This is a genomic window from Ruegeria sp. N8 (assembly GCF_056531325.1).
The window spans coordinates 111324-165989 of the sequence record NZ_JBQFLQ010000003.1 but is presented as its reverse complement, the minus strand read 5'-3'; the positions used below and the strand labels follow the sequence as shown (position 1 = coordinate 165989).

At 58.6% G+C, this 54666-nt stretch carries 61 protein-coding genes (2 of these 61 running past the window's edge); 32 read left to right on the top strand and 29 right to left on the bottom strand.

The window, feature by feature from the left end:
- Window positions 1-680 carry the 3' portion of a 4-(cytidine 5'-diphospho)-2-C-methyl-D-erythritol kinase gene (locus ACR0C5_RS08475; protein WP_480875938.1) on the top strand. Its footprint begins 142 nt before the window's first position, so only the last 680 of its 822 coding nucleotides appear in the window; its start codon lies beyond the left edge, outside the window; its stop codon occupies window positions 678-680.
- On the opposite strand, the gene ACR0C5_RS08470 is transcribed toward ACR0C5_RS08475, so the two are convergent.
- A complete protein-coding gene (locus tag ACR0C5_RS08470) occupies window positions 673-1671 on the bottom strand; it encodes a polyprenyl synthetase family protein (RefSeq protein WP_480875936.1) in 999 nt (332 codons plus the stop codon). The two genes, ACR0C5_RS08475 and ACR0C5_RS08470, sit on opposite strands and share 8 nt — an antisense overlap.
- A 56-nt stretch (window positions 1672-1727) precedes the next feature.
- On the opposite strand from ACR0C5_RS08470, the gene ACR0C5_RS08465 reads away from it, so the two are divergent.
- The 3 genes from ACR0C5_RS08465 to ACR0C5_RS08455 all read left to right on the top strand — a co-directional run bounded on the left by ACR0C5_RS08465 (window position 1728) and on the right by ACR0C5_RS08455 (window position 2999).
- Window positions 1728-1943 carry a putative signal transducing protein gene (locus ACR0C5_RS08465; protein WP_170353555.1) on the top strand — a complete coding sequence of 72 codons (216 nt, stop codon included), beginning with the start codon at window positions 1728-1730 and terminating at the stop codon, window positions 1941-1943.
- Window positions 1940-2710 (top strand): tRNA1(Val) (adenine(37)-N6)-methyltransferase, encoded by a 771-nt coding sequence (locus ACR0C5_RS08460; protein ID WP_480875933.1) that lies wholly within the window; start codon window positions 1940-1942, stop codon window positions 2708-2710. The genes ACR0C5_RS08465 and ACR0C5_RS08460 overlap by 4 nt, the downstream gene beginning before the upstream one ends.
- Before the next feature lie 124 nt (window positions 2711-2834).
- The gene (locus ACR0C5_RS08455; RefSeq protein WP_170353553.1) at window positions 2835-2999 is read left to right on the top strand and encodes a YdcH family protein; all 165 of its coding nucleotides are present in this window, start codon (window positions 2835-2837) and stop codon (window positions 2997-2999) included.
- Here ACR0C5_RS08455 and yddG read toward each other — a convergent pair.
- The 9 genes from yddG to ACR0C5_RS08410 all read right to left on the bottom strand — a co-directional run bounded on the left by yddG (window position 2996) and on the right by ACR0C5_RS08410 (window position 10626).
- The gene (gene yddG / locus ACR0C5_RS08450; protein WP_480875929.1) at window positions 2996-3862 is read right to left on the bottom strand and encodes an aromatic amino acid exporter YddG; all 867 of its coding nucleotides are present in this window, start codon (window positions 3860-3862) and stop codon (window positions 2996-2998) included. The two genes, ACR0C5_RS08455 and yddG, sit on opposite strands and share 4 nt — an antisense overlap.
- On the bottom strand, window positions 3859-4806 hold the full coding sequence (locus ACR0C5_RS08445; RefSeq protein ID WP_480875928.1) for a transcriptional regulator GcvA: 948 nt from the start codon (window positions 4804-4806) through the stop codon (window positions 3859-3861). Before ACR0C5_RS08445 ends, yddG begins: the two co-directional genes overlap by 4 nt.
- A gap of 298 nt (window positions 4807-5104) precedes the next feature.
- Complete coding sequence (phbB, locus tag ACR0C5_RS08440; RefSeq protein ID WP_480875925.1) at window positions 5105-5827, bottom strand: acetoacetyl-CoA reductase; 723 nt, start codon at window positions 5825-5827, stop codon at window positions 5105-5107.
- Window positions 5828-6012: 185 nt separating this feature from the next.
- Window positions 6013-7188: an acetyl-CoA C-acetyltransferase gene (locus ACR0C5_RS08435; RefSeq protein ID WP_170772589.1), complete on the bottom strand. Its 1176-nt coding sequence runs from the start codon at window positions 7186-7188 to the stop codon at window positions 6013-6015.
- Between the two features lie 183 nt (window positions 7189-7371).
- Window positions 7372-8205, bottom strand: a complete 834-nt coding sequence (locus ACR0C5_RS08430; RefSeq protein ID WP_170772587.1) for an EAL domain-containing protein — start codon at window positions 8203-8205, stop codon at window positions 7372-7374.
- Between the two features lie 87 nt (window positions 8206-8292).
- Window positions 8293-8481, bottom strand: a complete 189-nt coding sequence (locus ACR0C5_RS08425; RefSeq protein ID WP_170784944.1) for a hypothetical protein — start codon at window positions 8479-8481, stop codon at window positions 8293-8295.
- Window positions 8482-8572: 91 nt separating this feature from the next.
- Complete coding sequence (locus tag ACR0C5_RS08420) at window positions 8573-9544, bottom strand: sterol desaturase family protein (protein ID WP_170773059.1); 972 nt, start codon at window positions 9542-9544, stop codon at window positions 8573-8575.
- Complete coding sequence (locus ACR0C5_RS08415; RefSeq protein ID WP_480550412.1) at window positions 9541-9927, bottom strand: hypothetical protein; 387 nt, start codon at window positions 9925-9927, stop codon at window positions 9541-9543. The genes ACR0C5_RS08420 and ACR0C5_RS08415 overlap by 4 nt, the downstream gene beginning before the upstream one ends.
- Window positions 9928-10059: 132 nt before the next feature.
- Complete coding sequence (locus ACR0C5_RS08410; protein WP_170772583.1) at window positions 10060-10626, bottom strand: TlpA disulfide reductase family protein; 567 nt, start codon at window positions 10624-10626, stop codon at window positions 10060-10062.
- 21 nt (window positions 10627-10647) lie between these two features.
- On the opposite strand from ACR0C5_RS08410, the gene argH reads away from it, so the two are divergent.
- The 5 genes from argH (at window position 10648) to ACR0C5_RS08385 (ending at window position 16353) form a co-directional block, all read left to right on the top strand.
- A complete protein-coding gene (gene argH, locus ACR0C5_RS08405) occupies window positions 10648-12036 on the top strand; it encodes an argininosuccinate lyase (protein ID WP_480875920.1) in 1389 nt (462 codons plus the stop codon).
- Window positions 12036-12218 carry an argininosuccinate lyase gene (locus ACR0C5_RS08400; protein ID WP_170772579.1) on the top strand — a complete coding sequence of 61 codons (183 nt, stop codon included), beginning with the start codon at window positions 12036-12038 and terminating at the stop codon, window positions 12216-12218. Before argH ends, ACR0C5_RS08400 begins: the two co-directional genes overlap by 1 nt.
- A gap of 76 nt (window positions 12219-12294) precedes the next feature.
- Window positions 12295-12444, top strand: a complete 150-nt coding sequence (locus tag ACR0C5_RS08395; protein WP_480504480.1) for a hypothetical protein — start codon at window positions 12295-12297, stop codon at window positions 12442-12444.
- 65 nt (window positions 12445-12509) lie between these two features.
- A complete protein-coding gene (lysA, locus tag ACR0C5_RS08390; protein ID WP_480875917.1) occupies window positions 12510-13775 on the top strand; it encodes a diaminopimelate decarboxylase in 1266 nt (421 codons plus the stop codon).
- A 40-nt stretch (window positions 13776-13815) separates the two neighbouring features.
- Window positions 13816-16353 carry a TIGR02302 family protein gene (locus ACR0C5_RS08385; protein ID WP_480875915.1) on the top strand — a complete coding sequence of 846 codons (2538 nt, stop codon included), beginning with the start codon at window positions 13816-13818 and terminating at the stop codon, window positions 16351-16353.
- Window positions 16354-16369: 16 nt separating this feature from the next.
- On the opposite strand, the gene ACR0C5_RS08380 is transcribed toward ACR0C5_RS08385, so the two are convergent.
- A complete protein-coding gene (locus tag ACR0C5_RS08380; protein WP_480875913.1) occupies window positions 16370-17311 on the bottom strand; it encodes a zinc-ribbon domain-containing protein in 942 nt (313 codons plus the stop codon).
- A 183-nt stretch (window positions 17312-17494) separates the two neighbouring features.
- Between ACR0C5_RS08380 and ACR0C5_RS08375 the strand changes: the two genes are divergently transcribed.
- The 5 genes from ACR0C5_RS08375 to ACR0C5_RS08355 all read left to right on the top strand — a co-directional run bounded on the left by ACR0C5_RS08375 (window position 17495) and on the right by ACR0C5_RS08355 (window position 21524).
- Window positions 17495-18172 carry a cell division ATP-binding protein FtsE gene (locus ACR0C5_RS08375; protein ID WP_170773058.1) on the top strand — a complete coding sequence of 226 codons (678 nt, stop codon included), beginning with the start codon at window positions 17495-17497 and terminating at the stop codon, window positions 18170-18172.
- 20 nt (window positions 18173-18192) lie between these two features.
- A complete protein-coding gene (locus ACR0C5_RS08370) occupies window positions 18193-19068 on the top strand; it encodes a cell division protein FtsX (RefSeq protein WP_174819436.1) in 876 nt (291 codons plus the stop codon).
- A complete protein-coding gene (locus ACR0C5_RS08365; protein ID WP_170772567.1) occupies window positions 19065-19805 on the top strand; it encodes a lysophospholipid acyltransferase family protein in 741 nt (246 codons plus the stop codon). Before ACR0C5_RS08370 ends, ACR0C5_RS08365 begins: the two co-directional genes overlap by 4 nt.
- On the top strand, window positions 19792-20397 hold the full coding sequence (locus ACR0C5_RS08360; RefSeq protein WP_170785476.1) for a pyridoxamine 5'-phosphate oxidase family protein: 606 nt from the start codon (window positions 19792-19794) through the stop codon (window positions 20395-20397). The genes ACR0C5_RS08365 and ACR0C5_RS08360 overlap by 14 nt, the downstream gene beginning before the upstream one ends.
- A gap of 83 nt (window positions 20398-20480) precedes the next feature.
- Window positions 20481-21524: a sterol desaturase family protein gene (locus tag ACR0C5_RS08355; RefSeq protein ID WP_480875909.1), complete on the top strand. Its 1044-nt coding sequence runs from the start codon at window positions 20481-20483 to the stop codon at window positions 21522-21524.
- Window positions 21525-21580: 56 nt separating this feature from the next.
- Here ACR0C5_RS08355 and lpdA read toward each other — a convergent pair whose 3' ends face one another.
- From lpdA to mdh, 12 genes are all read right to left on the bottom strand, one after another.
- Window positions 21581-22969, bottom strand: coding sequence for a dihydrolipoyl dehydrogenase (lpdA, locus tag ACR0C5_RS08350; protein ID WP_480875906.1), 1389 nt, complete (start codon window positions 22967-22969; stop codon window positions 21581-21583).
- Window positions 22970-23048: 79 nt separating this feature from the next.
- On the bottom strand, window positions 23049-23438 hold the full coding sequence (locus ACR0C5_RS08345; protein WP_480875903.1) for an MAPEG family protein: 390 nt from the start codon (window positions 23436-23438) through the stop codon (window positions 23049-23051).
- A gap of 65 nt (window positions 23439-23503) precedes the next feature.
- Window positions 23504-23896 (bottom strand): MAPEG family protein, encoded by a 393-nt coding sequence (locus ACR0C5_RS08340; RefSeq protein ID WP_170772559.1) that lies wholly within the window; start codon window positions 23894-23896, stop codon window positions 23504-23506.
- A 128-nt stretch (window positions 23897-24024) separates the two neighbouring features.
- The gene (locus ACR0C5_RS08335) at window positions 24025-24294 is read right to left on the bottom strand and encodes a hypothetical protein (RefSeq protein WP_170784916.1); all 270 of its coding nucleotides are present in this window, start codon (window positions 24292-24294) and stop codon (window positions 24025-24027) included.
- A gap of 2 nt (window positions 24295-24296) precedes the next feature.
- Window positions 24297-25805 carry a 2-oxoglutarate dehydrogenase complex dihydrolipoyllysine-residue succinyltransferase gene (odhB, locus tag ACR0C5_RS08330; RefSeq protein WP_480875900.1) on the bottom strand — a complete coding sequence of 503 codons (1509 nt, stop codon included), beginning with the start codon at window positions 25803-25805 and terminating at the stop codon, window positions 24297-24299.
- Between the two features lie 2 nt (window positions 25806-25807).
- Window positions 25808-28765 carry a 2-oxoglutarate dehydrogenase E1 component gene (locus ACR0C5_RS08325; protein WP_480504488.1) on the bottom strand — a complete coding sequence of 986 codons (2958 nt, stop codon included), beginning with the start codon at window positions 28763-28765 and terminating at the stop codon, window positions 25808-25810.
- Window positions 28762-29304, bottom strand: a complete 543-nt coding sequence (locus ACR0C5_RS08320) for a DUF805 domain-containing protein (protein ID WP_170789724.1) — start codon at window positions 29302-29304, stop codon at window positions 28762-28764. The genes ACR0C5_RS08325 and ACR0C5_RS08320 overlap by 4 nt, the downstream gene beginning before the upstream one ends.
- Window positions 29301-29831, bottom strand: a complete 531-nt coding sequence (locus tag ACR0C5_RS08315; RefSeq protein WP_480875896.1) for a DUF805 domain-containing protein — start codon at window positions 29829-29831, stop codon at window positions 29301-29303. Before ACR0C5_RS08315 ends, ACR0C5_RS08320 begins: the two co-directional genes overlap by 4 nt.
- 121 nt (window positions 29832-29952) lie before the next feature.
- On the bottom strand, window positions 29953-30834 hold the full coding sequence (sucD, locus tag ACR0C5_RS08310) for a succinate--CoA ligase subunit alpha (protein ID WP_170353524.1): 882 nt from the start codon (window positions 30832-30834) through the stop codon (window positions 29953-29955).
- Between the two features lie 71 nt (window positions 30835-30905).
- The gene (locus tag ACR0C5_RS08305; protein WP_480875893.1) at window positions 30906-31265 is read right to left on the bottom strand and encodes a hypothetical protein; all 360 of its coding nucleotides are present in this window, start codon (window positions 31263-31265) and stop codon (window positions 30906-30908) included.
- Between the two features lie 6 nt (window positions 31266-31271).
- The gene (gene sucC / locus ACR0C5_RS08300) at window positions 31272-32465 is read right to left on the bottom strand and encodes an ADP-forming succinate--CoA ligase subunit beta (RefSeq protein ID WP_170789726.1); all 1194 of its coding nucleotides are present in this window, start codon (window positions 32463-32465) and stop codon (window positions 31272-31274) included.
- Window positions 32466-32780: 315 nt separating this feature from the next.
- Window positions 32781-33743 carry a malate dehydrogenase gene (gene mdh, locus ACR0C5_RS08295; protein WP_170772546.1) on the bottom strand — a complete coding sequence of 321 codons (963 nt, stop codon included), beginning with the start codon at window positions 33741-33743 and terminating at the stop codon, window positions 32781-32783.
- Window positions 33744-33901: 158 nt separating this feature from the next.
- Between mdh and ACR0C5_RS08290 the strand changes: the two genes are divergently transcribed.
- Entirely contained in the window at window positions 33902-34657 is a 756-nt protein-coding gene (locus ACR0C5_RS08290; protein ID WP_170772545.1) for a sulfite exporter TauE/SafE family protein, read from the top strand.
- Here the strand turns inward: ACR0C5_RS08290 and ACR0C5_RS08285 are convergent.
- The gene (locus ACR0C5_RS08285) at window positions 34654-34953 is read right to left on the bottom strand and encodes a hypothetical protein (protein WP_480875891.1); all 300 of its coding nucleotides are present in this window, start codon (window positions 34951-34953) and stop codon (window positions 34654-34656) included. The genes ACR0C5_RS08290 and ACR0C5_RS08285 overlap by 4 nt on opposite strands.
- 171 nt (window positions 34954-35124) lie before the next feature.
- On the opposite strand from ACR0C5_RS08285, the gene ACR0C5_RS08280 reads away from it, so the two are divergent.
- The 8 genes from ACR0C5_RS08280 (at window position 35125) to sdhA (ending at window position 41285) form a co-directional block, all read left to right on the top strand.
- Window positions 35125-35982, top strand: coding sequence for an HpcH/HpaI aldolase/citrate lyase family protein (locus tag ACR0C5_RS08280; RefSeq protein WP_480875889.1), 858 nt, complete (start codon window positions 35125-35127; stop codon window positions 35980-35982).
- A 6-nt stretch (window positions 35983-35988) separates the two neighbouring features.
- Window positions 35989-36543 carry an NnrU family protein gene (locus ACR0C5_RS08275; protein WP_480875886.1) on the top strand — a complete coding sequence of 185 codons (555 nt, stop codon included), beginning with the start codon at window positions 35989-35991 and terminating at the stop codon, window positions 36541-36543.
- 10 nt (window positions 36544-36553) lie between these two features.
- A complete protein-coding gene (locus ACR0C5_RS08270; protein WP_170751789.1) occupies window positions 36554-36760 on the top strand; it encodes a DUF1737 domain-containing protein in 207 nt (68 codons plus the stop codon).
- Window positions 36760-37788, top strand: a complete 1029-nt coding sequence (locus ACR0C5_RS08265; RefSeq protein ID WP_170772539.1) for a MaoC family dehydratase — start codon at window positions 36760-36762, stop codon at window positions 37786-37788. The genes ACR0C5_RS08270 and ACR0C5_RS08265 overlap by 1 nt, the downstream gene beginning before the upstream one ends.
- 55 nt (window positions 37789-37843) lie before the next feature.
- On the top strand, window positions 37844-38503 hold the full coding sequence (locus tag ACR0C5_RS08260) for a DUF1194 domain-containing protein (RefSeq protein WP_170789731.1): 660 nt from the start codon (window positions 37844-37846) through the stop codon (window positions 38501-38503).
- 187 nt (window positions 38504-38690) lie between these two features.
- Window positions 38691-39077, top strand: a complete 387-nt coding sequence (gene sdhC, locus ACR0C5_RS08255) for a succinate dehydrogenase, cytochrome b556 subunit (RefSeq protein ID WP_170772535.1) — start codon at window positions 38691-38693, stop codon at window positions 39075-39077.
- Between the two features lie 12 nt (window positions 39078-39089).
- Complete coding sequence (sdhD, locus tag ACR0C5_RS08250; RefSeq protein WP_170772533.1) at window positions 39090-39461, top strand: succinate dehydrogenase, hydrophobic membrane anchor protein; 372 nt, start codon at window positions 39090-39092, stop codon at window positions 39459-39461.
- Between the two features lie 18 nt (window positions 39462-39479).
- Window positions 39480-41285, top strand: coding sequence for a succinate dehydrogenase flavoprotein subunit (gene sdhA, locus ACR0C5_RS08245; protein ID WP_170772531.1), 1806 nt, complete (start codon window positions 39480-39482; stop codon window positions 41283-41285).
- Between the two features lie 62 nt (window positions 41286-41347).
- Here sdhA and ACR0C5_RS08240 read toward each other — a convergent pair whose 3' ends face one another.
- The gene (locus ACR0C5_RS08240) at window positions 41348-42163 is read right to left on the bottom strand and encodes a glycosyltransferase (RefSeq protein WP_170772529.1); all 816 of its coding nucleotides are present in this window, start codon (window positions 42161-42163) and stop codon (window positions 41348-41350) included.
- Window positions 42164-42575: 412 nt separating this feature from the next.
- On the opposite strand from ACR0C5_RS08240, the gene ACR0C5_RS08235 reads away from it, so the two are divergent.
- On the top strand, window positions 42576-43355 hold the full coding sequence (locus ACR0C5_RS08235) for a succinate dehydrogenase iron-sulfur subunit (protein ID WP_170772528.1): 780 nt from the start codon (window positions 42576-42578) through the stop codon (window positions 43353-43355).
- A gap of 132 nt (window positions 43356-43487) precedes the next feature.
- On the top strand, window positions 43488-43634 hold the full coding sequence (locus ACR0C5_RS08230; protein WP_170784887.1) for a hypothetical protein: 147 nt from the start codon (window positions 43488-43490) through the stop codon (window positions 43632-43634).
- A gap of 240 nt (window positions 43635-43874) precedes the next feature.
- On the opposite strand, the gene deoD is transcribed toward ACR0C5_RS08230, so the two are convergent.
- The 3 genes from deoD to ACR0C5_RS08215 all read right to left on the bottom strand — a co-directional run bounded on the left by deoD (window position 43875) and on the right by ACR0C5_RS08215 (window position 47032).
- Window positions 43875-44585: a purine-nucleoside phosphorylase gene (gene deoD, locus ACR0C5_RS08225; RefSeq protein ID WP_480875880.1), complete on the bottom strand. Its 711-nt coding sequence runs from the start codon at window positions 44583-44585 to the stop codon at window positions 43875-43877.
- A 16-nt stretch (window positions 44586-44601) separates the two neighbouring features.
- On the bottom strand, window positions 44602-44919 hold the full coding sequence (locus ACR0C5_RS08220; protein WP_480550464.1) for an H-NS histone family protein: 318 nt from the start codon (window positions 44917-44919) through the stop codon (window positions 44602-44604).
- A gap of 127 nt (window positions 44920-45046) precedes the next feature.
- Window positions 45047-47032, bottom strand: coding sequence for a methylmalonyl-CoA mutase family protein (locus ACR0C5_RS08215; RefSeq protein ID WP_480876220.1), 1986 nt, complete (start codon window positions 47030-47032; stop codon window positions 45047-45049).
- Window positions 47033-47155: 123 nt separating this feature from the next.
- Here ACR0C5_RS08215 and ACR0C5_RS08210 point away from each other — a divergent pair, with 123 nt between their 5' ends.
- From ACR0C5_RS08210 to ACR0C5_RS08180, 7 genes are all read left to right on the top strand, one after another.
- Window positions 47156-48544, top strand: a complete 1389-nt coding sequence (locus ACR0C5_RS08210; RefSeq protein WP_170772518.1) for a 1-acyl-sn-glycerol-3-phosphate acyltransferase — start codon at window positions 47156-47158, stop codon at window positions 48542-48544.
- A gap of 112 nt (window positions 48545-48656) precedes the next feature.
- Window positions 48657-49943, top strand: coding sequence for a crotonyl-CoA carboxylase/reductase (gene ccrA / locus ACR0C5_RS08205; RefSeq protein WP_170772516.1), 1287 nt, complete (start codon window positions 48657-48659; stop codon window positions 49941-49943).
- Window positions 49944-50150: 207 nt separating this feature from the next.
- A complete protein-coding gene (locus ACR0C5_RS08200; RefSeq protein ID WP_170784701.1) occupies window positions 50151-50369 on the top strand; it encodes a hypothetical protein in 219 nt (72 codons plus the stop codon).
- Window positions 50308-51027, top strand: coding sequence for a helix-turn-helix transcriptional regulator (locus tag ACR0C5_RS08195; RefSeq protein WP_170789737.1), 720 nt, complete (start codon window positions 50308-50310; stop codon window positions 51025-51027). Before ACR0C5_RS08200 ends, ACR0C5_RS08195 begins: the two co-directional genes overlap by 62 nt.
- Window positions 51028-51110: 83 nt before the next feature.
- Window positions 51111-51749, top strand: a complete 639-nt coding sequence (locus tag ACR0C5_RS08190) for an acyl-homoserine-lactone synthase (protein ID WP_480875874.1) — start codon at window positions 51111-51113, stop codon at window positions 51747-51749.
- Window positions 51750-51809: 60 nt separating this feature from the next.
- Window positions 51810-53342 (top strand): ATP-dependent DNA helicase, encoded by a 1533-nt coding sequence (locus ACR0C5_RS08185; protein ID WP_480875872.1) that lies wholly within the window; start codon window positions 51810-51812, stop codon window positions 53340-53342.
- A complete protein-coding gene (locus tag ACR0C5_RS08180) occupies window positions 53339-54067 on the top strand; it encodes an SDR family oxidoreductase (protein ID WP_170772510.1) in 729 nt (242 codons plus the stop codon). The genes ACR0C5_RS08185 and ACR0C5_RS08180 overlap by 4 nt, the downstream gene beginning before the upstream one ends.
- Window position 54068: 1 nt before the next feature.
- Here ACR0C5_RS08180 and ACR0C5_RS08175 read toward each other — a convergent pair whose 3' ends face one another.
- Window positions 54069-54666, bottom strand: partial view of a TIGR02186 family protein gene (locus tag ACR0C5_RS08175; RefSeq protein ID WP_170772508.1) — the 3' portion only. Its footprint extends 170 nt past the window's final position; 598 of the gene's 768 nt are visible here — the last part of the coding sequence; its start codon lies beyond the right edge, outside the window; it ends in the stop codon at window positions 54069-54071.

The following is a 54666-nucleotide window of genomic DNA, read 5'->3' as shown; positions in this document are numbered from 1 at the left end:
ATTTGTCGATTGCTGTGACGGGTGAACACGCCGATGGCGTTCCCCCGGACAACCGCAATCTGGTCTGGAAGGCCGCACAGGCAGCGGGCTGGACCGGGCATATCGACCTGAACAAGGTGCTGCCGCATGGAGGCGGCATTGGGGGCGGGTCCTCGGACGCGGCGGCGACGCTTCGGATGGCGGCAAAGCAGGGCAGGACAGTCTCGCCCGACGTGGCCTTGTCGCTGGGGGCCGATATCCCGGTCTGCGTCGCGGCTCAGGCCATGCGGATGCGGGGCATTGGGGACGATCTGACACCCGCTTCGATGCCTTCTCTGCCAGCCCTGTTGGTTAACCCTTGCGTCGAAGTCCCCACCGGGCGCGTGTTCGCGGCATTGGAAAGCCGCGACAACCTGCCAATGCCCGCAGAGATCCCTGAATTTGAGACTGTCGAGCCCTGCGCCGATTGGTTACGAGATCAACGCAACGACCTTGAACCGCCAACAACGGGCTTGGCTCCCGAAGTCGCCCGCGTTTTGGATGAACTTGATGGCACCAAAGCGGCCCTTATGGCCCGCATGTCAGGGTCGGGTTCGACCTGTTTTGCGCTTTATCCCACGATGAAAGACGCGCATTTCGCCGCTTATGAGATTGGCGCAGCCCATCCCAATTGGTGGTGCCGCGCGACTCAGCTTAATTGAGGCGCGAAACCACGTAGTCGGCCAAATCACGCAACAGCGTGCGGATCTCGTGGTTGGGCAGGGCGTCCAGCGATTCTTTGGCCTTGTTCGCCCAGCCAAAGGCATCCGCTCGCGTCGCTTCAAGCGTACTGTACTTGGCCATTAGGCCAAGGGCATGGTCCAGATCGCCCTCTTCCTGACGACCGCGCCCAATGGTGCGCTCCCAGAAGGCGTGTTCGTCGGGCGTGGCCTGTGCCACAGCTTTGATCACTGGCAGGGTCAGCTTACGCTCGCGGAAATCATCGCCCACATTCTTACCTGTGGCTGCGCTATCGCCTTGGTAATCCAGCAGATCATCCGCAATCTGGAACGCAATCCCCAGCGCGTCGCCATAGTCATAAAGCGCCTTGACCTGTTCCTCGGTTGCGCCGGAAATTACGCCACCCACCTCGGTCGCGGCCGAGAACAGCGCCGCCGTCTTACCACGCACAACTTGCAGGTAAATCGCCTCGGTCGTGCCCAGATCGGTCGCGGCGGTCATTTGCAGCACTTCGCCTTCGGCAATCGTGGCCGAGGCATTGGCCAGGATATCCAGGACCCGCAGCGATCCTGTCTCAACCATCAACTGAAAGCTGCGGGAGAACAGGTAATCACCGACCAGAACGCTGGATTTGTTGTCCCACAGAAGGTTCGCAGTAGGCCGCCCGCGCCGCTGGGCACTTTCGTCGACCACATCATCATGCAGCAGGGTTGCGGTGTGAATAAACTCGACCGTCGCGGCCAGACGCACGTGGTGATCTCCGGCATAACCAAACAGCCGCGCCGCCGCCAAGGTCAGCATCGGGCGCAGGCGTTTGCCGCCTGCCTCGACCAGATGCGCGGTGACTTCGGGAATGCGCGGCGCGTGTTCTGACGCCATGCGCGTGCGGATCAACTCGTTGACCGCGCCCATCTCGCCCGTCAGGATTTCCGCCAAACGCTCATGCGGTTTTGTGACCGTGTCGATATTCATCACACCCTTGATACAAGGCTCGACATCGCGGCCGCCTTGCCCTTACATCCATCCCCATGAAAGAACTTTTGCGCAGCACTGATCCGACGATTCTGGCCTTTGCATCCGCTCTTCTTGAGGGCGAGGATATAGACTGCTTTCAGATGGACGTAAATATGAGCATCCTCGAAGGTGGTATCGGAATCTTCCCTCGCCGCTTGATGGTGCGCGCGGATGACCTGACCCGCGCTGAACGTGTCATGCACGACAATGATATCCCTTTGGGTCGATGACACTGTTTGCTGACGCCGACCTGACCCGAAATGACTTTTTGGGAGGACGTGTGCGCCTGCGGCAACCCCGTAAGGGGTATCGCGCAGGCGTGGACCCTGTTTTATTGGCCGCATCTGTACCCTCAATGCCCGGCCAGACGGTTCTGGAATTGGGGTGTGGTGCTGGGGCCGCCGTTTTATGCCTGCTGGCGCGGGTGCCAGACCTGCAGGCTGTGGGGGTCGAATTGCAGCCTGCTTATGCTGATCTGGCGCGTCGGAATGCCGCTGAGAACGGCACCACGCTTGAGGTTTTTGAGGCTGATCTGACCGCTTTGCCGTCCGATCTCAAACAGCGCCAGTTCGATCACGTTATTGCGAACCCGCCCTATTATCGGGCCGGAGCGCACAGCCCTGCGGCGGATGAAGGCCGTAGCGCCGCATTGGGTGAAAACACGCCGTTGAACCTTTGGATCGAGACTGCGGCCAAACGCCTTGCCCCCCGGGGTTATCTGCACATGATTCAGAAAGCGGACCGGTTACCAGATATGCTGGCCGCCTGCGAGGGGTGCTTGGGGTCTGTCGAAGTATTGCCATTATCCCCCCGTGTTGGTCGACGTGCTGAACTGGTTATTCTGAGGGCTAGAAAGGGCGGAAAAGCCGCGTTTCAACTGCATGCCCCGCTGGTTCTCCATTCAGGTGAGCGCCATGAGGTAGACGGTGACAGTTACACTCCGCCAGTTTCGGCCGTATTGCGCCAAGGGGCTGGCTTGCCCGGATTTTCCAGCTGACAGGCATTAACCAGCCGATTTTGTCGGATTTGTTATATTTTCTATGCACCCGCAGCGTGACAGGGTGGAAACGATGTGCTCAACTTCTTACGTGAAACTCAGACATCAACAGAGGAGTACCGCCATGAGCGTGAGCGCACACCTGACCGAACTTAAGAAAAAGCACGAAAACCTCGGTCTTGAAGTTGAACAAGCACAACGCTCGCCTGGTATCGACGACCTTCACATTGCTCAGCTCAAAAAACAGAAACTAAGGCTCAAGGAAGAGATTGAGCGATTGTCGAGTTAATGGCGCATACTGGCCCGGGCGGCGATTGTAGCGCCGCCAGTGATTAAAACGGCCGCGATCGCCAGACCCCAGCTTGGGGCGGCGATCCCGGCGACCACCAGAACAAGCGTAGACAGAAGCGGGGCCGCGTAAGATGACGTGCCCAGAATTTGAATGTCTCCCTGCTTGACCCCGATATCCCAGACATAAAACGCCAAGCCAACGGGCCCCAGCCCAAGAGCTATGACCGATCCCCAGCTCAGAATGGTTTCTGGCCAGACTGTCTCTTCAATGGCGATGTGCAAAAGGCCCGAGGCAACGGCCGTGGCCACACAGAACACAGCGACCGAACTGGTTGGCGTGTCGCCCAGACGACGCGACAGCACGGAATAGCCCGACCATGTCAGCGCGCACAGCAGTGCCAGTGCATAGCCAGGCAAATGTTCGGCCTGGAAACCGCTGCTACCCCCACCCGCGATGATCACGGCGGCCCCGGCGAAACCCAGACAGGCTCCGATCAAATGGCCGATCCGCAGATGTTCTCCGGGCAAGAGCCCCGAGAGCAGAACAATCAGCAGAGGCCACAGATAGGCGATCAGCCCGGCCTCTGCAGCGGGGGCCATTCGCAAGGCCGAGAAATACAGCGCATGATAGCCAAAAAGACCGATTGTCCCGAACAGATAGGTGGTCCAGGGGATTTCTCGAAGCTGACTCAACCCGCCTGTGGCCCATGTCCAAACCAATCCCAGCGTCCCCCCGATGGAAAAGCATAGGGCGTTCAGCAGCAAAGGCGGCGTGGGCGCGGACCCAACCGTAAAGAGGGCCAGCAGGGCCCAAAGCAGGACGGCAACAAAACCGATTCCTGTTGCGTGCGTTCTTGTCACGGTGCGGGTACCTCTTCCACAGGAATGATTTCGAACTCATCCGATAAGTGCGCAGTCTTTTCAATCTCGGACATGAACCAATCGCGGAATGCCGCAATCTGAGGTCTGCTTTCGGCCCCTTTCAGACACAGGAACCGGAATCGTCCCATAGTCTCGATTGCGACCTTGAAGGGGGCGACCAACCGGCCGTCTGCCAGATCCTTGATAATCATAGCCCTTCGACCGAGCACGACGCCCACTCCGGCAACTGCCGCGTCAATCGCATGATCCGCGTTGGAAAAATGCGCGCCGTGCTGTGGGTTGAAGTCTACCCCGACGGCCCGAAACCAGGTGGGCCAGTCAGACGGGGGCCGCAGAAACGCAATCGAGTCGTCAAAGATCAATGGCGCCTCCCGCAGACTTTCAGGCGTTGGGAATTGTTCGGCCAAATCCGGGGTCATCACCGGGGTCAGCCATTCCTTGCGGACGGGCACGGAATACAGGCCCTCATCCCCGCCATAGCCAAAGCGGATCGCCACATCCACATCGTCCCGTTCGAGGTCCATGTTACGTAATGTGGCCGAGAACTTTAGGTCGATCTCAGGATGCGCCCGGGCAAAGTCATATAGTCGGGGAGCTAGCCATTTGGCCGTCAACGCCGGGCCCGCCGTAACGGTCAGACTGGTATCATTCCCTTGCCGCCGGGCGGCCTGCCACGCGGCTTGCAATGTGGCGAACCCGTCTGCCGCGCCAGGGGCTAAGGCGCGCCCAGCCTCTGTCAATTCCACCGCCCGATTGAGGCGACGAAACAGGGGGCGTCCCAGATGTTCCTCCAACGACTTAATCTGAAAGGAAAGGGCTGCGGGCGTGACATGCAGTTCCTCAGCAGCCTTGGCAAAGGACATGTGACGGGCGGCGGCATCAAAGGCGCGCAAGGCGGTCAGCGGCGGAAGGTAGTCGCTCATAGGGCAAGAAATTCTTAATTGAGATCAGAAAAAAGCTCGTTTGTCGCTCTAGAAAATAAGCCTCATATTGATCTCAAGTCAAACAAAGCTGAACTGAAAGGATACTTGTCATGATCGAGGCTACCTCCAGCCCCTCTGTCGCCCGCGCCTTTCGGCGTGCCCATTCCGAACGGTCCCGCGCGATCGGTGACTTGGTGAAGTGGCTATTTGGTTCCCGCTGAGCGCAGCGCGCGCGTTCTTACGGGATAAAAAAGGGCCGGTCACAGTGACCAGCCCTTTTTTGATTGTGAATTTGGGATCAGACGAAGAACTGCGCACCGTTGGCCGAAATGGTCGAGCCATTGATGAATTGCGAATCGTCCGATGCCAGGAAGGCCACGCAGCGTGCGATTTCTTCGGGCTCACCCAGACGTCCCGCCGGGATTTGGCCGATGATCGACTCGCGTACCTTTTCAGGCACAGCCATGACCATCTCGGTTGCGATGTAGCCGGGGCAGATGGCGTTTGCGGTGATACCAGCCCGCGCGCCTTCCTGTGCCAGCGACTTCACGATGCCCAGATCACCGGCCTTGGTCGCGGCATAGTTCACCTGTGCGAACTGACCTTTCTGACCATTGATCGAGCTGATGACGATGATGCGGCCGAACTTGCGCTCGCGCATGCCGGGCCAGACGGGGTGGACGGTGTTGAACACGCCGGTCAGGTTGGTGTCGATCACCTGATGCCACTGTTCCGGGGTCATCTTGTGGAACGGAGCGTCGCGGGTGATGCCCGCGTTGGCGACCACGATGTCGATGGGGCCAACCTCGGCCTCAACCTTTTCGATACCCGCTTTGGATTCGTCATAATCAGCCACGTTCCACTTGTATGTGGCGATGCCGGTTTCCTCGGTGAATTTTGCGGCCGCTTTGTCGTTTCCGGCATAGGTGGCTGCAACATTGTACCCTTCGGCTTTCAGCGCCTTGGAAATTGCTGCGCCGATGCCGCGGGAACCGCCGGTGACGAGTGCTGTACGTGCCATTTAGGCTTCCTCCAATTTAAGTCGTCTTGGTAATGCTGTTACTTTGATAGGTGATCTTGCGCAATATTGTTTCGTCGAGAATCATCGAAACCCATAGGGCAATATCGTCGCATCTTTGGGTCAGCCCCAATGTAACAAAAAAGGGCGCCTGCGGGGCGCCCTTTCTATGTTCAGTGCTTAATAGCTTAGTCGCGCTCCACGCAGAGGGCGACGCCCATGCCGCCACCGATGCAAAGGGTCGCCAGACCCTTCTTCGCGTCGCGGCGTTTCATTTCGAACAGAAGCGTGTTCAGAACGCGGCAGCCCGAGGCGCCGATCGGGTGGCCGATGGCAATTGCGCCTCCGTTTACGTTTACGATCGACGGGTCCCAACCCATGTCCTTGTTCACGGCGCAAGCTTGCGCAGCGAAGGCTTCGTTGGCCTCAATCAAATCCAGGTCGTCGACTGACCAGCCCGCTTTTTCCAGCGCTTTGCGCGAGGCGTAGATCGGGCCAACGCCCATGATCGACGGGTCCAGGCCCGCCGTCGCATAGGAGGCGATCCGGGCCAGAGGTTCAATCCCACGCTTCTCGGCGTTTTCTGCCGACATCAAAAGGGTCGCCGCTGCGCCATCATTCAGGCCGGATGCGTTGGCCGCCGTGACCGAGCCATCCTTGGTGAAAGCGGGGCGCAGCTTGGCCATCGCCTCCATCGTTGCGCCGTGCCGGATATATTCGTCGCTGTCCATCACGATGTCGCCCTTGCGGGTTTTGATGGTGAAGGGCGTGATCTCATCTGCGAACTTACCAGCTTTTTGTGCGGCTTCGGCCTTGTTTTGGCTGGCGACGGCAAATTCATCCTGCATATCGCGGCTGATCTGCCATTTCTCGGCTACGTTCTCGGCTGTCTGACCCATGTGGTAGCCGTTGAACGCATCCCACAAACCATCGCGGATCATGGTGTCGATATATTTCATGTCACCCATCTTGTGACCGGCGCGCAGCGCGGCAGCGTGAGGAGACATGGTCATGTTTTCCTGACCACCAGCAGCGACGATTTCCGCATCGCCCAGTTGGATATGCTGCGCACCCAGTGCAACCGCGCGCAGGCCCGAACCGCAGACTTGGTTGATCCCCCAGGCCGCGCTTTCCTGTGGAAGACCCGCATTGATATGCGCCTGACGCGCTGGGTTCTGACCCTGTGCCGCAGTCAGAACCTGGCCCATGATGGTCTCGCTGACCTCACCCTTTTCGATCCCAGCGCGTTCGACGACGGCTTCGAGAACGGCGGTACCCAAATCATGCGCGGGTGTGTTTGCGAACGAGCCACCAAAACTGCCGACGCCTGTGCGTGCTGCGGATGCGATTACTACGTTGGTCATTAAGACAATCCTTTACCGTCAAGGTTCTGTGGGAAACGTGACGGCGCAGGCGATAGGGAAAGGCCCTTATCGGTTCAGAGCGCCTCATGATCCCCCGCTCCAACTGTCCATGGAATAGCGCAATGCTGCACATGCAGCAACGGTCAGCTTGTCTCAGGCCGAAGTTGGGTAATGCCGCGCGGGTCAACCCGCTGATTGTTCAATGTTCTTTGCTGTCCATGGCGCCGATACGCTGGGTGCGCCGAACAAGAAACCCTGAAGGCAATCGACGCCATTTGCGACAAGAAACTCTGCGTCTTCTTTCCTTTCGACCGATTCGGCAGTGACAAGAATCTCAAACTCGCGGGCGACGGCGATCAGGGCGCGGACCAGGGCCTGATTGTCCCGGTTGGCGGCAATGCCGCGTACGAACTGGCCGTCGATCTTGGCGGCATCGAACAGAAACTCTCGGAAATGGCGGAAACTGAAATTGCTGGCGCCGAAGTCGTCCAGCGCAAAGGCAATACCGCGCGGTTGCATCCGATCCATGAAATCCATCACCAGATCGGGCAGGGTCATCGCCGAGCTTTCCGAAATCTCAAGGATCAGGCGGTCGCCGATGCTGGTGTCTTTCTTCAAGAACCGCTCCAGCACGCGGGACCATCGCGCGAAGCCGATCGAGCGCGCGGACATGTTGATGGACAGGCGGATATCGGGGTGTCGGGCCAGTGTGCGCAACCCCATCTCTAAGGCAATACAGTCCAGTTCCCGACCGATAGGCGTGTTTTCCAACTGTGGCATGAAATCTCGCGCGGGAATTACCCGGCCGGTTTCGTCCAGTACCCGGATGAACCCTTCGTAGAAGGCGACGCCGTGCGGCGCGTTGGCCTGCATCACCGGCTGAAAGGCCAGCTTGCATTGTCTGTGCTTCACGGCGTCCGAGGCCATTTGAACCGTTGAGGCATCGCGCGATGTCACAGCCGCGTCCAAAGGGCTGTCCGACCCTTCGGGCAAATCTGCCAGGTGTTTGTCCGCCATGATTGCCTTGCCTTTTGTCGCTTTAGGTCAAGGTTGGATTTCAGACGAAACTTGTGAATTTGAGGTTAATGAGGGTGCGATTGCCGACTAACGGGCAACCTCCCAGGCACGACCGACCGTAATCGCCGCCCCGATGACTGCGCCTGCAAATCCCAGAGCCATCATAATGAAACCAAACGCGATAAGAGGCGCTGCACCGCCGCTGAGCGCGGACAACATGGCCACGACCAGACCCGCCAATCCCAGAAAGGTCGAAAGGGTCGTGATGCGGGTCATATCAGATCTCCGGGTTAAGCGGCTGCGTATCAATGTGATATGGACCGCTCGGATCGGTATTCAAGAAACGAAACCGTGTGGATCGGCGAATTTAAGCCTGTTCTGCCTGCGATTTGGGCAGGTCGGCCCGGAAATGCTCGAATCCGGGCGTTCCGCGATCTTCGGGGTGCAGGGCGATGTGCTTGGCTTTGATCTGTTGGGAATTGTCCCGGCTTCCATCGTGGCTATACCCCGGTGGGGCAAAGCAATAGGCCAGACGCTGGCGTAGGGTCAGGCCCGGTTGCGAGGCATCGCGCCAGATCCCGACCCATTCGTGAAACGCCACGCGCAACGGATTGAATGTGCCGATATTGTGGACCAGTCCGAAATCAACGCGGTCATCCTCCTGCTCGGGGACGAAGGTTCCGAACATCTTGTCCCAGATGATGAAGACACCGGCATAGTTGCTGTCCAAGTAGCGCGCATTGCGGCCATGATGGGCGCGGTGGTGGCTGGGGGTGTTCATCACCGCCTCGAACCAGCGGGGCATCTTGCCGATGGCTTCGGTGTGGATCCAGAACTGATAGATCAGGTTCAGACCGCCCACGAACAGAACCATGGCCGGGTGGAACCCCAACAATATCAGGGGTGCGCGCACGACCATCATGAAAGTGAAGGTATAGGTCCAGGTCTGTCGCAGCGCGGTCGTCAGGTTGTAATGCTGCGAGCTGTGGTGGTTCACATGGCTGGCCCAGACCCAGCGGATGCGATGGCCGAACCGATGCACCCAGTAATACCGCAGGTCATCCAACACAAAACAAAGGACGATGACGGGGATCGAGGTGCCCAGATCCAACGGAGTGATCTGCCACAGCCACATGAAGAACGCATAGGCGATGAACCCCAGCAGCAGGCCCGAAGCGATATTCCCCGCGCCCATGATCAACGAGGTTATAGCATCGCGTGTCTCGTACCGGCCACCTTTGCCTTTGACGGCTATCCAAAGAAACTCGGCCAGAATCGCAGCGATGAAAAAGGGGACGGCCCACTGAACGGCATCCGGAAAGGTGACTTGGTCGGTCATGCGGGCTCCATCAGGTTGTGCCAGTGCTGGCGCTCGGTGTCATCGAGGTGGATCAGGACGCGGGGCGTGCCGAAGTCGTGAAAGCGGACCTCGAACCCTTTGGGGTGGTCCAGCCAATCGAAATCCTGAAGGTGTCGCGCGACCGTGTCGGCGCCGAAAGACCAAACAAGACCGTTGCCCGCAGGTGTGCGGATCAAAGCCGTATGGCCGTCATTGGTGATTGTTACATCAACAACCTCGTCGCCGGGTACATGTCGCAACCAAGCGGCTTTTGCGACGTCCGGGGTTAGCTGCGTGACACGAGACTTGCCCGCAAGATGCATCATCAAGGTGATCCCCGCGATCCCCCCGATCACCAGAACCAGCAATATTCCAAGCGGCATGACCATCCTCCCGCAGGACAGAGTGCAAGTCGGCTGCGGCAGTGTCAAAGGTGGCGTTGCGTAAGCCTTTCGCAGAAAACGACCGGCCCGCGAGGCACGGACCGGTTACTGCATTTATAAAGTCGACTGCGATCAGCTTTCGCCGCCCACCAATGCGCCGACAATCGCCTTGGCACTGTCCGAGTTCCATTCGGCATCGCCGATCAGACGGGCAATCTCGTCTCCGTTGGGATCAAGGATCACAGTAATCGGCAGGGCAATCACGCCGAATTCCCGCGCCACAGCCGAACCGGGATCCTGATGGCGGGGCAAGTTGTCGATACCGGTTTCGTCGAAGAACTTCTTGATACCGGCAGGTGAGTTACGGCCAGTGGCAAGTGTCACAACCTCGAACTTGTCGCCGCCGAACTCTTCCTGAAGCTCAGCGATCTGGGGCATTTCCTTTCGGCAAGGCGCACACCACGTGGCCCAGAAGTTCACCAGAACATATTTGCCTTTGTAATCGGCCAGTGTCGCTGTACCGCCGTCATCTTCCAACTGAAACTCAACAGCGGCCTTGGGCTTGGGCTCTTTGTGCAGGATCAGCCGTTTCAACGTGCCTTCGCGCAATAGCTTAAGAGTTTCTATATCTGCGGCCAAAGCCGCATTTGCACCCAGCGCAAGGGCCATATAAAGGGGGATCAGACGAAATAGGCGCATATCAACTCCGGGTTTTCTTACATGACCGATCAATCCTCGAACCAGATGTGGGGCGGCCGCTTTGCCGCCGGTCCAGACGCGATCATGGAGGCAATCAATGCCTCGATCGGGTTCGATCAGCGGATGGCAGCCCAGGACATCGCAGGCTCGCGCGCCCATGCCGCCATGTTAGCGGCCACAGGCGTCATAAGTGATAGTGATGCGCAGGCTATTCGGGAAGGGCTGCTCACAGTCTTGTCAGAAATCCAGTCCGGTTCGTTTCAGTTTTCGACGGCGCTGGAAGACATCCATATGAATGTCGAGGCGCGCCTGAAAGCGGTGATCGGAGAGCCCGCGGGTCGTTTGCACACAGGGCGTTCGCGAAACGATCAGGTCGCGACTGATTTTAAACTGTGGGTGCGTGATCAGTTCGATGCGGCCGAAACCGGCCTGCTGGCGCTGATCCGGGCGTTGTTGACACAGGCCGAGGCTGGGGCCGATTGGGTCATGCCCGGATTTACCCACTTGCAAACGGCGCAGCCCGTCACATGGGGTCATCACATGATGGCTTATGTCGAGATGTTTGGCCGCGACCTTTCCCGTGTCCGTGACGCCCGCGCGCGGATGAACGAATCTCCCTTGGGCGCTGCTGCGCTTGCGGGCACGTCTTTCCCTATCGATCGGGACATGACCGCCCAGGCGCTGGGCTTTGACCGCCCAGCCGCGAACTCTCTTGATGCGGTCAGCGACCGAGATTTTGCTTTGGAATTCCTGTCCACCGCCTCGATCTGCGCAGTTCACCTGTCGCGTTTTGCCGAGGAACTGGTGATCTGGTCCTCGGCCCAGTTCCGGTTTGTGACGCTGTCGGATCGCTTCTCGACCGGTTCGTCGATCATGCCGCAAAAGAAAAACCCCGATGCGGCCGAGCTGATCCGCGCCAAGGTCGGCCGGATCTACGGGGCGAACACCGCGCTGATGATGGTGATGAAGGGCTTGCCGCTGGCCTATTCCAAGGACATGCAGGAAGACAAGGAACAAGTCTTTGACGCCGCCGACAACTGGATGCTGGCGCTGGCCGCGATGGAGGGCATGGTCAAGGACATGACCGCCAACCGCGACAGTTTGGCGGCTGCGGCAGGGTCAGGTTTCTCGACGGCGACCGATCTGGCTGACTGGCTGGTAAGGGTGCTGGGCCTGCCGTTCCGCGATGCGCATCACGTCACCGGATCGCTTGTTGCCATGGCCGAAGCCCAGGGCTGCGACCTGCCTGATCTGACCCTTGAGGACATGCAATCGGTTCACGCTGATATCACCGACGATGTCTATTCTGTCCTTACGGTCGAAAATTCGGTAAACTCGCGTCAATCCTTTGGCGGCACGGCACCCGATCAGGTGCGGGCCCAGATCAAGCGGTGGAAGGCGCTGGTGTGATGCGGATTTTACGTGTGGTGCTTTTGGTCTCGGCTGGTGCGGTGCTGGCCGGGTGCGGTGCGGATGGCGAGCCGATCCAACCCACCATGAGCGCCAATATCGGCGTCGGCAGCAGCGGCACCTATGGCGGCGTTGGTGTCGGGTTGCGTAAAGGCGGTCTGGGCGTGTTCCTGGGGCTGTAATTAATCGTCAATCTCTATTCGGCACTTTCAAACCTGACCCGATCAGCAGGATCGGATCGAGATACATGAGACAAATATGAAATTTATCGCACTGTTACTGCCCGTTCTTTTCCTGGCCGCCTGTGATCCGTCCTACACACCGCGCCCCGAGCCTGAAGCGCAATCCAGCGGGTCCGGTATCTCGCTTTCGGGCTATGGTCGGGTCGGCGTCGGCGTTCGCAAGTAACGGCCCGCGCAGCCGTGTACGGAATCCATTGATCCGCAGACCTCTTTTGGTCTAAGCGCGCTTGTATGGATCACTTTCTCTACCGCGACGGCGCGCTTTTCGCCGAGGATGTCCCAATCTCCGAAATCGCAGCCGCGGTCGGAACCCCGTTCTATGTCTATTCGACGGCGACCTTGCTGCGGCATTTCAAGCTGTTCGATGACGCGCTGAACGGGATGGATCACCTTGTCTGCTACGCGATGAAGGCGGCCAGCAATCAGGCGATTCTGAAGACGTTGGCGCAGGCGGGCGCGGGGATGGATGTGGTGTCGGGGGGGGAATATCTGCGGGCCAAGGCCGCAGGCGTGCCTGGCGACAAGATCGTATTCTCGGGCGTTGGCAAGACAGCGGATGAGATTCGCACCGCGCTGACCGGTGGCATCCGCCAGTTCAACGTGGAATCCGAGCCTGAGATGGAAGTGATCAACACGGTCGCACTGGACTTGGGCGTGATTGCGCCGATCACCGTGCGGGTGAACCCGGATGTAGACGCGAAAACCCACGCCAAGATCGCTACCGGCAAGTCGGAAAACAAATTCGGCATCCCAATCGCGCGCGCGTCCGAGGTGTATGCCCATGCCGCCACCCTGCCGGGATTGGATGTGATTGGCATCGACGTCCATATCGGCTCACAATTGACCGAGTTGGCACCGTTCGAGCTGGCCTATGCCAAGGTTGCCGAGCTGACCGAGCAGCTTCGCAGCGAAGGCCACAATATCCGCCGTCTTGATCTGGGAGGCGGCCTGGGCATCCCCTACACCCGCGCCAATGACGCGCCACCGCTGCCGGTGGAATATGGAGCTTTGATCCAGAAAACGCTGGGCCATCTGGGCTGCGAGATTGAAATCGAACCGGGCCGTCTGATCGCGGGCAATGCGGGTTTGATGGTCAGTAAGGTGATCTATGTGAAATCGGGCGAGGGACGCGATTTCCTGATCCTGGATGGGGCCATGAACGACCTGATCCGGCCTGCGATGTACGAGGCGCATCATGATATCGTCGCCGTGACCGAGCCCGCGCCGGGTGTGGAACAGCAGCCCTATGACATTGTAGGCCCCGTGTGCGAAACCGGCGACACCTTTGCCAAACAGCGCAACATGCCGCCGCTTGCGGCCGGTGATCTGGTCGCTTTCCGCAGCGCCGGGGCCTATGGTGCGGTGATGGCCAGTGAGTACAACACGCGCCCATTGATCCCCGAGGTTCTGGTGCACGAAGATCAATTCGCCGTAATTCGTGAACGCCCGAGCTTTGACGAAATCATAAACCGCGATACCATACCCGAATGGCTCTGACGCGATAGGCGCGCGGGCCTGCTGACGGAGGCCCGCCTTAATGGCTAAACAGACCCTGCCGATCCCTAGACTGTCCCTGTGGCTGACCCACGCAGGGATGTTGGCTGAGCAGGTCTGGCGGGCTTTCTGGCCGTTTTTCTCGATCCTGATGGCGGTTCTGGCGGCTTTGATGCTGGGATTGCAGGATTTCGTACGGGTTGAAACCGTCTGGGTCGTCGGCGCACTGGCTTTACTGAGTCTGTTGGGCGCGCTGGTCATTGGCGCAAGGCGATTCCATATCCCCAGCCGGGCCGAGGCGCTGATGCGGTTGGATGAGACCCTGCCAGGGCGACCGATTCAGGCTCTGATGGACGATCAGGCCATTGGTGCGATGGATGCCGATTCTGTGGCGTTGTGGCAGGCGCACCAATCCCGCATGGCCGCACGTGCCGCGCAGGCTGAGCCGGTGAAGCCCAACCTGCGGCTTGCGGATCGTGATCCCTATGCCCTGCGCTATTCGGCCCTGTTGGCGCTGGTGATCGCAACGCTCTTCGGGTCGTTTTGGCGTATTGGTACGGTGGCCGAGATGACCCCCGGCGCCGCTGTCGCAGGACAGGGGCCGAGTTGGGAAGGCTGGGTCGAGCCTCCGCGTTATACCGGTCTGCCGACATTGTATCTGGCCGATCAGTCCTACCCGACCTTGTCGATTCCTCAGGGAAGCCGAATTACTTTGCGGTTTTACGGAGAAGTCGGCGCGCATAGCCTGACTGAAACCACCACGCCTCTGGGCACCGAAGGCGCGACCGATCCGGAACAAGAAATCGTTGTCGATAAATCGGGTGTTCTGAAAATCGACGGACCCTCGGGCCGGGATTGGGCGCTGGATATCATCGCAGACGCACCGCCCCATATCGCGGTGGCAGATATCGCCGAGTCCGAGGCGGGTGGGCGGATGAAGCTGCCTTTCGCAGCGGGGGATGATTATGGGGTCGAATCCGGCTCGGCCCTGATTGAACTTGACCTGGCCTCGGTCGATCGCCGCTATGGCCTGACGCTTGAACCCGAACCGCGCGAGGCGATTGCGGTGGAGCTACCGATGCCGATCACCGGCGACCGGTCTGATTTCATCGAAGACCTGATCGAGGACTTCTCGGAGCACCCTTGGGCGCATCTGCCGGTCAAGATTACCCTGACCGCGCGCGATGCGGCTGATCAGGAAACGCAGTCTGAGCCCTATATGACCGCTTTGCCGGCGCGCAGGTTCTTTGACCCGCTGGCGGCGGCAATCATCGAACAACGTCGCGACCTGCTTTGGACACGGGACAACGCAACGCGAGTCTCCCAACTGTTGCGCGCGGTGTCGCACCTTCCCGAAGGCTTCTTCCGCTCGGATACCGCATACTTGCGGCTGCGCGTGACATTGCGGCGGCTTGAGACTTTCAATGAATACGGTCTGAAACCTCAGCAGCAGGCCGAGATTGCGCAGGCCCTGTGGGATCTGGCGGTGCAGATCGAAGATGGAACGCTGGCCGATGCGCTGGAACGGATGCGGCGCGCGCAAGAACGCCTGACCGAAGCGATGCAGAATGGTGCGACAGATGAGGAAATCGCGGAGTTGATGCAAGAGCTGCGCGAGGCCACGGACGAGTACATGCGTCAGCTTCAGCGCCTAGCGCAGGAAGGGGATAGCGAAGAGCGTCAGTCCGGCCAGAATGGCGAAAGCATGCAAATGACGCAGGACGACCTGCAACGCATGATGGACCGTATTCAGGAGCTGATGGAACAGGGCCGGATGGCCGAAGCCCAACAGGCGCTGGAGGAATTCCAGCAGATGATGGAGAATATGCGTGTCACCCAAGGACAGGGTCAGGGCCAACAATCCGAAGGCCAACAGGCCATGGAAGGACTGGCCGAGACGCTGCGCGAACAGCAGGGACTAAGCGATCAGGCGTTCCGGGATTTGCAGGAACAGTTCAATCCGGGCGCGCAGGCTGGTGAAAACCAAGGCAATGAAGGCCGCAACGGTGGTCAGGGGCGCGGCGAAAGCCATGAAGGGCAAGGCGGCCAGGGTCAGGGCTCGGATCAGGCGGGCGAGGGCCAGCAGGGTCAGGGATCGCTGGCGGACCGACAACAGGCCCTGCGCGATGAATTGAGCCGCCAGCAGCAGAACCTGCCGGGTGGCGGAACGCCCGAAGGGGATGCCGCACGTGACGCATTGGACCGCGCGGGTCGTGCCATGGATGATGCAGAACAGGCCCTGCGCGGCGATGATCTGGCCGAGGCGATTGACCGTCAATCCGAGGCGATGGAGGCGCTGCGCGAAGGGATGCGCTCATTGGGCGAGGCATTGGCGCAAAACCAGCAGAACCAACCGGGTCAAGGCACGCAGGACGGTGATATGCAGGCCAATAACCGCGATCCGCTGGGGCGCAGTCCGGGGTCGTCTGGGTCAATCTCGACCGATGAAGGCATGCTTCAAGGCGAGGACGTCTATCGCCGCGCGCGCGAGCTTCTGGATGAAATCCGCCGCCGGACCGGTGAATCAGACCGCCCGCAGCTTGAGCTTGAATACCTCAAACGTCTGCTCGAACGGTTCTGATTTCTCAAGGTCTGATTTACTGCGCGCCTGAACTGGTCTGCGCTTGTAGCCACAGCCGCGCCTGATCAACTAACGAGACATAGCTGTCCAGCACCGGATCGGCTTGAGGGACAGCTTCGGAAATCTGTTGCGCGTTGCCGTAGATCAGAAACAGGATCACGCCAATGACGACCATCAGCAGGAATCCGCGGCGGAACCCGCCGCTGGGGGCCTTGCGGGGCAAAGGCTGAACCTGTTCTTTCTTCTTTTTCTTGGGCTTCTTTTTCGCAACAGGTTCGTCGCTGCGCAGACTTGAATTTATGGCCTCCACGTCCGGCAAATCTTCTTTTTTCGCAGAGTCTTTGGCGGCCTCGGTGGCGGTCAGTTCGCGGATCGCCTGCTCCGGATCGGGTTCAGGTTCAGGCTCCGGCGTAGGTTTGGGTTCTGGCGGGGTCAGGGCCAAATCGGTCTGCGTTTCAAGGCTTTCTGCCTCTTGCGCCCGCAGATCGGCCTCGCGCGCGGCCTCTTCCTTGAGGATGCTGGAGACCGATGGGTCGACATGGCTGCCTGTGGGGGTATCCGCAGGTTTGGGCGCCGCCTGAGGTGTGGGTTGGGGTTCCGGTTCCGGCTGAGGCGGCGGCGCGGGCTTTGGTTCTGGCTGTGGTGGCGCTGCCTCGGGCTCCGGCTGCGGCGCAGGTTGTTGTGCAGGCTGCGGCTCGGGTTCTGGTTGCGGCGCAGGTTGTTGTGCAGACTGCGGCTCGGGTTCTGGCTGCGGCGCGGGTCGCGAAGCCGGTTGAGGCTCGGGCGCTTGTTCGCTTGCCTCTACCTCGGGTACAATCGGGTCAGGTTGGGGTACGGTGGTCTTGGCCTGAAACCAGGTCTTTTCGCAGTTCGAACATTGCACATCGCGGCCTTCTGCCGGGATCACCTCGTCCGGAACCTCATACTGGGCACTGCAATTCGGACATGTAAGACGCATACTGCCTCCTGGCCACAATATTGGCCCGATAATAGTTTTTTCAGGAATGATATTCCGTTAAGACCTGACCGCAAAGGGTGTTTTCGGTTTCACACGACAAGTGTCGCCAATTCGACCCGGTGCAGAGATTGAAACATAAACCGCGCTCGGGCAAGAAGGGCGGTGAACAACCTGGGGGCCCCTGTGATCGAGCTGGAAAATGTCAGCTATACCTATGGTGGTGACGCATTGCTGAGCGATGTGTCCCTGCATCTGCAACCGGGGTCCTTCCACTTTCTGACCGGCCCGTCTGGCGCGGGCAAAACCACGTTACTGAAGCTCTGCTATGGCGCATTGTTGCCAACTTCGGGACGGTTGACTGCCTGCGATCAGAATGTTGCGGAATTGGATCGGGATCAGATGGCTCTGTTACGGAGGCGGATTGGGGTCGTCCACCAAGATTGCCGGTTTCTGGATCACCTGACATTGGCGGAAAACATTGCTCTGCCACTGATGGTGTCCGGCAAAGGTGAAAACGCGCAGAAAGAGGATATGGACGAGTTGCTGAACTGGGTCGGGCTGGGCGCACGGCAGGATGCTTTGCCCCCCGAGCTGTCCGGCGGCGAACGGCAACGCGCCGCCCTGGCACGGGCGGTTATCCTGTCGCCAGATGTGGTTCTGGCCGACGAACCCACCGGAAATGTCGATTGGGACATGTCGCAGCGCCTGTTGCGGCTGCTGGTCGAGTTGAACAAGATGGGTAAAACTGTGCTGATCGCGACCCATGATCTTAGCCTGATCCGGGCGGCCAAAAGCCAGGTGCAGGCACGGGTTCTGCGGATTTCGCAACGCAACGTGCAACTGGCGGGGGCTGATCTGTGACGCAAGACAGTCTTCGCAACATGCTGTTGCCCGATAGCAGGGCCGACCGGGTGGTGCCCCCGACCGGGTATACGGCGCATCTGACCCTGTTCGTGTCCGGCGCGATGGCCTTTCTGGCGGTGTTTGCACTGGCACTGTCGCTTGCATCTGACCGATTGGCCGAACGATGGGCCACGGAACTGGCTGGTGCGGCCACCCTGCGTATCAATGCCCCGGCAGATCAGATGGCGGCCCAGACTAAGGCCGCGTTGGATGTGTTGTCACAAACACCGGGTGTGGCTTCGGCGCGCGCGTTGACTGCCGAGGAACAGATCGCGTTGTTGTCCCCCTGGTTCGGGTCCGACCTGCCACTGGACACGCTGCCCGTACCGCAATTGATCGAGATTATCGAGGGCGAGCCCGGCATGGATGTGGCCGGTCTGCGCCTGCGTCTGGGGGCCGAGGCACCGGGCGCCGTTCTGGACGACCACACCCGCTGGCGCGCACCGTTGGTCGATGCGGCCATGTCACTGCGGCGTTTGGGTTGGATCTCGATCCTGCTGATCGGAGGGGCAACGGCGGCAATGATTACTCTGGCGGCTAATGCGTCGCTTGCGGCCAATGCCCAGATTATCGAGGTTCTGCGGCTTGTCGGTGCCCGCGACCGGTTCATCGCCCATGCTTTTGTGCGCCGTTTCACCTATCGCGCTTTCTTTGGGGCTGTGGTCGGTGTTCTGTTCGGTATGATTGGGGTGTTGCTATTGCCCGAAGCCTCGGATGAGGGAGGGTTTCTGACCGGTCTGGGATTTCGCGGTTTGGGCTGGTTGTTGCCGGCGCTGATCCCGATCCTCGGTGCAGCCGTGGCTTTTCTGGCGACCTGGACGGCGGCAACGCGCAAATTGAAGGAGCTTTCGTGATGGCGGCAGTTCAATGGGTTCGGTCACTGATCTTCATGATCGTGATCTATGTGTGGATGCTGATTCTTGGGATCGTGTTCGCCCCCTATGCAATCTTTGCCAAACAAGGTGCGCGACGGGCGTGCAAGACCTATGCGCGCAGCACCATGTGGCTGGCTAGCTGGATGGTCGGTATCCGCTGTGAAGTGCGTGGCACGCCACCGGTTGATGAAGTGGTTGTTGGGGCAAAACACCAGTCGTTTCTTGATATTATGATGATCTTCAATGCCATGCCGCAGGCCAAGTTCATCATGAAACGCGAGCTTATGTGGACACCGATCATCGGGATATATGCGCGTCGGCTGGGCTGTATCCCGGTGGATCGTGGCAAGCGTGGCGCGGCGGTGGCCAAGATGGTCAAGGATGTGGCCAAAGAGTTTTCCGAACCCGGCCAGTTGGTGATCTACCCGCAAGGAACGCGCGTCGCGCCCGGCGCGCGCAAACCCTATAAGGTTGGAACCGCCGTGCTGTATGAGGGGCTTAACTTTCCGTGCATTCCTGTGGCGACCAATGCGGGTGTTTTCTGGCCCCGCACGGGCATTATGCGCAAGCCGGGCCTTGCGATCGTCGATTTCCTTGACCAGATCGAGCCCGGCGTTGACCGCGATCCGTTTCTGGCCCGCCTAGAAGAGGTGATCGAGACGCGCTCGAACGCGTTGATGCAGGAAGTGGGGTTTGACCTGGATGCAGTACATTGACGATATCGAAACGCTCGAGGCACTCTATGGCACGCCAGCGGCACCATCTTTGCGCAAAGTTGCGCCTCGTCTGACTCCGCTTTACCGGCAATGGATCATGGCTTCGCGGCTGTGCATCCTCAGCACGGTTGGGCCGGAAGGTGTGGATGGCAGCCCGCGTGGCGACGATGGTCCGGTGGTTCTGGAGCTGGACGACAGGACACTTGCCCTGCCGGATTGGCGTGGAAACAACCGGTTGGACAGCCTGCGTAATATCGTCCGTGACCCGCGCGTGGCGCTGATGTTCATAGTGCCCGGTTCCAACAACGTGGTGCGCGTGAACGGAACGGCCCGCGTGACTGCGGATCCCTGCTTGACCGCCCGGTTTGACAAAAAGGGCAAGCACCCCGCCACGGTGATCGTTATCGACATCGCTGAGGTCTACACCCAATGCGCCCGTGCGTTGATGCGGGCCCGTACTTGGCGCAGTGGTGACGAAAGCGCCACCCTTCCGACGATGGGGGAGATCCTGGCCGAAGCTTCGAACGGAGACGAAGGCGGCGCGCGCTATGACGCCGAATGGGGCGCGCGCGCCGAGAAAACGATGTGGTGATCAGCCCACAATATTTCACGGTATCGCCACACGGGTGGACAAATACGGACGCAAAAATAGGATGAGCGAAACCGGAGGCTTAGATGCAGCAGTTGCAAACATATTGGCAAGAGTTCCTGATCCACGCAAAAAGCGTGTTGTTGTATCCGCTTAACCCAGATAACCGAGTTTATGTCCTGTATCTGGCAACTTCTTTCCTCATCGCGTTCTGGATCTATGCCCGGAAAAGGCGTGTGTCTTCAGAGGTTGACGGAGAAACGACGTTCTTCGGGTTTCTGTTTCCAAAGAAAGTTTGGCGACATCCGTCAGCGTGGCTGGACGTAAGATATTTCTTCTTCCACATGCTGATTGGGCATTTCCTATTGCTAGGTCTTCTGGCCGGCTCTGCGGCGGTATCCTATTATTGGGCCAGTGGTGGGTTTGATCCTTCCACCGTTGAGGATGGCAAACACCTCACAGGTTGGGTGGGGGCCACTATCACCATAGTCTATATGTTTGTGCTCTTTCTGGTGTTGGATTTCATTGGCTTTTACTGCCACTATCTACAGCACAAAATTCCACTGTTGTGGCAGTTTCATAAAGTTCATCACAGTGCTGAGGTCATGCATCCGATCTCGAACTTCCGCGAACATCCCGTTGACAACCTGTTCTATCACCTGGCGATTGGCCTAGGCAGCGGCGCGGTAACGGGTTTTACCTTTCGCATACTGGGGTATCATCCAAATATTCCCGTTATTCTAGGTGTGCCGCTGTTGATGTTCTTGTTCAATGCCGTGGGCTACAATCTGCGGCATTCCCATATTTGGCTGCGTTGGCCTGGTGTTTGGTCCAAGGTCTTCCCATCTCCGGCTCATCATCATGTGCATCACAGTTGTCACCCGGATCATCTGGACAAGAACTTTGCCTTCATGTTTCCGGTCTGGGACGTGTTGTTTGGCACATATGTCATGCCGGACGACAATCGAGATGTGAAATTTGGTGTGACCGAGAAAGACAACGGTCAGGAACTGAATACGTGTATGAGATTGTATTTCGTGCCCTTCAAGGACGCATGGACCCTTATGCGACGTAAACGCCGGGTCAAACACAATACGCAGCAGCCTCACAGCAATGAACCTGCCGAGTAATTCTTCAAGTTAAGGTGCGGCGCGATGTACTCGGAGCATCGCGCCGCTTTTCCGTATCAGCTGTGGATCGGGCCATCACCACAGGCCAGAGCCGCCTCCCGCACGGCTTCGGAATAGGTCGGGTGCGCGTGGCAGGTCAGGGCCAGATCTTCGGCCGAGGCGCCGAATTCCATTGCAACGCAGACCTCGTGGATCAGGTCTCCGGCACCGGGGCCGATGATGTGGGCGCCCAGAATGCGGTCGGTGTCCTTGTCGGCGAGGATTTTTACAAACCCGTCGGCGGCAAAGTTAGCCTTGGCGCGGCCATTGCCCATGAACATGAACTTGCCAACTTTGTAGGCGCGGCCTGCCTCTTTCAGCGTGGCTTCGGTTTCGCCTACATTGGCGACCTCGGGCCAAGTGTAGATCACGCCCGGAATGACGCCATAGTTCACATGGCCATGCTTGCCTGCGATCTGTTCGGCTGCGGCCATGCCTTCATCTTCGGCCTTATGGGCCAGCATCGGGCCTTCGGTCACGTCACCGATGGCGTAGATGCCGGGCACGTTGGTTTGCCAGTCACTGCCGACCTTGATCTGACCGCGCGGTGTCATCTCAACCCCCAACGCGTCCAGCCCCAGCCCGTCCGAGAAGGGTTTGCGCCCGGTGGCGACCAGCACGGTGTCGGCCTCGATCATATGCTCGCTGTCATCTTTCAACAGCTTATAGGTGACTTTGGCCTTGGTCTTGGTGGCTTCGGTCTTTTGAACCGCAGCCCCCATGACAAAATTCAGACCCTGTTTCTTGAGGATACGCTGGAAGGTTTTCTGAACCTCGGGGTCCATGCCCGGCGTGATCTCCTTGAGGAATTCGATCACTGTCACCTCGGCCCCTAAACGGCTGTAGACCGAGCCCAGTTCCAGCCCGATCACGCCCGCGCCGATTACAACCATCTTTTTTGGAATCTTGCCCAGCGACAGCGCGCCGGTCGATGTCACGACGACCTTTTCGTCCACCTCAACACCGGGCAGCGAGGACGGCTCGGACCCTGATGCGATGATGATGTTTTTGGCGGTGTGAACCTCGTCACCCACCTTCACCTGGCCGGCAGCTGGGATCGAGCCCCAGCCTTTCAGCCAGTCGATTTTGTTCTTCTTGAACAGGAACTCGATGCCCTTGGTGTTGCCGTCGATCACCTCGTCCTTGTAGGCCTGCATCTGTTTCCAGTCGACCGAGGGGCTTTTACCCTTGAGGCCCATCTTGGCAAAGTTATGTTCTGCCTCGTGTAGCTGGTGACTGGCATGCAGCAGCGCCTTGGACGGGATGCAGCCCACATTCAGGCAAGTGCCGCCCAGCGTTTCACGCCCTTCGACAACTGCGGTTTTCAGGCCCAGCTGGGCGCAACGGATGGCGCAGACATAGCCGCCGGGGCCGGCTCCGATTACGATGACGTCATAGTTTGCCATTCAAATGGTCCTTTGTTGTTCTCGGGGGAGGGCATGCGCCCGGGTCCGTAGGCTTCTTATACCAGCGTGAGATGCAAGATTAAAACAGCGCCTCAAGCAGCATTGCGACAGTTGCGAAAAAGCTGACAAGCCAGACGATTGTACGCCATGGTGTCCAACCCAGCGCATAAGCGGGGACATAGATGACGCGTGCAACCAGAAAAATCCAGGCAGCAGCGGCGGTGAATGAGGTCGATTGTCCTGTCACGGTAATCACGAGGGCGGCGATGGCAAACAGGGTCAGCCCTTCGGTCAGGTTGCTGAGCGCACGATGCATCCGCCCCGAGGCTCCGGGCCGGTCAATTTCCGTGTCGCGGGGCCCGATCGCCTTGTTCACATCCATTTTGCCGTGGCTGACGGCCAGATAGGCAATGAACTGAACGGCCCAAAGCAAGGCGGCCAGGGTCAGAACTGTGATTTCGGGGGTCATTTGGTTATCCGATTTTAGCAGGGCCTGAGAGTGGCCGCGTCGCCAAAGCCGCGGCCGAAAACGCCTCAAAGCGCCTGGAGGTATAGATAGGCCGTTGCGAAAAATCCGGCCAGCCAGACGGTTGTGCGCAGGAACGGTACGGGAATGGCAAACGCGTAGATCGGAACAAAAACGATCCGCGCGATCAGGAATATCTGCGCGGCAAACAACGTACCGCCGGTAAAAGCGTCCTTGGCGGACAGGATCAGAATGGCAGGTGCAAACAGTGCCATAGCGACGACTGAATTGGCCAAAGCGCGCTCCACCCGACCTGCGACGCCGGTCAGCGGCGGCATGTCATCGCGTGCGCCGCCCAGCGTCATCAACCCGACCTGAGACATTGCAGTCAGGATATTCAGCAAAACCACAATAATGACCACCAGGCCATAGAGGGCAAGAATCGAAAGCTCGGAAGACATGATAGGTATCCTTTTGTCAATCTCAGTCCGGTCTTGCGACTACCATTCACCGGGCGCGAAGGCAGGCTGGGTTCACGGGTATTTGCGTGCCCGTGTGCGAGTTGACCCCGCACACGGTTTTTTTCAGATCAGACTGGTTTCAGCAGTTTCACTTGAATATGGGCCACGCCGCCGCGTTCGTGGTGCATCGCCAGTTCCTGCGAATCCAGAAAAGCACGGGCCTTGTCCAGATCGCGCACCTCAAACATGGCGATGGCGTGATCGCGCTGATCAGGATCGCGCCAGACGTGCAGGTCATGGATACCTGCCGCCTTGCGCATTGGCTGATCTTCGCGGAACACGGTCAGCCAGGCGTTGAAATCAGCCACATCGGCCTGCCAGAGAACATGGGTTGCCATGATTACAGATCCATCAGCAGGCGGCGCGGATCTTCCAACGCCTCTTTGACGCGAACCAGGAAGGTCACCGCACCTTTACCGTCAACGATCCGGTGGTCATAGGACAGCGCCAGATACATCATCGGGCGGATCACCACCTGACCATTGATCGCCATCGGGCGGTCCTGAATCTTGTGCATGCCCAGAATACCCGACTGCGGGGGGTTGAGGATCGGCGAGGACATCAGCGAGCCGTAAACACCACCGTTCGAGATGGTGAAGGTGCCGCCCTGCATCTCAGCCATGGACAGCTTGCCGTCACGGGCGCGCTTACCTTTTTCGGCAATGGCTTTCTCGATCGCAGCAAAAGACATGCTGTCAGCATCGCGGATGACCGGAACCACCAGACCGGTCGGCGTGCCGGCGGCCACGCCCATATGAACGAAGTTCTTGTAGACAATGTCGGTGCCGTCGATCTCGGCGTTCACCTCGGGCACTTCTTTCAGCGCGTGGCAGCAGGCCTTGGTGAAGAAGGACATAAAGCCCAGACGCACGCCGTGCTTCTTCTCGAACTGGTCCTTATACTGGCTGCGCAGTGCCATCACTTCAGTCATGTCCACCTCGTTATAGGTGGTCAGCATGGCGGCGGTGTTCTGGCTGTCTTTCAGACGCTTGGCGATGGTCTGGCGCAGGCGAGTCATCTTGACCCGTTCCTCGCGCGCGGCGTCATCGGCGGCCACAGGCGCGCGCGGCGCAGGGGCAGGTGCCGGAGAGGCAGCAGGCGCGGGTGCGGCAGCCGTTGCCACGGCGCGGGCCACGTCCTCTTTCATGATGCGGCCGTCGCGGCCGGTGCCGGTGACCTGATCAGCCGACAGACCGGCTTGTGCCATCGCTTTCTCAGCCGAAGGTGCGTTGGACACGTCCTTGCCCGTGGCCGCAGCTGCAGGGGCCGCCGCTGCCGGAGCAGCCGCCGGAACCGCAACAGCACCTGCGCCCGAGATCACGGCCAGTTTCGCCGATGCGTCAACGGTCGTGCCCTCCGGCGCGGTGATTTCCGCAAGAACACCTGCGGCGGGGGCCGGAACTTCGACCGAAACTTTGTCGGTTTCCAGCTCACACAGCATTTCATCCTGCGCGACGGCGTCGCCGACCTGTTTGAACCATGTGGACACGGTCGCCTCGGTCACGGATTCGCCCAGAGTGGGGACCATTACGTCAACGCTGCCACCCGATGCGGCCGGAGCCTCAGCTGGCGGGGCCGCCGCCGCCGGTGCCGGAGCAGCGGCTGCGCCTTCGCCTGCGGTGATAGTGGCCAACAAGGCATCAACGCCAACGGTTTCACCCTCGGCCGCGACGATCTCACCCATCACGCCCGCTGCGGGGGCAGGAACTTCGACTGTGACTTTGTCAGTCTCCAACTCGCACAGCATTTCATCCACGGCCACTGCGTCACCCGGTTTCTTGAACCAGGTTGCAACTGTGGCCTCGGTGACCGACTCGCCCAGCGTGGGAACACGAACTTCAATGGACATCATTATTTTCCTTCAATGCTCAGCGCTTCGTTCACCAGCGCTTCTTGTTGGGCTTTGTGTTGGCTGGCCAGACCCGTCGCGGGCGAGGCCGAAGTAGCGCGGCCGACATAGCGGGGCCGTGTATGTTTTGCTTTAATCCGGGTCAAAACCCATTCGATGTTGGGTTCGATAAAGGACCAGGCACCCTGGTTCTTGGGCTCTTCCTGACACCAGACGATCTCGGCCCCTTTGAAGCGCTCAAGCTCATTGATCAGCGAATGCGCCGGGAACGGATAATATTGCTCGATCCGCATCAGGTAGACGTCGTCGATCCCGCGCGCGTCGCGTTCTTCGAGCAAGTCATAGTAGACCTTGCCTGAACACAGAACGACCCGCTTGACCTTGTCATCTGCGACCAGCTTGGTGTCCGAGTTGCCATGCTGCGCGTCATCCCACAGCACCCGGTGGAAGCTGGATCCGGTGGTGAATTGATCCGCGGTGCTGACGGCCAATTTGTGACGCAGCAGTGATTTTGGCGTCACCATGATCAGCGGTTTTCGGAAAGTCCTGTGCAGCTGGCGGCGCAGGATGTGGAAATAGTTCGCCGGCGTCGTGCAGTTCGCCACGATCCAGTTGTCCTGCCCGCACATCTGCAGGAAGCGTTCCAGACGCGCGGACGAGTGTTCAGGCCCCTGACCTTCAAACCCGTGCGGCAACAGACAGACCAAACCGGACATACGCAGCCATTTGCTTTCACCCGAGCTGATGAACTGGTCAAACATGATCTGCGCGCCGTTGGCAAAATCGCCGAACTGCGCCTCCCATAAGGTCAAGGCATTGGGTTCGGCCAGCGAATAGCCGTATTCAAAACCCAGCACCGCATATTCCGACAGCATCGAGTCGATCACTTCATAGTGCGACTGTCCGGCCCGGATGTTGTTGAGCGGATAGTATCGTGCCTCGGTCTCCTGATGCACAAAGCCCGAGTGGCGTTGGCTGAATGTCCCTCGCGTTGCATCCTGACCGGACAAGCGGACCGGATAGCCCTCGGTTAGAAGCGAGCCAAACGCCAGCGCTTCGCCGGTTGCCCAGTCGAACCCCTTGCCGCTTTCGAACATCTTTTTCTTGTGGTCCAAAAGTCGGCCGACGGTTTTGTGCAGCGCGATATCTTCGGGCACATGGGTCAGAGCGTTGCCGACCTCGGCCATGGTTTCCGGCGAGATCGCCGTGTCGCCCCGGACATACTCTTCTTTGTTTTTGTCCAGATGTGACCAGCGCCCGTCCAGCCAGTCGGCCTTGTTGGGTTTGTAATCTTTCCCGGCCTCGAACTCGTCATTCAGGTGGGCCTGGAAAGCGGCTTTCATATCCTCGATTTCGCCTTCGGGGATCAGGCCATCCTTGACCAGACGTTCTGTATAAAGCGACAGCGTGGTCTTATGCGTCTTGATCTTTTTGTACATGATCGGGTTGGTGAACATGGGCTCATCGCCCTCGTTGTGACCAAACCGGCGATAGCAGAAGATGTCGATAACCACGTCCTTGTGGAACTTCTGGCGGAATTCGGTCGCCACTTTTGCGGCGTGAACCACCGCCTCGGGATCGTCACCGTTCACGTGGAAAATCGGCGCTTCAACCATCAGCGCGATATCGGTGGGATAGGGGCTGGAGCGGCTGAAATGAGGCGCCGTGGTGAAACCGATCTGGTTGTTCACCACGATATGCATGGTGCCACCGGTCTTATGCCCCCGCAGGCCGGACAGCCCGAACCCTTCGGCCACAACGCCCTGACCTGCAAAGGCCGCGTCGCCGTGCAGCAGAATGCCCATCACCGCCGTACGCTCGTCATCCTTCAGCTGGTCCTGCTTGGCGCGGACCTTGCCCAGAACTACCGGGTTCACGGCCTCAAGGTGGCTGGGGTTGGCGGTCAGCGACAGGTGGACATTGTTGCCGTCAAATTCCCGGTCGCTGGACGCACCCAGGTGGTATTTTACATCGCCTGAGCCATCCACATCCTCGGGCTTGAAGCTGCCGCCCTGGAATTCGTTGAAGATCGCGCGATAGGGTTTGCGCATCACGTTGGCCAGAATGTTAAGACGGCCTCGGTGCGGCATCCCGATAACAATGTCACGCACACCCAGCGCGCCGCCGCGCTTGATGATCTGTTCCATCGCGGGGATCAGAGCCTCACCGCCGTCCAGACCGAACCGCTTGGTGCCCATGTATTTGACGTGCAGGAATTTCTCGAAACCCTCGGCCTCGACCATCTTGTTCAGGATCGCCTTGCGGCCTTCCTTGGTGAACGCGATTTCCTTGCCATAGCCTTCGATCCGCTCTTTCAGCCACGCGGCCTGTTCGGGATCGGAAATATGCATGTATTGCAGCGCGAAGGTGCCGCAATAGGTCCGCTTCACGATATCGACGATCTGCCGCATCGAGGCCATCTGCAGGCCCAGCACGTTGTCGATAAAGATCGGCCGGTCCATGTCGGCCTCGGTAAAGCCATAGGTCTTGGGGTCCAATTCGGGGTGGTTGGTCGCAGCACGCATCCCCAACGGGTCCAGATTGGCGGCCAGATGACCCCGGATACGATAGGCCCGGATCAGCATCAGTGCGCGCAGGCTGTCCAGAACCGCGCGCTTGATCTGATCTTCGCTGACCGCAACGCCCTTGTCCGCTGCTTTGTCCTTGATCTTTTTGCCCGCCGCCTTGGCGTCGATCTCGGCCCACTCACCGGTAAGCGCGCCCGTCAGGTCATCCGCAGGCATCGGCGGCCAGTCAGTGCGCGCCCAGGACGGGCCCTCGGCCTCGCGCTGCACATCCGGCGAAGCATCGCCCATGGCGCGAAAGAACTCGACCCAGGCCGCATCTACTGCATTCGGGTCCCGCGTGTATTGAGCGTATAGCTGTTCCAGATATTCGGCATTGTGCCCCTGCATGAAGCTTGAGGCATGAAAGGCGGAGTTGGGCGAGTGCTCGGTCATTGGGTTACCTCATATGGGTTGGGACCGTATTGGTTGGTGCCTGGCTGGCTGGGGCGGGTCAGCCACCACAGCACCAGGAGGGGCGAGATCATCAGGACTAGAAGTGTGGGTATAACAATCAGTAAAGTCGCGCGGGTGAACAAGATATCCAGATTGCCGCCATGCTGGAAGCTGGACGCCATTCCAATGCCGAACACCAGCACCGCAACGGCCCCGGCCATCAGCAGCAGCGGAAACAGGGCATAAAGCCCGCTGCGTCCGGTATCATGCATCCGCCGCCATGCGACCGCGAGATGTGGGAAGAAGACGATTAGGCTGACAATGCTCTGCACCGGTTGACTCGATGTGGCAGCGACGGATCTCGTGGTTTCGGTCTCGGTCGTGGCGACTTGCGTGAAAAACTGAAGGTCAATGAAACCTGCGATGAGGCTCCAGATCACGATGAACAGGAAAAAGAACCAGTATTCAGGCCGCGAGGCGCGACCCGAGAAGGTGAAGAACTTGGAGAAACAGGTGCGGATGGCGTCAGAGAAGGTCATGGGATCGCTCCAACAGGGTTCAAACCATATCGATTCGAGCTGTTCTCAGGTTTTACAAACCCAATCCAGAAACACCACAATACGCTTCCGTAGGGGATGAAGCCCAATAGCATGGCGGGAACAAGGATTTGCACGGCAGTTTCTGCACGCCCAGCCAGGAAAAGCATCGCGCAAATCGTGAGGGCAGCACCTGAAACGCCGTTCATCCATGCAGCAATGTAGAACCAGCCACCTCGCCAGCCATAGTCTTTGAACCTTCGGGATACCGTCGGGAGCATTAGAAAACAAAAGAGAAAAACGGAAGCTGAGACCATCAAGCCAAGCGGAAGGTTTTCCGCCGTTAGCGGACCGGATGCCAAAGCGCTTGACCCCAGTGACGCGACTATGAGGCTTGCCGAGAAAATCTGGAAGATCAGAGTGACGACCAAACTCGCGAGAAACATCCACCAGAATTCGGATCGAGAGGCGCGTCCCGAAAAATCAAAGACCTTTCGAAAACCCAACGATATAGCGCATTTTGGTCCCATCAGCACCCACCCGCCCGGCGGCAACGCCGGGCAGTGCCCGACCCTCCCCCCGGGAGGGCGCTTGCAGCACCCACCCAGGGTCGGGCGCTACCCCCAGCGCCTGTGGAGAGTCGGTTTGTCATCAGCCAATCGCTTCCAGCACGGCCTCACCCAGCGTCGCGGGGCTTTCTGCCACAACGATACCGGCCGACCGCATGGCTTCGATCTTGTCCTCGGCACCGCCTTTGCCGCCGGCGACAATCGCGCCCGCGTGGCCCATGCGGCGGCCCGGAGGGGCCGTGCGGCCAGCAATGAAGCCAGCAACCGGCTTTTTGCGGCCCTTCTTGGCCTCATCCGCCAGGAACTGTGCGGCTTCTTCCTCGGCCGAGCCACCGATCTCACCGATCATGATGATCGAGTGGGTCTCATCATCCGCCAGGAACCATTCCAGCACGTCGATATGCTCGGTTCCTTTGATCGGGTCGCCGCCGATGCCGACGCAGGTGGACTGGCCCAGACCCACATCGGTGGTCTGTTTGACGGCCTCATAGGTCAGGGTGCCCGAGCGCGACACAACGCCGACCGAGCCACGCTTGTGGATGTGGCCGGGCATGATGCCGATTTTGCAGGCGTCGGGCGTGATGACACCGGGGCAGTTCGGGCCGATCAGGCGCGATTTCGAGCCTTCCAGCGCGCGTTTCACCTTCATCATGTCCAGAACCGGGATGCCTTCGGTGATGCAGACGATCACTTCCATCTCGGCATCAATCGCTTCGAGGATCGAATCTGCGGCGAACGGCGGCGGAACATAGATCACCGAGGCGTTCGCCTCGGTCACATGCTTGGCCTCGTGGACCGAGTTGAACACGGGCAGGTCAAGATGTGTCATCCCGCCTTTGCCGGGGGTCACACCGCCGACCATCTTGGTGCCATAGGCGATGGCCTGTTCGCTGTGGAATGTGCCCTGCGAGCCGGTAAAGCCCTGACAGATCACTTTGGTATTTTCGTCGATGAGGACTGCCATTTTTAGGAGTCTCCTGAAATTGCCGCGCCATAGGCGCGAGTGTTAAGCCTCCGAGGCGATAACCGCCCCTCCTAGTTTTTTCCTTCGGCCTTGCCGCCATGGGAGTGGTGCAGTCGAATAACTTCAAAACGATCTGAGTCATTTGATTCAACAAACACTGACTCTACTTTGGCTCGACGCATAGACTTTTCGATTTCGTCCATTGCATCCCTCCAGTGATCGTAGAAACCCAAGTCTCGGTAGAGGTTGCCGGATTGTCTGATAAGTGCTGCGGACACAGGGCCATCATTCAAATTGCAAACTTCACGCATTTGGGAAACGTAGATTGTGTCTGTTCGATTTGGGTCGGCCAGCCGGTTTTCTTTCACCACAAAGACAATAATGACCAGTGCAGCGAAGGCTAACAGAGCAATGGCTTCTCCCACTCCCATTTTGACTTAACCCTTAACCGCCTTCACGATCTTCTCGGCGCCGTCTTTCAGGTTGTCCGCCGCGATTACGTCCAGGCCAGAGGTGTTGATGATCTCTTTGCCTTTCTCAACGTTCGTGCCTTCCAGACGCACGACCAGCGGGACCTGCAGGCCGACCTCTTTCACCGCGGCGACAACGCCCTCGGCGATGACGTCACAGCGCATGATGCCGCCGAAGATGTTGACCAGAATGCCTTTGACGTTCGGGTCCGAGGTGATGATCTTGAACGCCTCGGTCACTTTCTCTTTAGTGGCACCGCCACCCACGTCGAGGAAGTTGGCAGGCTCGGCCCCGTACAGTTTGATGATGTCCATCGTGGCCATCGCCAGACCGGCACCGTTCACCATGCACCCGATCTCACCATCCAGCGCGATGTAGTTCAGGTCGTATTTCGAGGCTTCGAGTTCCTTGGGGTCTTCTTCGGTCTCGTCGCGCAGTTCAGCGATATCGGGGTGGCGGTAGACCGCGTTGCCGTCGAAACCAACCTTGGCGTCCAACACTTTCAGATCACCCTTGTCCGAGACAATCAGCGGGTTGATCTCCAGCATCTCCATGTCCTTCTCGACGAAGGCGGAGTAAAGCTGGCTCATCAGTTTGACGCATTGTTTGACCTGTGCGCCTTGCAGACCCAGCGAAAATGCGATGCGGCGGCCGTGGTAAGGTTGATAGCCGGTGGCCGGATCAACCGAGAAGGACAGGATTTTCTCGGGCGTGGCTGCAGCCACCTCTTCGATATCCATGCCGCCTTCGGTCGAGCAGACGAAGGAAATACGGCTGGTCTGGCGATCCACCAGTAGGGCAAGATACATCTCGGTCTCGATGCCGGAACCGGCCTCGATATAGATGCGGTTGACCTGTTTGCCCGCAGGGCCGGTCTGATGCGTGACCAGCGTGCGGCCCAACATTTTTTTGGCCTCTTCGGCGGCTTCTTCGACCGATTTGGTCAGACGGACACCGCCCTTTTCACCGGCGTCGGCCTCTTTGAAGCTGCCCTTGCCGCGCCCACCTGCGTGGATCTGTGCTTTGACAACCCAAAGGGGGCCATCCAGTTCACCGGCTGCGGTTTTGGCTTCCTCGGCGCGCAGAACCGCGCGACCGTCGGAGACCGGGGCGCCATAGCTGCGAAGAAGCGCCTTGGCTTGGTATTCGTGAATGTTCATCGAAATTGTCCCGTCTGACTACGATTGACCTTTTATAGGGGTGTGTAGGGGACAAGTTTAAAGGCTTTTTTGATAGCAAAGCGGTATTTCACGAAGATTTTCACTATTTGTGATCACAGTATTTTCAGGTGTGATCACAAAAATAAACTGATGTGGAAAGTGATTCGAGCACGCCATCTTCGCGATAGGTAACGCATTCAGAAACCGGTATTTACTCTGTTTGCGCCAACATGTGCGACCGATATGCGACGACACGCGACCAAAAGAAAACCGGCCCAGAATTGGACCGGTTTCAATTTGGATTGGGTCCGCAGCTTACGCCAGAGAGTTGTCGATGCCCTTACATGCTTCGATCAGGCCTTTCACGGCGTTGACCGAGTTGTCAAAGCCAGCTTGCTCTTCTTCGTTGAGCTTGATGTTGACGATCCGTTCAATGCCGCCGGCACCGATCACGGTGGGAACGCCCACATACATGCCGTCAACACCCAGCTCGCCATTGCAAAAGGCGGCGCAAGGCAGAACGCGCTTCTGGTCTTTCAGATAAGCTTCGGCCATTTCGATAGCCGAGGTGGCCGGAGCGTAGAAGGCCGAACCAGTTTTCAGCAGGCCAACGATTTCGGCGCCTCCGTCACGGGTACGCTGAACGATGGCGTCCAATTTCTCCTGCGTGGTCCAGCCCATCTCGACCAGATCCGGCAAAGGAATACCGGCGACGGTTGAATAGCGCACCGACGGCACCATCGTGTCGCCGTGGCCGCCCAGCACAAATGCGGTCACATCGCGCATGGAGACGTTGAACTCTTCCGACAGGAAGTGAGCAAAACGGCCCGAGTCCAGAACGCCTGCCATACCGCAGACTTTGTTGTGGGGCAGGCCCGAGAATTCGCGCAGCGCCCAGACCATTGCGTCCAGCGGGTTGGTGATGCAGATGACGAACGCATCGGGCGCGTTGGCGGCGATGCCTTCACCCACGGATTTCATGACCTTCAGGTTGATGCCCAGCAGGTCGTCCCGGCTCATACCCGGTTTGCGTGGGACACCAGCCGTCACGATGCAGACGTCCGCGCCTGCGATGTCTTCGTAGGACTGGGTGCCCTTAAGCTTGGCGTCAAACCCTTCGGAGGGGCCGGATTCTGCGATGTCCAGCGCCTTGCCTTCGGGGGTGCCTTCGGCGATGTCGAACAGGACGACGTCACCCAGTTCTTTCATTGCAGCGAGGTGGGCGAGCGTGCCGCCGATCTGACCTGCGCCGATCAGCGCGATCTTGGGTCTGGCCATGTGGAATATCTCCGATGGATTTTGAAATCGCGGTTGTGCTAGTCGCTAAAGCGGCAATACGCAAGGGTTTCACGACGTGGCATACAACCGCATACCGTTGCTGGGTCGCTTTGGTTGCGCTAAACGGCCTTTGAGATACGCTTTTTCGGAACCGCCGCATGTTTGAGTTAAATTTTTTGTTTTTTGCGGTGGCGATCCCTGCGGTGATCTTTGCGGGCATTTCCAAGGGCGGGTTTGGGTCGGGCGTCGCCTTTGCTTCCTCGTCGATTCTGGCGCTGATCTTGACGCCGGGACAGGCGCTAGCGCTGATGTTGCCCATCCTGATGGTGATCGATGTTGCCACGTTGAAGCCTTATTGGAAGCGCTGGAGCTGGCCGGATTCGCGCCTGTTAATCCTTGGCGCTGTGCCCGGCATCGCGCTGGGCGCGTGGCTGTACCGCGTGACAGATGACGATTTGTTGCGCCTGCTGATCGGAGGGATCTCGGTTGGGTTCGTGATCTGGCATATGGCGCAAAGCAAGGGCTGGATTCGCGGATTTGCCAACCGGTTGCCGCCCTCGGCCGGGCTGTTTGCGGGGCTGGTGGCCGGGTTCACCAGCTTTGTCAGCCATGCTGGCGGCCCACCCGCCGCCGTCTACCTGCTGTCGCAGCGCCTGTCGAAGACCGAGTTTCAGGCCAGCACCGTGCTGGTCTTCTGGGTGATCAACGCGGCGAAATTTGTGCCCTTCGCCTATCTGGGCCTGTTCACCTGGCACACCGCGCTGGCGGATTTACTACTGACCCCTTTCGCCATTCTTGGCGCGTGGTTGGGCGTCCGGGCACATTTCATGATGTCCGAGCGCCTGTTCTTTGGCATCGCTTACGTCCTGCTGACCCTGACAGGCGGCAAACTGATCTGGGACGCGCTGACCTAGATGTTGGGCGGCAGCGCCTCGGCCATATCCTCATAGGACTGACCGGACGCGATCAGGCAGGTTACCCCGTCCGGCAGTGTGACAGTGATCGTCCAACTGCCGCTTGCGGCCGAGGCGTACACCTCCATCATCGCACCCTGACGCGCGATGCCGATAACCTGCCGGGTCTCGCCATAGGTTTCGGTTAGCCGTTTGACCACGTCTTCGCGCGGGGCGCAGGTTCGAGCCTGTACCTGCTGGGCGGCCAGAACCATGATTCCCAGCCCAATTGTCATCGTGAACAGCGTCTTCTTCATCCTTGCACCCTTTCGATTCCATCTGTCTTAAAGGGTGCGGGCCAGGCACCGAAATCCGGTTAAACCAACGCACGTTGCGTCGCGAATGCTGCGATGCGGCGATTTTGCTCTTGAACTTTCCGAAAAAAAATGCCCCATTCTGCGCAACTTTATTTCTTTTTGGAGAGGCCAATGGACCCCCGTCAGCGCCCCTATCGCTCTGTACTGTATATCCCCGGCTCGCGTGATCGGGCGCTGGACAAGGCACGCACCTTGCCGGTCGACGCGATCATCTTTGATCTGGAGGATGCAGTTGCAGCGGATGAAAAAGAGAACGCGCGTGAAACGCTCAAGGCTGCTCTGGCCGCAGGCGGGTACGGCGCGCGGGCCAAGATCGTGCGCATAAACGGGCTGGACACCGAATGGGGTCGCGCCGATGCCGAGGCCGTGCGGGACATGGATGCCGACGTGGTTTTGCTGCCTAAGGTGAACTCGGCCGCTGATGTAGACGCGCTGGCTGCGATCACCGGCGATATCCCGATCTGGGCGATGATGGAGACCCCGCGTGGGATGCTGAACGCGGCCGATATCGCCGCACATCCGCTGATGGCGGGTTTCGTGATGGGCACCAACGACTTGGCCAAGGAGTTGCAGACCCGGTTCCGCCCCGACCGCTTGCCGCTGATGACCTCGCTGGGCCTGTGCCTGTTGGCCGCCAAGGCCGAGGGGCTGATCATCGTGGATGGTGTCTACAATGCCTTTAAGGATGACGAAGGTCTGGCCGCAGAATGCACGCAAGGCCGCGATATGGGCTTTGACGGCAAGACGCTGATCCACCCCGCTCAGGTCGAGATCACGAACGCCGCCTATGCGCCCTCGGACAGCGAAATTGATCTGGCGCAACGTCAGATCGCGGCCTTTGAAGCGGTCGAAGCGCAGGGGCAGGGCGTTGCTGTCGTGGATGGCAAGATCGTTGAAAACCTGCACGTTGCAACCGCCCGCGAAATTCTGGCAAAAGCAGAGGCGATTTCAGCTTTGCAAGCGGGGTAAGCCAGCATGGGCTTTGTTCTTCTGATCTTTGGTGTGGCGATTTGGTGGGCCGCACATCTGTTCAAACGCGTCGCGCCCGCGCGGCGTGCAGCAATGGGTAATGGCGGCAAAGGCGCGGTGGCACTGGCGCTGGTGGCTTCGATCTTGCTGATGATCTTGGGCTATCGCATGACTGATTTCATCTATGTCTGGGCGCCGCCCACGTTCCTGATCCACGTCAACAACCTGCTGGTGCTGATTGCCATCTTCCTGATGAGCCCCGCACCCAAGAAAGGCCGCCTGCTGAACAAGCTGCGCCATCCGATGCTAGGCGGGTTCAAGCTGTGGGCCTTTGCGCATTTGCTGGTGAATGGCGATCTGGCCTCGATCATCCTGTTCGGCGGATTGCTGGCCTGGGCCGTGGTCGAAGTGATCGTGATCAACAAGTCCGAACCTGACTGGACCTCCGGCGAACCCGGGACTTACGGCAAAGACGCGATGTTCTTTGTGGCCTCGATCGTTCTGCTGGGTTTCATCGGCTATATCCATGGGCTGGTCGGCCCATCGCCGTTCGGATCGTGAGGGGAATAAGATGGCAAAACTCTATCGTCTGCTGACCGAAGAGGACACCTCGGCCTTTTGCCACAAAGTGTCCGACGCGCTGGCCAAAGGGTGGGAGCTGTATGGCGACCCGTCTTATGCCTTTGACGCCGCCAATAACGTGATGCGCTGTGCGCAGGCTGTAACCAAAGAGGTCGCGGCCGACTATTCACCCGATATGAAACTGGGACAACAATAATGGCAAAAACCAACTCGGGCCGCTTTTTCGAGGACTATTCCGTCGGGCAGGTGCTGCAGCATGCGGTGCCGCGCACCGTAACCGATGGTGAGCGCGCGATGTATCACGCGCTCTATCCAGCGCGTCATGCGCTGTATTCTTCGGATGAGTTTGCCCGAGCCTCTGGCCTGCCGCAAAGCCCGCTGGATGATCTGGCGGCCTTCCACGTGGTGTTCGGCAAGACAGTGCCGGATGTATCGCTGAATGCGGTGGCCAATCTGGGCTATGCCGAGGGGCGCTGGCTGAAGCCGGTCTATGCCGGTGACACGTTGCGGTCGGAATCCGAAGTGATTGGGATCAAGCAGAATTCGAACGGGAAGACCGGGGTGGTTTACGTACGCACCCGTGGCCTGAACCAGCGCGACGAGGCAGTCATGGAGTATGTCCGCTGGGTGATGGTGCGCAAATCAGACCTGTCCGCCCCCGCGCCCGAAGCGGTTGTGCCGCAGTTGAAAAAGGCGTTGGAGCCAAGTGATCTGGTCATTCCGCAGGGTTTGAATTTCTCGAACTACGATTTTGCCCAAGCCGGTGAGGCGCATCGCTGGGGCGACTATGAGATCGGCGAAAAGATCAACCACGTGGACGGTGTCACCATAGAAGAGGCCGAGCATATGCTCGCCACCCGCCTTTGGCAGAACACCGCCAAAGTGCATTTCGACCTGACCTTCCGCCCCGAGGGGCGACTGATCTATGGCGGGCACGTGATCTCGATGGCGCGGGCGTTGTCGTTCAATGGCCTGGCCAACGCGCAGATGATCGTGGGTCTGAACGGCGGTGCGCACGCCAACCCGTGTTTCGCGGGTGACACGATCAAGGCCTGGTCCGAGGTTCTGGACAAGGCCGAAACCGGTGTGCCGGGTGTAGGTGCCATCCGCCTGCGTTTGGTTGCTACGAAAGGCGGCGAACCATTTGAATTGAAAAATGAGGACGGCCGATACATGCCGGGCGTGCTTTTAGACCTCGATTATTGGGCGCTGATGCCAATCTGATCTGTGCGCACATTCATGTGATCGCAGCTCGGCACAATCGTGCTAGGCTGCGCGCATGTTGCTTCGATCCTTAGCTGCCTGCATTCTGCTTTCGCCGCCCGCCTGGGCGTGTGATTTGGCATTGGCGCTTGCGGTGGATGTCTCGGGTTCGGTCGATTCGTCGGAATACCGTATCCAGATGGACGGGCTGGCGGAAGGATTGCGGGATCCCATCGTCTCAGAAGCTTTGGTGCGCGGAAACGCGCGCCTGATGCTGGTTCAGTGGACCGGCGCGTCGCGGCAAAGAATAACCATCCCCTGGACCAAAATCGACAGTTTCGAAACCCTCGACCGGTTTGCTGATCAGGTGGGTGCTGATCCTCGGGTCTGGCGCAACTTCTCGACAGCTATCGGAGAAGCACTTGAGATGACTCTGGTGAATTTTGACGAGGTTGCCACCTGCAAGCGGCATTTGATCGACATCTCGGGTGATGGAATTTCCAATGAAGGGGTTGAGCCGACCGAAATTCACGAGACCCTGCGCCGCCGCGGCGTCACTGTGAATGCCATTGCCATCGAAGAAAGCGAACCCGACCTTACGGCATATTTCTTCGAAAACGTCATCGTGGGTGAAGGTGCCTTTGTGGTGTCGGCCGCCGGGTTCGAAGATTACCCCGAGCGCATCCGCAAAAAACTGCTGCGCGAGGTGACGCAGCAAACCGCTGGATTGGAATAGATTCGAGGCTCGGGCGCTAACATTCCAAGCGCGTGATTAATTTTGTGATCACGTCATTATTTTGCGTGATCACAACTTGCCGATATCTGCCATATTGCGTCAATTTGCGGCTTTTTTGCATGTGCAGCACGTGACAGTGTCGCAAAAACCAGTAAAACGTTCGGTAGCCAACCGAAAAGGAGCCGCCATGGCCGATGTTAATCGGGGCAATCGCCCGCTTTCTCCGCATCTGTCGATCTATCGTCCGCAATTGACCTCGGTCACATCCATCCTGACACGCATCACCGGGAACGCCATGATCGTGGCTGCTTTGCTGATCGTCTGGTGGTTTCTGGCCGCTGCGACCTCGCCCGAGGCATTCGAGCGCGCGAACTGGTGGCTGACGTCGGTTTTGGGCGATCTGGTCATGGCGCTGTCTTTGTGGGGGCTGTGGTATCACACGCTGGCCGGTATTCGGCATCTGATTTGGGACAACGCGATGGGCCTGGATATTCCCACTGCTACTAAATTGGGTTGGGCTGTAGTTGGCGGATCGGTTGTCCTGACCCTTCTGACCCTGATTATCGTTGCTTAAAGGAGGCCAACCATGCGTTATTTGACAGACCGCAAACGCGCAACTGGCCTGGGATCGGCCAAAGCGGGCACAGCCCATTTCTGGCGGATGAAGGTCAGCTCGGTGGCTTTGCTGATCCTTGTTCCGCTGTTCATCTTCACCTTTGGTCCCGTGTTGGGGCAGCCCTACGATGTGGTCTTGGACTATTATTCGCGCCCGTTCCCGGCGATTGTTGCGGCGCTGACATTGGTGATCGGTATGAAACACTTCGCCGAAGGCGCACAGGTGATGCTTGAGGATTATGCCCACGGCACGACCGAGAAGGTCCTGATCATCCTGACAACCTGCCTGTCCTATGGCGCGGCTGCGGCGGGCCTGTTCGCCATCGCCCGCATTGCCCTCTAATTCCCGGAGCTGAAAGAAATGGCTGCATACGAATACGAAACGCATGAATATGACGTGGTCGTTGTCGGCGCCGGTGGGGCGGGTCTGCGGGCCACCCTGGGCATGGCCGAACAAGGGCTGCGCACCGCCTGCGTGACCAAGGTTTTCCCGACCCGCTCGCACACGGTTGCGGCGCAGGGTGGCATCGCAGCATCACTGTCGAACATGGGGCCGGACCATTGGCAGTGGCACATGTATGACACCGTCAAAGGCTCTGACTGGTTGGGCGATACTGACGCGATGGAATACTTGGCGCGTGAGGCCCCCAAGGCAGTATACGAGCTGGAACATTATGGTGTGCCGTTCAGCCGGACCGAAGAAGGCAAGATCTATCAGCGTCCCTTCGGCGGCCACACCACTGAATTCGGCGAAGGACCCGCAGTACAGCGTACCTGTGCGGCTGCTGACCGGACCGGCCACGCGATCCTGCATACACTGTACGGGCAATCGCTGAAGAACAACGCCGAGTTCTACATCGAATATTTCGCCATCGACTTGATCATGTCCGAGGACGGGCAGTGTCAGGGCGTCGTCTGCTGGAAGCTGGACGACGGTACGATGCATGTCTTCAACGCCAAGATGGTTGTACTGGCGACCGGCGGCTATGGGCGCGCCTATTTCAGCGCCACATCGGCCCATACCTGCACCGGTGACGGCGGTGGCATGGTCGCCCGCGCGGGCCTGGCCCTGCAGGATATGGAATTCGTGCAGTTCCACCCGACCGGTATCTACGGCTCGGGCTGCCTGATCACCGAAGGTGCTCGGGGCGAGGGCGGATACCTGACCAACTCGGAAGGTGAGCGGTTCATGGAGCGTTATGCGCCCCAGTATAAAGACCTTGCGCCCCGTGACTATGTCAGCCGGTCGATGACCATGGAAATCCGCGAAGGGCGCGGAGTGGGTGGAGAAGGGGATCACATCCACCTGAACCTGTCGCACCTGCCTGCCGAGGCACTGGCAGAACGCCTGCCGGGCATCTCAGAGTCGGCCAAGATTTTCGCCGGTGTCGACGTGACCAAGGAACCGATTCCGGTTCTGCCAACGGTTCACTACAACATGGGTGGCATTCCAACGAACTACTGGGGTGAGGTTCTGAACCCCACTGCCGATAACCCAACCGCCGTGGTTCCCGGTCTGATGGCTGTCGGCGAGGCCGGATGTGCCTCGGTTCATGGGGCAAACCGCTTGGGCTCGAACTCTTTGATCGACCTTGTGGTCTTTGGCCGCGCGGCCGCGATCCGGGCCGGTAAGGTTGTAGATGCCGAGGCTGCGAATCCGGTACTGAATCAGGCGTCGGTCGATAAGGCGTTTGACCGGTTCGATGCGGCACGCAACGCCAATGGTTCGATCCCGACCGCTGACTTGCGACTTGAGATGCAGAAAACCATGCAGGCTGACGCGGCAGTATTCCGTACCGCCAAGACCATGGCTGAAGGCGTCGAAAAGATGACGGCCATTGCAGCCAAGATGGACGATCTGAAAGTCACCGACCGCTCGCTGGTCTGGAACAGCGACCTGATGGAGACGCTGGAACTGGGCAACCTGATGCCGAGCGCATTGGCGACGATCGTCGGAGCCGAAGCGCGTAAGGAATCTCGTGGTGCCCACGCCCATGAGGACTTTGCCGAGCGCGATGATGAGAACTGGCGCGTTCACACCGTTAGCCGGGTCGAGGGCAACAAGGTCGAGCTCAGCTATCGCCCTGTGATTGCGGACCCGCTGACGACCGAAGCCGAAGGCGGCATCAGCTTAAAGAAAATCGCCCCGAAGGCGCGGACCTTCTGATCGGTTGATCTGTCAAAGCCATCCCGAATTGGGGTGGCTTTTTTGTTTGGCGCGTGTGCGGATCAAACAAGTTCTGACAACGCATTCTTTAACAATCCCGAGACACGCATCGGATCGCGTTGGACGGCGAATTCGAAACAGGCAAGCCGTTTCTCATTCAGTTCCGCGTCAGACATCTCCATCATACGCATCATCATACGGATCAACCCGCGGGGGTTTTGCGCAGGGTAAAGCAGATCGTGGCAGGTTTCGGGTGTGGTTTGTTTATGCGCCTCGATATCGGGTCCGACTATTGGCAAGCCGAAGGTTTGCGCCAACATCGCCGTGCCCGAGGTGAAGGTGGTTGTCGATGGTAGCACATAGACGTGGGCCTGCGAAAACAGCTGGGGTATTTCGCTGTCGGGTATGCGATCGGCAATGACCGAAACATTGGCGATGCCATCCAGCCGACGCGCCAATCGGCGGCCCTTTCGAAATACACGCCCGGCGATCGAGACGTGAAACGCGTGCCCTCGATTGGTGAGTTTACGGGCCGCGAGGTGAAGCCGGTCCAACTCACGATTGCCGCGCATGGCGCCGAAGGTCAGAAACCGCGTGATCTGGCGGGGTGCGAGGGGACGGGCCATTGAGACTTCGGCATCTTCATAAACTCCCAGATAGCTGGGATGCGGGATCAGGCGCAGTTTTTCAGACTCGGCCCCGTATTCGGATATCATATAGGCCCATGCATGAGGCGTGTGCACGTGGATCAAATCCGCCATTTTCGTCAGGGCACGGCGGTTTTCGGAAAATAGGTCGTTGGCGTCACCATGGCTGTGGGCCTGTTGGTTGTGGATGGTCCAGATCAAGCGGCCACCGTTTTGCTTGAACCGGTCCAAGTGCGCGCGCGCCTGCTGGAATTTAAGCGCATCATCCTCGCCTGATTCTCGAAACAGCCTATCATCCCAATGTAGGTGGAGAATCCTGTTTTCTTCCTGAAAATCAGGGTGTGCAAATTCTGAAAACTCCACGTTCTTAGATGTGGTCAGATTGAATTCCGGCCCGCAGGCGGAATACATCATTTTCTGATACGGGTTCTTTGTCCCGAAAGGAATATTTGCGACGTTTGTCGGCATTTTTCGGGTTTGCACCTGCTGGAATTCCAAGCCATTTCACTTCTTGCACGTTTCCCGCGCAAAATCAGTTTGTAAAGGCGAAAATGCCTAATTTTATTGACTGTTTTCAAGGCGAAAAGGTTGGCTTTCCGCCTCTCAAAGTGTATCAACAGGCAGGAATTTAGCGAGGTCGGAAATGGTACAACTCACCCTGCCAAAGAATTCCCGGATCACCACCGGTAAAACCTGGCCCAAGCCGGATGGCGCGACCAATGTGCGAAAGTTTCAGATCTATCGCTGGAACCCGGATGATGGTCAGAACCCTCGGGTGGATACCTATTTCGTCGATATGGACAGCTGCGGCCCGATGGTTTTGGACGCGCTGATCAAGATCAAGAATGAGATTGATCCGACGCTGACCTTCCGCCGGTCCTGCCGCGAAGGTATTTGCGGATCCTGCGCGATGAATATCGACGGGATCAACACGCTGGCCTGTATCTATGGCATGGATGAGATCAAGGGCGACGTGAAGATTTACCCGCTGCCCCATATGCCCGTGGTCAAGGACCTGATCCCTGATCTGACGCATTTCTATGCTCAGCATGCCAGCATCATGCCGTGGCTGGAAACCAAGACCAACCGCCCGGCGAAGGAATGGAAGCAGTCCATCGAAGATCGCAAAAAACTGGATGGCCTGTATGAATGCGTGATGTGCGCAAGCTGCTCGACCTCGTGCCCCAGCTACTGGTGGAATGGTGACCGTTATCTTGGACCCGCCGCGTTGCTGCACGCATATCGCTGGATCATCGACAGCCGCGATGAGGCAACGGGTGAGCGCTTGGATGAGTTGGAAGATCCGTTCAAGCTGTATCGTTGCCACACGATCATGAACTGTGCCAAGACCTGCCCCAAGGGTCTGAACCCGGCCAAAGCGATTGCCGAAATCAAAAAGATGATGGTCGAACGCGCGGTTTGACCCGCGCTGCCATGCTTTGCCGCCTTGCGGTAAGCGCATGGCAAGATTGCAAAATCATGCACTGCGAAGGGTGCTGATCGGGCTTATAGTCTGGTCAGGGAGGAGTGATTGAACCAATTAGGGATCGCTCCGATGGAAAAAAAACCCTCAGAAAAACAAGCCGCTGCGGCAAAAGCACTGGAGTTGCTGGATCAGGCGTGGGCCTACTACATGCCCGAGCCGAACTCGACCCAAGAGCAGCATGAACCAGAGTTATTTGAATACGCAAACGCGGCTTGATCCGCCGATCGGAATGGGCGATGGAAGGCCATGCCCATTCTGTTGCTTTTGCTTGCTGCCGGAGTCTTCGCCTATCTGTTCTGGCGATCCCGCACAACGACTCTGACGCGTGATTGCCGTTGGCGTCAGCACCGCAAAGAAGGGATTTGGACTTGCGCTTTTTGCGGCGCGCGGCAGGAGGGCGAGACCTCTCCTACCGCATGCTTCAAAGGACGAGAGTGACGGTAGGTCCGTCTGGATTCAGGTCTCAGGAAACGCGGCCTGCAAGGCAATTTCGACCATGTCGCCAAAGCTGCTTTCCCGCTCGGACGAAGGGAGCGCCTCACCGGTCAACAAGTGATCAGAAACCGTCAGCACCGCCAGCGCGCGGCATTTATGGCGCGCGGCCAGAATATAAAGCTCGGCGGCTTCCATCTCGACGCCCAGAATGCCGTGGCGCACCATCTGTTCGTTCAGATCGGGCCGTTCGTCATAGAACACGTCCGACGAATAGATGCCGCCCACATGGGTCGGCGTGCCTTTGGCAGCCGCAACCTGCGCCGCTGCTTGCAACAGGCCCCAATCGGCACAGGGGGCAAAATTCAGCTCTTTCATGATGCCCCGCGAAGGCGTGCTGAGTGTGGTCGACGTCATCGCCAAAATCACGTCGCGGATATTGACGCTGTCCTGCATTCCGCCGCACGAACCGATGCGGATCAGAGTTTTTGCGTCGTAGTCACGGATCAATTCGTTCACGTAGATCGACAGTGAGGGCATGCCCATGCCGCTGCCCTGAATCGTAACCGGGTTACCTTTCCACGTGCCGGTGAAACCCAACATGCCGCGCACATTGTTGACCTGTTTTGCGTCGTCTAAAAAGGTCTCGGCGGCCCATTTTGCCCGATAGGGATCGCCGGGCAACAATACCGTTTCTGCGATTTCGCCTTTTTCAGCGCCAATATGAATTGTCATGTCAGGTCAATTCCAATCAGATTTCCAAATCAGCCATATTGGCGCCGGAATTCAGCGCATCATGCACCCATTGCGGTTTTCGGCCGCGCCCGGACCAGGTTTGATCGGGCGAAGAAGGATTGCGATATTTCGCTTTGGATTTGGCTTGTTTTCCAGTCACAGAACCGCCATCTGACAATTCAGCCAGCGAAAACCCGTATTCCGCCGCTGCTTTTTCAGCAGCTTTCAGAGCTTCTTGCCGCTCTCTTTTATCTGCTTTTTTCAACGCCTTATCAACATTTTCGCGCAGAGCGATCAGCTCTTTGCGCGACATGTTTTCCAGATTGGTTCCCATCTGATTTCCCTTGTATTCGAATCGAATTCCGGATGGTGTCAAAGCCAAACCGGAATTCCAATGACAGGCATTATCTATCCCTTTTCTCAAGGAATAGAAATTGAGAATCCAGAAAGAAACAGAACTGTTATTGCGCCGCCAGATTTTGCGGATCGACCAGAGTCACGATGTCACCCATAATCGCATTCAGTTCGAAATTTTTGGGTGTGTAGATTTCGGAAACACCCATCGCTTTCAATTTCTCGGCGTCGTCATCCGGGATGATGCCGCCTACGATCACAGGCACGTCCAATCCGGCCGCGTTCAGGCGCGTCATGACGTCCTCGACCAGCGGAATATGGCTGCCCGACAGGATTGATAGACCGATCACATGTGCCTTGTCTTCGATAGCGGCGTTGACGATTTCCTCGGGCGTCAGGCGGATGCCTTCATAGCTGATGTCCATGCCGCAATCGCGCGCGCGGAAGGCGATCTGTTCTGCGCCGTTGGAATGGCCGTCCAGCCCCGGCTTGCCGACCAGGAATTTCAGACGACGCCCCAGCTTGTCGCTGACCGCATCCACAGCGGCGCGCAATTCGTCCAGCCCTTCGGTTTTGTTCGAGACCGACCCTGACACACCAGTGGGTCCGCGGTAGGTGCCGTAGACCTTGCGCATCTCTTCGGCCCATTCACCAGTGGTGACGCCCGCCTTGGCGGCTGCGATCGAAGGCTCCATGACATTGGCACCGGTCTGCGCCGCTTCGCGCAAAGCCGCGAGCGCTGCGGAGACTGCGGCGTCGTCACGCTCGGACCGCCACTCGTTCAGGCGGTTGATCTGTTCCTGCTCGACAGCCGGATCAACTACCATGATGCCGCCATCTTCGGTTTGCAGCGGCGAGGGCTCGCCCTCGGTCCATTTGTTCACGCCGACCACGACGGTCTCATTTCGTTCGATCCGGTTCAAGCGTTCGGCATTTGAATCCACCAAGCGGGATTTCATGTATTCGATCGAGGCGACCGCACCGCCCATCGAATCCAGGTTGGCAAGTTCTGCGCGTGCACCTTCCTTTAGGTCTTCAACCTTGGCATCGACAGCAGGGTTGCCGTCGAACAAGTCGCCATATTCCAGCAGGTCGGTCTCATAGGCCAGAATCTGTTGCATCCGCATGGACCATTGCTGATCCCAGGGGCGCGGCAGGCCCAACGCCTCGTTCCACGCAGGCAGCTGAACTGCGCGGGCGCGGGCTCTCTTCGACAGGGTCACGGCCAACATCTCGATCAGGATGCGATAGACGTTGTTTTCCGGCTGTTGCTCGGTCAGGCCAAGCGAGTTCACCTGCACGCCATAGCGGAAGCGGCGGAATTTGGGGTCTTCTACATCGTAACGGTCTTTCAGAATCTCATCCCAAAGATCCACAAAGGCCCGCATCTTGCACATCTCGGTCACGAAACGGATGCCCGCGTTCACAAAGAACGATATCCGACCACAGAGCGCGGGGAAATCTTCGGACGGTACGCGCGGGCGCAGCTCGTCCAGAACAGCGATTGCTGTTGCCAACGCATAGGCCAGTTCCTGTTCGGGTGTCGCGCCAGCCTCTTGCAGGTGGTAGGAACACACGTTCATGGGGTTCCATTTCGGCACGTTGGTATAGCAGTACTCGGCCACATCCGCGATCATCTTCAGCGACGGTTTCGGCGGGCACACATAGGTGCCGCGGCTCAGGTATTCCTTGATCAGATCGTTCTGAACCGTGCCCTGCAACTTGGACACATCCGCGCCTTGTTCTTCGGCCACGGCGATATACAGCGCCAGCAACCATGGTGCGGTCGCGTTGATGGTCATCGAGGTATTCATCTGTTCCAACGGAATCTGGTCGAACAGTACCCGCATGTCGCCCAAGTGACTGATCGGTACGCCGACCTTGCCGACTTCGCCGCGCGCCAAAGTGTGGTCGCTGTCATACCCTGTCTGAGTCGGCAGATCGAAAGCGACCGAAAGGCCGGTCTGACCTTTGGCCAGATTGCCGCGATACAGCGCGTTTGACGCCTTGGCGGTGGAATGACCGGCATAGGTTCGGATGAGCCAGGGGCGATCTTTCTGCATCTGCGTCATAGCGGGGCCTCGTGTCTTTATTGGGCAATAAAATTACTCACGAAGCCTCTAAAGCGCAATTTTTGGGATATGTCAATTCGCTGCGTTGCGGCATATGTGGTTCTTGTGATTGTAGGACGCAACGTTTGCTGTCAGGGTGCGCGCATGACTGAGACCGTGGAGCTTCCGCTTTGGCTGTTTTTGCTGATCCTGGTATTTGCCGCGGTCACATTTGCTTCGCATTTCCTGTTCCCTTCGGTGCGGTGGTTCTTTCGCCGTCGCCTTGAACGCGCAGTCAAACGTCTGAACACTCGCCTGCAACGCCCGATCCAACCGTTCAAGTTGGCCGAGCGGCACGACATGATCCAACGTCTGATCTATGATCCGCAGGTGGGGCAGGCTGTGCAAGACCACGCCCGCGAAACCGGGGTGCCCGAGGCGGTGGCCTTCGAAATGGCCCGCCGCTATGCGCGTGAAATCGTGCCCTCCTTTTCAGCCGTAGCCTATTTCAGCATCGCCATAAGGTTGGCGCGGATGCTGAGTAATGCGTTTTATGACGTGCGGCTCAGCTATCAGGATGAAGAGGCAATCAAGACTATCGACCCGGATGCGACCGTTGTGTTCGTGATGAACCACCGCAGCAACATGGATTACGTGCTGGTCACATATCTGGCCGCGCAACATTCAGCGCTGTCTTACGCGGTGGGGGAATGGGCACGAGTTTGGCCACTCAGCCGCTTGATCCGGGCCATGGGGGCCTACTTTATCCGGCGCAGATCGGGCAGTGATCTGTACCGGCAGGTACTGGCCTGTTACGTGCGACACGCGACCGAAGCGGGAGTGACGCAGGCCATGTTCCCTGAAGGGGGGCTTAGTCTGACCGGGGCCTTGGGGCGCCCCAAGCTTGGTCTGTTGAAATACATACTGGACGGGACCAAGCCGGGCGGCAAGGACGTGGTGTTTGTTCCTGTTGCGCTGAATTATGACCGGGTGCTTGAGGACACGATCCTGACCAAGGCCGCACTTGGGAGTGAGAGGCGGTTTCGGGCTCGGATCGGAGTGATCACCGGGTGGATTCTGAAGCAGATCGGCCGCCGCCTGATCGGGCGCTATACGCGCTTTGGTCTGGCGTCGGTGCGCTATGGCCGGCCCATTTCGTTGCAGGACTTCCGGGCCGAACATGAACAAGACGTCATGACTGACCTCGCCCGTGCTTTGATGGGACGTATCAAGGATGCAATCCCGTTGGTACCGCTGCCTGCGATCTGCAAGCTGATCCAAGACCGAACCGAGTTGCTGGAGGATGATGTGCGCAGCCTTGTCGCGCAGGCCATGCGACGTGACGGAACTTTGACCGACCCGAGTGAGGCTGCAATCACCCAAGCTTTGGATCAGCTTGTCCAAAGGCGGATTCTGAGACAAGTGGACGGGAAAATATCCCAATCTGGTCAAAGGGTTGACTTGCTGGAGTATTATGCGGCCTCGGTTCCGGGCGATGTGGAGTTCGGAGATGCTGCGCTCGCAAAGGGAATTTCTGCATCCGCTGGGTCATAAAATTACAAAAAAGATACAAAATTGGTTGCAATATTTCCCGTGGCCCAATATTTCATCTGGTAAGGCCTGCGATTCTGCATCGCGGCAAACATTGAGATGGAAGGAGGCCAACATGGCTTTGGACACCGAAAGCGGTATCGCGACCTACGACGCGCCGGAAAAAGACCTCTATGAAATGGGTGAGATCCCTCCGATGGGGTTTGTGCCCAAGAAGATGTACGCGTGGGCAATCCGCAAGGAGCGCCATGGCGAGCCGGACACGGCCATGCAGCTGGAAGTGGTCGATGTGCCCAAGCTGGACAGCCACGAGGTGCTGGTTCTGGTGATGGCGGCAGGTGTGAATTATAACGGCGTTTGGGCGTCGTTGGGCAAACCGATCAGCCCGTTTGACGGTCACGGTCAACCGTTCCATATCGCGGGTTCGGATGCTTCGGGCATCGTCTGGGCCGTGGGCGACAAAGTGCGCCGCTGGAAAGTGGGTGATGAGGTCGTGATCCATTGCAATCAGGATGACGGCGACGACGAAGCCTGCAATGGCGGCGATCCGATGTACTCCGACAGCCAGCGTATCTGGGGCTATGAGACACCGGACGGGTCTTTTGCCCAGTTCACCAATGTCCAAGCGCAGCAGTTGATGCCGCGCCCGAAGCACCTGACCTGGGAAGAAAGCGCCTGCTATACGCTGACACTGGCCACCGCATACCGGATGCTTTTTGGTCACGAGCCGCATGACCTGAAACCCGGTCAGAACGTTTTGGTTTGGGGCGCTTCGGGTGGTCTGGGGTCTTATGCGATCCAGCTGATAAATACGGCGGGCGCAAATGCGATCGGTGTGATCTCGGATGAAAGCAAGCGTGATTTCGTGATGGGTCTGGGCGCAAAGGGCGTTCTGAACCGTAAAGATTTCAACTGCTGGGGTCAGCTGCCTACCGTCAACACGCCGGAATATGCCGAGTGGTTCAAAGAGGCCCGCAAATTCGGCAAGGCCATTTGGGACATCACCGGTAAGGGTGTGAATGTCGACATGGTGTTCGAACACCCCGGCGAAAGCACCTTCCCTGTCTCGACCTTCGTTGTGAAAAAGGGCGGTATGGTCGTGATCTGCGCCGGAACAACCGGCTATAACCTGACCTTCGACGTGCGTTACATGTGGATGCACCAGAAGCGCCTGCAAGGTTCGCACTTCGCGCACCTGAAACAGGCGTCCGCTGCGAACCAGTTGATGGTCGAACGTCGTCTGGACCCTTGCATGTCTGAAGTCTTTGCGTGGAACGAGCTGCCCGAAGCCCACATGAAAATGATGCGCAACGAACATAAACCGGGCAACATGTCGGTTCTGGTTCAGGCACCGCGCACTGGCATGCGGACTCTGGAAGAGGTTCTGGACGCACGCGGATAACCGACCTGCTCTATCAGAAATCGCGCCCGCGAATCGTTAGTCAGGTTCGCGGGCGCGCTGCGTTTTATGCGCAGGTGATCCTTTTCAACGACTTGCAGAACCCAGCCCCGCTATTTTTGGGGAGTAGAAACCAGTGAATAGCCTAAAAAACACTGCACATGTTATGGTTGTGTTAACCCTTCGTTAACCGTTTCGGAGCGACTCTAGATGGCGAAAAATGAGTGGATACTGGACGTTTTGTCGGATCTCAACGCCTTTGCGGTTGAGAACGGTTTGACCGCCCTTGCCGAGCAGTTGGATGACACCAAGCTGATCGCAGCGGCCGAGATTGCGTCCTTGAAGGATGAGGCTCGGACGCCCGCGAATGGGAACAGATCTGGATATGGCTCAGGTCCTGGAGGACTTGGAAAACACCAGCACGCTTGATGAATTGGGTGCGGTCGCCCTTGGATTACGCGACCGATTGCACATCGAGCATCTGATCTATCATTGGGTCGACGGGGCCGGGGACCAGTACGGGTATACGACCTATCCCGACGCCTGGGCCGAAAGATATCTCGAGCGGAATTACCACCGTATTGACCCCGTCATCCTGGGATGCTTTCAGCGCTTTCATCCTGTGGATTGGAAATCTCTGGACTGGTCCGGCAAGGTGGCGAAGAATTTCCTACAGGACGCGTTGGAGCACGGGGTAGGCAACCAGGGCTATTCGATCCCGATCCGGGGCCCGAACGGCCAGTTTGCGCTCTTCACCGTAAACCACACCTGCGACGATGCCAGTTGGAAAGCTTTCATCGATACCCATGGGCGTGAGCTGATCCTGATTGCGCATTATTTCAATCGAAAGGCGCTGGAGTTTGAACGCGACCGTCAACCGGATGCGCCGCGCGGGCTGTCCCCACGCGAGGTGGATGCCATGACCCTTCTGGCGCTGGGCTATAGCCGAGCGCAAGTGGCGCATTCCTTGTCAATCTCTGAACACACGCTGCGTGTTTATATCGAAAGCGCCCGCGCCAAGCTTGGGGCGCAGAATACCACCCACGCGATCGCAACGGCGCTCAGTCGGGGATTAATAGTCGTTTAACGACCGCGCGCCCCTCGAACCGGAAATTAACCACGACTTTGTACCCCCTTCGTTCCTGCACAGGACGACAAGGGGAAAAAGTCATGCTGCGCTATTTGTTTGCCGACGAACTTCACAAGTTTCCGGATCTCGCCGACGGAATGTTCCGCGACCGGGCCGATCAATTCAAAACCCGGCTGGGTTGGGACGTGCGTATAAACGAAAAGGGGGAAGAGAGGGATCAGTATGACGATCTGAACCCGCTCTACGTTATCTGGGAAGAAGAGGATGGTAGTCACGGCGGGTCCATGCGTGTGTTGCCTACCACTGGGCGCGTTATGTTGAACGAAGTATTCGGGCATCTGACTGGGGGTGAACCGATCAACAGCCCCCTGATCTGGGAGGTGACACGCTTTTGCCTGTCCCGAACGGCCAGCCCACATACCGCCGGTGCCATTATGCTAAGCGGGGGTGAAATCATGGAAGGGTTCGGCCTGACTCATATCGCGGGTGTGTTTGATGCGCGCATGATTCGGATTTACCGGCTGATAGGGTCGTCTCCGGTCGTTCTTGGCTCGGAAGGGAAGGGGCGTGATCAGATTTCCGTCGGGTTGTGGCCTTATTCTTCCGACGATTGCAACCGTGTGGCCGAGCGTGCCGGTATCCCGCGTGAACTGTCGCGCCTTTGGTTCAAGACCGCGTTTGGCACCGGTCGGCAGCATCGGTTTGCTCTGTCGGCATAAGCTGTTGAAAACCGGAAACCGCATCTGGTGATAGCGGGCGCGGCCTTGTAGGGTCGCGCCATGTCTACGCCCTTAGTGACCTTCTCGGACGACCAAGCCGCTGCCTATGACAACATCGCCGAGATGTTGAGGTCGGCGGGCGTTGATCTGGATGACGATGCCCTTCTGAAACTGCCGGGCAATGGCAAATCCGGTGTGATGGCGGTGATCGGAAAGGCTGGGTCGGGCAAGACGCTGCTGTTGGCCGAGCTTTACAAGGCGCTGGCTGAAACTGGCGTTCAGATCGTCTCGGGCGATTTTGAAAGCCGCAAGGCGCGGGACAAACGCAGCCTTGCTATTCTAGCGCCCACCAACAAGGCGGCCAGTGTGTTGCGGTTGCGCGGCGTTCCTGCGACCACGATCCACCGTATTCTCTACACGCCGGTCTATGACCCAGAATATGAGCGGATTGCCGAGTGGCTGGCCGGAAACGACGAACGCCCCGAAATCGAAGGGTTGACGGACGAGGCATTGGACCGTGCCGCCGCGTTTTATGAAAACAACAAATCCATTCCGGGTGCTTTGGCTGCTGCTGGGCTGCGCGGGTCGGATTTCATTACTGGCTGGAAACGTCGGGAAGAACCTTTGGATATCGGGTTCGTAGACGAAGCCTCGATGTTGGACGACCGGCAGTTCGAGGACCTGCAGGAGATTTTCCCGACACTGTTGCTGTTTGGCGATCCGGCGCAGTTGGCTCCGGTCAATCAATCGGGCAGCATGGTGTTTGACGGTCTGCCCGAGCCGCGAAAACAAATCCTGCATCGCGTGCATCGTCAGACGGCAGACAACCCCATTCTGGATCTGGCCCATGCGCTGGCGGACCCTGCCATGGGGTTTGAAGATTTCGAGCGTCTGGTTGAACAAACGGCCCGGCAGGATGACCGCGTTCTGTGGGGGCAGCGGGTCGAGGTTGATCTGATGGCCCGCAGCCCGGTTCTGGTGTGGCGCAATGCGACCCGCATTCGTTTGATTCAGGCATTTCGACATGTGCATGGCGCTCCGGACACTGAATTGCTGGAAGGTGAGCCATTGATCTGCGACGGGATCGAACTGCCCTTGAAGCATCGAAAGAAGCGCCTGGACCTTGAGGCGCGCGGGCTGATCAAAGGGGCGCAGGTTGTTTATCTGGGACCGGGTCGCAAGCCGGGTTTTTCGCGCCTGCATGTCATGGGGGCCGAAGACCCGCAGGTCAGCGCGGCCTCGATCGTCAAAATCGAAATGCCGGATGAGGAAGAGCCGTTCATCCCCTATGCCGCCCGCATGGGCGCGACTTTTCTGCATGGGGCGGCCGTGACCATCCACAAGGCGCAGGGCTCGCAATGGGACACGGTGCAGGTCTTTGCACCCGATATCTACGCGGCTGCTCGGATGGGCCGAACCGAAGCGGGGCAGCCCCTTTGGAAACGTCTGGCCTATGTGGCCATCACGCGTGCGCAGGAACGGTTGATTTGGGTAGTGCGGAACCGTTTGGCCAAGCCGACCTATCCCTTGCGCGTGGATGACCTGCGGGCGGTCCCGGCGGCCTCGCTGACATTGGAGGCGGAAGAGACATGAAGACGATCATCGTAACCGGCGCAAGCTCGGGCATAGGGCGCGCCACAGCCGAGCTGTTTCTGAACACCGGCTGGATCGTCGGCCTGTTGGCTCGTAGCGCCGATAAGCTGGATGAAATCGCCCAGCGGCACCCCAAGGCGATCGCGCTGGCGGCAGATGTGACCGATCCGGTCGCCGTCGCACGGGCCTTTCGGACGTTTTCCAACCGGGCGGACAGGCTGGATGCCTTGTTCAACAACGCGGGCATCTTTGCGCCCGGCGGTACGATTGATGAGATCGCGCTGGAAGACTGGTATCAAAGCGTCAACGTGAACTTGAACGGCATGTTCCTGTGCGCGCGCGAAGCCTTTCGGATCATGCGACACCAGTCGCCGCAAGGTGGTCGGATCATCAACAACGGATCGATTGCCGCTTATGTCCCGCGGACGAATTCGGTGCATTATTCGGCGACCAAACACGCGATCACGGGGCTGACACGCAGCCTGTCGTTGGATGGGCGTGATTTTGGCATCGCCTGCGGTCAGATTGATATCGGCAACGCGCGAACGCAGATGGTGCAAGGGCTTGTGGACAGTGCCCTTGCTGCAGGGCAGCAGCCGGACCCCACGATGGATGTTGAGGATGCAGCCCGGTCCGTGCTGCACATGGCGTCTTTGCCGCCCGAAGCGAATGTGCAGTTTATGACGGTGATGGCCACCACGATGCCCTATATCGGGCGCGGCTAGATCAGTTCTCGCGCAGCAGGCGGAAGGCCGTGGATGCCCCCCAACCGGCAGCAATGGCGATGACCAGCGACATCAGCCCGTACCACACAGGTTGTTGGCGGGACATGTTGTAGAGGAACCGCTCTAGCCCAACCTTGCGCACGTCAATCGTTGTCTCGAACTCAGAGATCACTTCGCGACCTCGGGTCAGGAAAATACGCGCGGCATAGTCGCCTTCGGTCAAATCGGCGGGCATGGCGATCGAGGTTCTGAACAGGGTCTGCTCATCCACCGCCACGGTGTTTTCGCGGATCGAATAAAGGCCCTCATCCTCGCGAATACGCACTACGGCATCCGCAAAATCCTGCGCGCCCTTGATGTGCATCGCGGCTCCGACCGAGCGGATGGCTCGTTCGATCGAGACGCGGTATCTCAGATCCTCGGTATCCGACAGGATTTCCTTCAGCGGCCCGCTTGTGGCCACGGCGTAAAAGCTGGGGGCGAGGTCGACCAGAACGCTGTCAGTGTTGACCCAGATGCCCAGCTTACGCTCTTTCCGCCGGACAGTTACGGGGCTGGACGGCCCGGCCACGGCGACGATCACCTCAAGCGGAGGCCCG

What these genes read in the sequence shown, in the direction of transcription:
- ACR0C5_RS08470 (WP_480875936.1), bottom strand. Translation starts at nt 1,671, where the DNA reads ATGAATATCGACACGGTCACAAAACCGCATGAGCGTTTGGCGGAAATC.
- ACR0C5_RS08465 (WP_170353555.1), top strand. Translation starts at nt 1,728, where the DNA reads ATGAAAGAACTTTTGCGCAGCACTGATCCGACGATTCTGGCCTTTGCA.
- ACR0C5_RS08460 (WP_480875933.1), top strand. Translation starts at nt 1,940, where the DNA reads ATGACACTGTTTGCTGACGCCGACCTGACCCGAAATGACTTTTTGGGA.
- ACR0C5_RS08455 (WP_170353553.1), top strand. Translation starts at nt 2,835, where the DNA reads ATGAGCGTGAGCGCACACCTGACCGAACTTAAGAAAAAGCACGAAAAC.
- ACR0C5_RS08445 (WP_480875928.1), bottom strand. Translation starts at nt 4,806, where the DNA reads ATGAGCGACTACCTTCCGCCGCTGACCGCCTTGCGCGCCTTTGATGCC.
- phbB (WP_480875925.1), bottom strand. Translation starts at nt 5,827, where the DNA reads ATGGCACGTACAGCACTCGTCACCGGCGGTTCCCGCGGCATCGGCGCA.
- ACR0C5_RS08435 (WP_170772589.1), bottom strand. Translation starts at nt 7,188, where the DNA reads ATGACCAACGTAGTAATCGCATCCGCAGCACGCACAGGCGTCGGCAGT.
- ACR0C5_RS08430 (WP_170772587.1), bottom strand. Translation starts at nt 8,205, where the DNA reads ATGGCGGACAAACACCTGGCAGATTTGCCCGAAGGGTCGGACAGCCCT.
- ACR0C5_RS08425 (WP_170784944.1), bottom strand. Translation starts at nt 8,481, where the DNA reads ATGACCCGCATCACGACCCTTTCGACCTTTCTGGGATTGGCGGGTCTG.
- ACR0C5_RS08420 (WP_170773059.1), bottom strand. Translation starts at nt 9,544, where the DNA reads ATGACCGACCAAGTCACCTTTCCGGATGCCGTTCAGTGGGCCGTCCCC.
- ACR0C5_RS08415 (WP_480550412.1), bottom strand. Translation starts at nt 9,927, where the DNA reads ATGCCGCTTGGAATATTGCTGGTTCTGGTGATCGGGGGGATCGCGGGG.
- ACR0C5_RS08410 (WP_170772583.1), bottom strand. Translation starts at nt 10,626, where the DNA reads ATGCGCCTATTTCGTCTGATCCCCCTTTATATGGCCCTTGCGCTGGGT.
- argH (WP_480875920.1), top strand. Translation starts at nt 10,648, where the DNA reads ATGACCGATCAATCCTCGAACCAGATGTGGGGCGGCCGCTTTGCCGCC.
- ACR0C5_RS08400 (WP_170772579.1), top strand. Translation starts at nt 12,036, where the DNA reads ATGCGGATTTTACGTGTGGTGCTTTTGGTCTCGGCTGGTGCGGTGCTG.
- ACR0C5_RS08395 (WP_480504480.1), top strand. Translation starts at nt 12,295, where the DNA reads ATGAAATTTATCGCACTGTTACTGCCCGTTCTTTTCCTGGCCGCCTGT.
- lysA (WP_480875917.1), top strand. Translation starts at nt 12,510, where the DNA reads ATGGATCACTTTCTCTACCGCGACGGCGCGCTTTTCGCCGAGGATGTC.
- ACR0C5_RS08385 (WP_480875915.1), top strand. Translation starts at nt 13,816, where the DNA reads ATGGCTAAACAGACCCTGCCGATCCCTAGACTGTCCCTGTGGCTGACC.
- ACR0C5_RS08380 (WP_480875913.1), bottom strand. Translation starts at nt 17,311, where the DNA reads ATGCGTCTTACATGTCCGAATTGCAGTGCCCAGTATGAGGTTCCGGAC.
- ACR0C5_RS08370 (WP_174819436.1), top strand. Translation starts at nt 18,193, where the DNA reads ATGCTGTTGCCCGATAGCAGGGCCGACCGGGTGGTGCCCCCGACCGGG.
- ACR0C5_RS08360 (WP_170785476.1), top strand. Translation starts at nt 19,792, where the DNA reads ATGCAGTACATTGACGATATCGAAACGCTCGAGGCACTCTATGGCACG.
- ACR0C5_RS08355 (WP_480875909.1), top strand. Translation starts at nt 20,481, where the DNA reads ATGCAGCAGTTGCAAACATATTGGCAAGAGTTCCTGATCCACGCAAAA.
- lpdA (WP_480875906.1), bottom strand. Translation starts at nt 22,969, where the DNA reads ATGGCAAACTATGACGTCATCGTAATCGGAGCCGGCCCCGGCGGCTAT.
- ACR0C5_RS08345 (WP_480875903.1), bottom strand. Translation starts at nt 23,438, where the DNA reads ATGACCCCCGAAATCACAGTTCTGACCCTGGCCGCCTTGCTTTGGGCC.
- ACR0C5_RS08340 (WP_170772559.1), bottom strand. Translation starts at nt 23,896, where the DNA reads ATGTCTTCCGAGCTTTCGATTCTTGCCCTCTATGGCCTGGTGGTCATT.
- ACR0C5_RS08335 (WP_170784916.1), bottom strand. Translation starts at nt 24,294, where the DNA reads ATGGCAACCCATGTTCTCTGGCAGGCCGATGTGGCTGATTTCAACGCC.
- odhB (WP_480875900.1), bottom strand. Translation starts at nt 25,805, where the DNA reads ATGTCCATTGAAGTTCGTGTTCCCACGCTGGGCGAGTCGGTCACCGAG.
- ACR0C5_RS08325 (WP_480504488.1), bottom strand. Translation starts at nt 28,765, where the DNA reads ATGACCGAGCACTCGCCCAACTCCGCCTTTCATGCCTCAAGCTTCATG.
- ACR0C5_RS08320 (WP_170789724.1), bottom strand. Translation starts at nt 29,304, where the DNA reads ATGACCTTCTCTGACGCCATCCGCACCTGTTTCTCCAAGTTCTTCACC.
- ACR0C5_RS08315 (WP_480875896.1), bottom strand. Translation starts at nt 29,831, where the DNA reads ATGGGACCAAAATGCGCTATATCGTTGGGTTTTCGAAAGGTCTTTGAT.
- sucD (WP_170353524.1), bottom strand. Translation starts at nt 30,834, where the DNA reads ATGGCAGTCCTCATCGACGAAAATACCAAAGTGATCTGTCAGGGCTTT.
- ACR0C5_RS08305 (WP_480875893.1), bottom strand. Translation starts at nt 31,265, where the DNA reads ATGGGAGTGGGAGAAGCCATTGCTCTGTTAGCCTTCGCTGCACTGGTC.
- sucC (WP_170789726.1), bottom strand. Translation starts at nt 32,465, where the DNA reads ATGAACATTCACGAATACCAAGCCAAGGCGCTTCTTCGCAGCTATGGC.
- mdh (WP_170772546.1), bottom strand. Translation starts at nt 33,743, where the DNA reads ATGGCCAGACCCAAGATCGCGCTGATCGGCGCAGGTCAGATCGGCGGC.
- ACR0C5_RS08290 (WP_170772545.1), top strand. Translation starts at nt 33,902, where the DNA reads ATGTTTGAGTTAAATTTTTTGTTTTTTGCGGTGGCGATCCCTGCGGTG.
- ACR0C5_RS08285 (WP_480875891.1), bottom strand. Translation starts at nt 34,953, where the DNA reads ATGAAGAAGACGCTGTTCACGATGACAATTGGGCTGGGAATCATGGTT.
- ACR0C5_RS08280 (WP_480875889.1), top strand. Translation starts at nt 35,125, where the DNA reads ATGGACCCCCGTCAGCGCCCCTATCGCTCTGTACTGTATATCCCCGGC.
- ACR0C5_RS08275 (WP_480875886.1), top strand. Translation starts at nt 35,989, where the DNA reads ATGGGCTTTGTTCTTCTGATCTTTGGTGTGGCGATTTGGTGGGCCGCA.
- ACR0C5_RS08270 (WP_170751789.1), top strand. Translation starts at nt 36,554, where the DNA reads ATGGCAAAACTCTATCGTCTGCTGACCGAAGAGGACACCTCGGCCTTT.
- ACR0C5_RS08265 (WP_170772539.1), top strand. Translation starts at nt 36,760, where the DNA reads ATGGCAAAAACCAACTCGGGCCGCTTTTTCGAGGACTATTCCGTCGGG.
- ACR0C5_RS08260 (WP_170789731.1), top strand. Translation starts at nt 37,844, where the DNA reads ATGTTGCTTCGATCCTTAGCTGCCTGCATTCTGCTTTCGCCGCCCGCC.
- sdhC (WP_170772535.1), top strand. Translation starts at nt 38,691, where the DNA reads ATGGCCGATGTTAATCGGGGCAATCGCCCGCTTTCTCCGCATCTGTCG.
- sdhD (WP_170772533.1), top strand. Translation starts at nt 39,090, where the DNA reads ATGCGTTATTTGACAGACCGCAAACGCGCAACTGGCCTGGGATCGGCC.
- sdhA (WP_170772531.1), top strand. Translation starts at nt 39,480, where the DNA reads ATGGCTGCATACGAATACGAAACGCATGAATATGACGTGGTCGTTGTC.
- ACR0C5_RS08235 (WP_170772528.1), top strand. Translation starts at nt 42,576, where the DNA reads ATGGTACAACTCACCCTGCCAAAGAATTCCCGGATCACCACCGGTAAA.
- ACR0C5_RS08230 (WP_170784887.1), top strand. Translation starts at nt 43,488, where the DNA reads ATGGAAAAAAAACCCTCAGAAAAACAAGCCGCTGCGGCAAAAGCACTG.
- deoD (WP_480875880.1), bottom strand. Translation starts at nt 44,585, where the DNA reads ATGACAATTCATATTGGCGCTGAAAAAGGCGAAATCGCAGAAACGGTA.
- ACR0C5_RS08220 (WP_480550464.1), bottom strand. Translation starts at nt 44,919, where the DNA reads ATGGGAACCAATCTGGAAAACATGTCGCGCAAAGAGCTGATCGCTCTG.
- ACR0C5_RS08210 (WP_170772518.1), top strand. Translation starts at nt 47,156, where the DNA reads ATGACTGAGACCGTGGAGCTTCCGCTTTGGCTGTTTTTGCTGATCCTG.
- ccrA (WP_170772516.1), top strand. Translation starts at nt 48,657, where the DNA reads ATGGCTTTGGACACCGAAAGCGGTATCGCGACCTACGACGCGCCGGAA.
- ACR0C5_RS08200 (WP_170784701.1), top strand. Translation starts at nt 50,151, where the DNA reads ATGGCGAAAAATGAGTGGATACTGGACGTTTTGTCGGATCTCAACGCC.
- ACR0C5_RS08195 (WP_170789737.1), top strand. Translation starts at nt 50,308, where the DNA reads ATGGGAACAGATCTGGATATGGCTCAGGTCCTGGAGGACTTGGAAAAC.
- ACR0C5_RS08190 (WP_480875874.1), top strand. Translation starts at nt 51,111, where the DNA reads ATGCTGCGCTATTTGTTTGCCGACGAACTTCACAAGTTTCCGGATCTC.
- ACR0C5_RS08185 (WP_480875872.1), top strand. Translation starts at nt 51,810, where the DNA reads ATGTCTACGCCCTTAGTGACCTTCTCGGACGACCAAGCCGCTGCCTAT.
- ACR0C5_RS08180 (WP_170772510.1), top strand. Translation starts at nt 53,339, where the DNA reads ATGAAGACGATCATCGTAACCGGCGCAAGCTCGGGCATAGGGCGCGCC.